Raw genomic sequence first — 56,774 nt, 5'->3', positions numbered from 1 at the left:
AGCTTGAAACATAGTTTATAATGTTTTGGTCAAAGATAAGCTTATCTTCCTCCAGTATATCTATTTTTATTGGCAAATAAAAGAGCGGTAAATTTAGTAGTAATTGTTTAATATCTACAGCAGATAAACGTTGTGCATCCTTTTCTGTTGTGATTATAATTTTTTTAGCTGCTTTTTCCTGCTTAAACTCCTGTACCAGCTTCGTAATCTCGGCGGTGGAAAACTGGTGATGATCGGGATAATCGTGGTGTAGGACGGCACTGCTCCAGCTTTCCAAATAATTGAGCAAGGGCGCGGGGTTGGCTATTCCGCTTAGTAAAAACACCACCGTATCTCTTGAAACTGTGTTCATGGGCCTGCTGTCACCACTAAAAACCGGGATTAGGTCATTGTATTTAAGGCCGGAAAAGGCAGGCTTCCAGCTTTCAGCAAATTGCTGTTCAATTTTTGATTTCTCCCCAGGCTGAAAAATGGATGGCATTTTGGTAACCAAAATTGCTTGTGCCCGCTGATAGCCGCTGAAAGGCTCTCTAAGATTGCCTGCAGGCAACAAAAACTGTTGCCGCAGCAGTTTGGAATATTCAAATAATAAAATGTTAAAGCCGGCCCTTACCCTGCGGTGCTGGAAAGCATCATCCAGAATGATCAGGTCATGGCTTGCCTCCAGTTGTTCAATGCCTTTAACCCTGTCTTCACATACCGCCACTGTTACCTGTGGAAATTTATTGTAAAACTGCATGGGCTCATCGCCAATACTTTGTGCAGTGGCGTTTCCGTCGGCCAGGATGAAACCTTTGGTGTTACGCCCATAACCCCTGCTCAGGATCGCAATTTTATAATTCGACAGCAAGCTCACCAGGTATTCTGTGAGTGGTGTTTTGCCGGAGCCGCCAACCACCAGGTTGCCTACACAAATAACGGGAAGGTTAAATTGCCGGGATTTAAAGATGCCCCGGTCATAGCATTTATTCCTGATGATGACCACCAGGCCATAGATTAAAGAAAAGGGAAGCAGCAGCAAGCGCAGGACATTTATCATCTGTGCTTCAAAAATAAGCATTATCCCTTAAAAAAAAGCGGCTGTGATTCTGTCCTTATAAAGGCAAAGAAAATAAAAACTATCTTTGCAAAAACTAATTCAATCATATGCTTAAAGGATTTTTTAATGTACCCACACCAGTGAACGAACCTATTTTAGATTACGCACTTGGAAGCAAAGAACGTAAACTATTAAAGGCAGCCTTAGCTGACGCCCGTTCAAAACAAATAGATATCCCTATGTATATCGGTGGAGCAGAAGTTCATACGGAGAACAAAGGAAAAGTTACACCCCCACACGATCATCAACATATTTTAGGTCAATACAGTAAAGGTGATAAAAGCCATGTTAGCCAGGCAATTGATGCGGCATTGGCAGCAAAAGCAGACTGGGAAAACCTGGCCTGGGAAGAACGCGCTGCTATTTTTTTAAAAGCGGCTGACCTAATTGCCGGTCCTTACCGTTACAAACTGAATGCTGCAACGATGTTGGGGCAGAGTAAAAATGCTTACCAGGCTGAAATAGATTCTGCCTGTGAGTTTATAGATTTTCTGCGTTTTAACGTAGGTTATATGGCTGAGGTTTATAAACAACAGCCGATATCGGGTAAAGGCACCTGGAACCGTATAGAACAACGTCCCTTAGAAGGATTTGTTTTTGCTTTAACGCCATTTAACTTTACTGCCATTGCGGGTAACTTACCTACATCTGCTGCCCTGATGGGTAATGTTGTGGTATGGAAACCGGCAAATACTCAAATTTATGCTGCCAATGTGATCATGCAGATCCTTAAAGAGGCGGGCTTGCCTGACGGTGTAATTAACCTGATCTATGTTTCAGGTCCGGATGCCGGTGATGTGATTTTCAGTCACCCTGATTTTGCAGGAATTCACTTTACAGGTTCTACCGGTGTATTCCAGAACATCTGGAAGACCATTGGAAACAATATCCACAAGTTCAAAACTTATCCACGTATTGTTGGCGAAACCGGCGGTAAAGATTTTATCGTAATTCATGGCTCTGCTGATGTAGAGGTGGCCAGCACGGCGATTGTGAGAGGTGCCTTTGAATACCAAGGACAAAAATGTTCTGCAGCTTCAAGGATTTATATAGCGAAAAGCTTATGGCCAGCTATTAAAGAAAAGATGCTGCGTGATATGGCAACTTTTAAAATGGGCCCTACAGAAGATTTCAGCAATTACATTAATGCGGTGATTGATGAAGCCTCATTTGATAAACTAGCTAAATATATTGATGAAGCTAAAAACGATCCTGCGGTAGAGGTTGTTGCTGGTGGAAATTATGATAAGTCGACCGGTTATTTCATTGAACCTACTGTACTTGTTGTTCAGGACCCTAAAGCGACCACCATGTGCGAAGAGTTATTTGGCCCGGTATTGACAATTTATGTTTATAACGATGAAGAGTTTGAGCAAACTTTAGCAATTGTTGACCAGACTTCTATATATGCGTTAACAGGTTCAATCATCGCTCAGGACAGGTATGCGATTGCAACAGCTACCCATAGCTTGCGCAATGCTGCAGGTAACTTCTATATCAATGATAAATGTACAGGAGCCGTTGTTGGTCAGCAGCCTTTTGGTGGTGCCAGAGGTTCAGGTACCAATGATAAAGCCGGATCGATGATCAACTTGCTGCGTTGGGTTTCTCCACGTACCATCAAAGAAACTTTTGATCCTGCTAAAGATTACCGTTACCCGTTCTTAGCAGAAGATTAATCTTCGGAACAGGATAAACAGAACAGAGGCTGATTCATTGATAAAATGATCAGCCTCTGTTTTTTACTTTCGTTTTTACTTTCCGATCAAACCGTCTATTTTAAAGACATTGGCCAGGTGATCATTGGCCAGACAGCTTACGCTTAAGTCTTTAATGAAGCCGGTTTCCAGGCTGTAAACCCAGCCATGTACGCCAAGTTTCTTTCCTTCTCTCCAGCGGTTCTGAACGATAGAAGATTTAGTTAAGTTAAATACCCCTTCAATTACATTAAGCTCCGTCAAACGGTCGCATCTTTTCTTAGGGTCGGAAATGATATCAAGTTCATGGTAATGCAGACGGTAAATATCTTTTATATACCTTAACCAGTTATCAATGATACCATGTTGTTTATTGCTAAGGGCAGCTGCAACACCACCGCAGCCATAATGACCGCAAACGATGACATGTTCTACTTCCAGCACGTTTACTGCATAATCGAGTACACTCAACATATTCATGTCGGTATGCACAACAACGTTGGCAATATTTCGGTGAACAAAAATATCACCCGGGTTGGTATTGGTGATTTGGTTGGCAGGTACACGACTGTCTGAGCAGCCAATCCATAAGATCGGAGGTTTTTGTCCTGCAGCAAGTTTTTCGAAAAATTGCGGATCTTCTACCAGTGTTTGAGCTACCCAGTCTTTATTACCTTGTAAAAGACCCTCGTAGGTTATGTTTTTATTTTCTAGTGTTGCACACATTTTTTTAACTGTTTATTTCTTCGACTAAGTTATCTGATAATTTTGGAACTGTATATTGCTTTTTCACGTTTTTTAACGTTACGATAATCCCTTTTGATACAGCGTTATGTTTATAATTAAAAATCGTTTCCAATACATCGGGATCGATATACCTGGAATTTGTAGCATCGATGATCACATTTGTTTCTTTTGGAATTTGGCTAAGCACATTCTGTATAGCGGCTTTGTTTAGAAACGACACCTCTTCGGCCAGGTTGATCCGAAGGTCTTTCTTGCTTCCCTCCTGTTGAATATGGTAGAAATAGGGATTACGCATATTGTTGCGTAACAGGTAAAATATGGATACCACCATTCCTATAGCCACACCTTTTAGCAGGTCTGTAAACAACACGGCCATAACCGTAACTACGAAAGGGACAAACTGGTCCCAGCCTTTATGTAACATGTGTTTGTACAAATCAATCCTGGTGAGCTTATAGCCTGTAAAAATAAGCACGGCGGCCAACCCTGCCAAAGGAATCATGTTGATCAACCCAGGTATAAACAAAAGGGACAACAACAACCAGCAGCCATGAAAAATGGCTGACATTTTGGTTTTGGCACCTGAATTGGCATTGGCAGAGCTTCTTACAATAACTGAAGTCATCGGCAAACCGCCAAGCATTCCACTGGTCATATTACCTATACCCTGCGCAATAAGCTCTTTGTTGGGTGGAGAAGTCCTTTTTTTCTTATCCAGCTTATCAACAGCTTCAATCCCTAATAAAGTTTCCAGACTTGCCACAATGGCAAGGGTACCAGCCACTATCCATACCTGTGGATTTAATATGGTGGAGAAATCCGGCATCATGAATAGTCCTGAGAATTCTTTCCAGCCACTAAATTCAGGGATGGCAACCATTTGTTTGGGATCTATGGCGTAGGCTGTCTGACTAAAGATATAGCTCAAAACGATGCCCACAATGACCACGACCAAGGGTGCAGGAACGCTGCTGAGTTTTTTAAACCTTGGCCAATAGATCAGGATGCCCAGCGATAAAACACCGATAATGATGGCCGCTATACCAAAGTTACTGGTCCCACTGGTGATGGCTGCAATTGAATATTGCGAGGGGTCGATCCCCAAAATATAGGGAAGCTGGTTTATAATCAGCGTTAAACCAATGGCGGCCAGCATGCCTTCAATAACACTTGAAGGGAAATAACTGCTAACCGAACCGGCTTTGATTAAGCCAAATATCAACTGAATGGCACCTGCCAGGAGCAGGGCCATCAGGAAAGTCTGGTAGCTGCCCAATTGTGTGATGGCACCCAGAACAATCACCGTTAAACCTGCAGCCGGGCCACTCACACTTAATTGTGAACCACTGAAAGTGGCCACCACTACCCCACCGATGACACCGGTAAGCAGGCCGGCAAAAAGGGGTGCACCTGAAGCCAGGGCAATGCCCAGGCATAATGGAAGTGCGACCAGAAACACGACTAAACTTGCTGGCAAATCATGTTTCAGGTTATTCTTAAAGATATACTTCTTCACTTCCAACCTGGAAAAGATTGAATTCCTATCTTGCATAAAAATAATTTTAATTTCTATAAGTAATTAATAAATAATGCATTACAGGCACAAACCTGCATTGCTTTTTAAAAATTACACCAGGTTAGGAGGCGGGGTAGGTACGGAAGGATGAAATGGATTGACATAGCGCTTAAAATGCTCTATGAAACTATTGTTGACATGAAAATGATAACGCAATGGCAGATAAGCATGGAGGGGATGAAGATCTTGTTTACAATCTACAAGTTTCACCGACTTACCCGAATCGCTGTCGTTACCGTGTTCAAGTTCCACCTGCATAATGACATCGTTCATGATCTCTTTATCCAGGTGCGCAACGAATACAGGGGCAACAGAAATCAACATCTTCGAGCTGAAGATCCCTAAAAAAATAATAACAATAAATAAGCGATACTTTTTCAAACTCATTCTTTTGTTCCTGTGTTCTACACTACAAAAGTAATTCCCTGAATGGTAAATCAGTCATAATCATGAAAAAAAAATCAAAAACACAACTGAATTAACAATAAATTAACAGATAACCGTAATTTAGACGATTCAAAAACTTGCTGAATTAATGAAACATAAACTACTCCTCCTCATATTTGCATTTCCTGTAATTTCCTTTGCCCAAAGCAATAATATGCCATCAACTTATGATGTGCACGACTTGAAAATCACCGGATATTTGCAAACACAATTTCAAAGTGCACAGTCTGAGGGTATAAAATCCTTTTCGGGCGGAGATTTTTCAGAAAATTCGAGAGATCGTTTTATGATCAGGAGAGGACGTTTGAAAATCGACCGGGTTGACAAATACTCAAGCATTGTTTTTCAGATAGATGGGACACAAAATGGTGTACAGCTAATGGATGCCTTTATACAGTTGTATCAACCCCATACCAAGAATTTCGTTTTTACCGCGGGACTTTTTAACCGTCCATTCGGGCATTCGGTCGTTTATTCTTCCAGTTACCGTGATTTCCCTGAGCGGGCAAGGGTTTTCCAGACCATCATGCCCAGGGAAAGAGATATCGGTGCCATGCTAGGGTACAATCCGGAGAATAAGTTCAAGTTTATTTCTGCAGACATTGCCCTGGTAAACGGCAGTGGTTACTCATCCAGGGACTATGATTCAAAAAAAGACATCATTGGTAACCTAAGCTTCAAGTTCGACAGCCTGGCCAATGGCAAGCTTCACCTGGGATTTGGCGGTTCCGCTTACAGCGGTCATGTGCGCAATGGTACCGATAGTTACTACACAGATAACGGGAATGGGTTCAGTAAGAACACGAATCCTGGAAATGAGGGCTCGTATGCCAAAAGGCAATACCTCGGTGGTAATCTACAGCTGGAATACGATAACACTTTTGGAAAAACAATCTTTAAAACGGAATATGTAGGGGGAAAACAACCTGGTGTTGGCGCTACAGCAGACATAACAGGCCCTGATGCCAGCGAGAGTTTTGCGCAGCAGCCGGCGACCGATTTATACCTGCGCTCCTTTTCGGGCTATTACTTCTGGTTAACACAGCAAATTGCAAAATCAAAATTTACAGCATTGGTCGCTTATGATGTTTATGACCCGAATAACAAAGTAAGAGAAAGTGAAATTGGCATTGGTAATAATACCACTGCGGGAGATGTTAAATTCAGCACCTTGGGTTATGGAATGACTTATGTACTCAACTCCAGAATAAAATTTACCCTTTATAACGAGCATGTGTTTAATGACAAAACCAGCTTGCCTGACTATACTGCAGACTTGAAAGATGATGTTTTTACCGCACGATTGCAATATCGCTGGTAATGATTACTTTTATTAAAACAGACAACACTTTTATAAAATAGAAGACCTTAATGAAGCAAAAAATAGCACTACTTCAAGACAAAGTTAAGCAGGCGCATGCCGGTGGTGGAGAAACACGTATTGCCAGTCAGCACAAAAAAGGGAAATTGACTGCCCGTGAGCGACTTCATTTTTTAATGGATGAAGGCTCTTTTGAAGAAATTGGCATGCTCGTTACCCACAGGAGTACAGATTTTGGAATGGAGAAGGAACGCTATTTTGGCGATGGTGTGGTTACAGGTTATGGAAATATCAATGGCCGTCTGGTGTATGTGTTTTCACAGGACTTCACCATTTTTGGAGGTTCTCTTTCGGAGACCCATGCGGAGAAAATCTGTAAGATAATGGACATGGCCATGAAAAATGGCGCCCCGGTAATCGGTTTGAACGATAGCGGTGGCGCACGAATTCAGGAAGGTGTGGTTTCGCTGGGCGGTTATGCAGATATCTTTTATAAAAATGTGCAGGCCTCAGGGGTAGTCCCCCAACTTTCTGCCATTATGGGCCCTTGTGCCGGTGGTGCTGTTTACTCCCCTGCCATCACCGACTTTATTTTGATGGTGGAAAACACCTCCTATATGTTTGTCACCGGACCAAATGTGGTTAAAACGGTAACACACGAGGTGGTAACTTCTGAAGAACTTGGTGGCGCCAATACCCATGCTACCAAATCTGGTGTCACTCATTTTGCTTGTCCGAATGAAATTGATGCCATTAATCATATCAAAATGCTGCTGAGTTATATGCCTCAGAATTGTGAGGAACTCCCTGCTAATTTACCTTATACCCCGGGAGATGAAAGCAGGCCGGCATTGAACACCCTGATGCCTCAAAACGCCAATCAGCCTTATGACATCCGGTCGGTGATCAATGATGTTGCGGATACAGAAAGCTTTTTAGAAGTGCATAAAGATTACGCCGAAAACATTGTGGTTGGTTTTGCAAGGTTAGGTGGCAGAAGTATTGGTGTGATTGCCAATCAACCCGCCTATTTAGCAGGTGTACTGGATAACCATGCATCGGTGAAAGCCGCACGCTTTGTTCGTTTCTGTGATTGTTTCAATATTCCATTACTCGTTTTTGAAGATGTACCCGGATTTTTGCCCGGTACAGACCAGGAATGGAACGGGATTATTTCCAATGGAGCAAAGCTGCTGTATGCTTTCAGTGAAGCTACCGTACCGCGCATTACAGTAATTACCCGCAAAGCCTATGGCGGTGCATACGATGTGATGAATTCGAAACACATTGGCGCAGATTTAAACTATGCCTGGCCGAGTGCTGAAATTGCAGTGATGGGTGCAAAGGGTGCTGCTGAAATCATCTTCAAAAGAGAGATCAATGCAGCGGAGGACCCGGAGGAGAAATGGCTGGAAAAGGAAAAACTTTATTCAGAAATTTTCGCCAACCCTTACCGTGCTGCTGAACGCGGTTTTGTTGATGAGGTGATCGAGCCGGCACAAACGAGGATAAAATTGATTAAGGCGTTTAAAATGCTGGAGAATAAAGCGGTAAAAAATCCACGCAAAAAGCATGGAAATATTCCATTATAAATGAAACTGAGTCCAAGGGATGTGCTGCTGATGTCCTTTTGCACAGGACTTATTGTAGCAAATATTTATTATTGTCAGCCTCTGATTATCCTTATCGCAAGGGAATTTAAGTTGTCGGAAATCAATGCGGGGCAGATCACCTACCTTACACAGGCTGGTTATGCAATCGGCCTGTTTTTGCTGGTCCCACTGGGTGATATGTTTGAGCGTAAAAAACAAATCCTGGTCATCACGGCCATTGCGGTCTTATCCTTGCTTATGGCAGGTTTCGCTCCTTCTTTTTTAGTACTTCAAATTGCCAGCGTACTCATTGGGGCCAGTTCCATCGTGCCGCAACTGATTTTGCCCATGGCAGCAAACCTGAGTACCGATGAAAACCGGGGGCACACCATTGGAATCATCATGAGCGGTTTATTAATCGGCATATTAGGATCCAGGGCTATTAGTGGCAGCGTTGGTTTTTTGTGGGGATGGCGGGCCATGTTTGTCATTGCCGCCGGACTTTGTTTTCTGTTGTTGTTTTTGATGTATAAGCGCTTCCCCCTTAGCCAGCCATCATTTACCGGTACTTACCGAAAGTTGATGAGTACCATGTTCGGCTATATCAAAACACAGCCACAACTGAGGGAAACATCCATCATCAATTTCCTGGCCTTCGCCACATTAAGTTCCTTCTGGACAACGATGGTGCTTTTCCTCGCTAGTCCGCCGTTTAATTACCAGTCATTACAAATTGGCCTGTTTGGTATTGCAGGTGCCGCAGGCGCTCTTGCAGCCCCGCTGGTTGGCAGATTAAGCGACGGCAAAGATCCCCGTAAAAATATTGGTTATGGTTTGATCATGCAAATCATCAGCATTGCCGCTTTTTACTTTACGGGTGCACATTTATTTTTATTCATTGTGGGCATTATTTTAATTGATATCGGTCAGCAGGCTATCCATGTCACTAACCAAACCAGGATCTATGCATTAATTCCTGAAGCACGTAACCGTTTAAATACAATTTTCATGTCGGTGAGCTTTATTGGTGCTTCGGTCGGTTCAGCCCTTGGCTTATGGTTGTGGGACAAAGGGCAATGGCCAGCTTATTGTTTAGGGGCTGCCCTGATGATCCTGCTGAACCTTTGTATATACAGGTTTTACAGCATAAAATTTAAAACTGTAAATTATTAAAACCGTTAGCTTAAAATAAATGGCAACCATTCAAATTGAGCAGATCCATCCGGCGCTGACCTGGCGAATCAGGCATGAAGCCATGTATGCGGACAAGCCTTTCCACTTTGTGAAGCTTGACAATGACCACGATGGAATACATTTTGGTTTATATGCTGATGATCAGCTCACATCAGTCGTATCGCTTTTTGAAGAAGGTGACACCTGTCAGTTCAGGAAATTTGCCACACTGCCTGCGTCACAAGGCAAGGGCTTTGGCGGGTTGTTACTCGAACATATCATTAGCTACAACAGGAAAAACGGCATTAAAAAATTATATTGTAATGCGAGGGTTGGTGCTGCTGCATTTTATTCAAAGTACGGCTTCCTACAAACGAATAAAACCTGGTCCAAAAACGGGTTTGACTTTGTAATTATGGAGTTAGCGTTATAATGTTATTATATTTGTTTATAACTAAGAATTTAAGATGACTAAAAAGAAAGAGGATAAACAACCGCACGTAGCTGTAGTCAATAATAACTCACTACAGTTTTTAGAAGCCTATATTAATAACCCATCCCCAACTGGGTTTGAATACCCCGGTCAGAAATTATGGCTGGACTATCTTAAACCGTATATTGATGAAAGCTTTATAGATAATTATGGTACTGCCGTTGGGGTGATCAATCCTACAGCAGAATTTAAGGTGGTGATTGAAGCACATGCCGATGAGATTTCCTGGTTTGTTAATTACATCACACCTGAAGGTTTGATTTACGTGATCCGTAATGGTGGTTCAGACCATCAGATTGCGCCTTCGAAAAGGGTAAATATCCATACTGACAATGGCTTGGTTAAAGCCGTATTCGGCTGGCCAGCCATACATACTCGCAGTGGTGAAAAAGAAGAAGCACCTGCACTAAAAAACATCTTTTTAGATTGCGGATGCACGACGAAAGAGGAAGTGGAAAACCTGGGTATCCATGTAGGTTGTGTAATTACTTATGAGGATGAATTTATGGTGTTGAACGACCGTTATTATGTTGGTCGGGCATTAGATAACCGCGCAGGTGGTTTCATGATTGCTGAAGTAGCCAGACTTTTGAAAGAAAACAAAAAAGAACTTCCTTTCGGTTTATACATTGTCAATTCGGTTCAGGAAGAAATTGGTCTTCGTGGGGCAGAGATGATCGCCCAACGCATTAAACCGAATGTAGCCATCATTACTGATGTTACCCATGATACCACAACGCCCATGATCAATAAGGTTACCCAAGGCGATCTAGCCTGTGGTAAAGGACCTGTTGTATCTTACGCACCTGCGGTACAGACCAATTTAAATAAGCTGTTGATTGAAACTGCAAAAGAAAACAATATTCCTTTCCAACGTCAGGCTTCTTCCCGTTCTACAGGTACAGATACTGATGCTTTTGCCTATTCAAATGGCGGCGTACCGTCTGCGTTGATATCTTTACCGTTGAGGTATATGCATACTACGGTAGAAATGATCCATAAAGAAGATGTAGACAATGTCATCAGCTTGATTTATCACTCGCTGTTAAACATTGAGAAAGACCATGATTTTAAATACAATAAGTAAAAGTTGAGTCCTCCTCGAATTTTCTTTGAATATGAAGAAGGAGTTCACTAATTATTAAAAGAAATAGAAAAAGCGCGCTCGTTGATCAAGCGCGCTTTTTCTGTTATCATATTTGCGGTTCTTTTATTACATTTATAAAAACAGCTGTCTTATGAGTAATCAATCCACCGAATTCATAGCAAAAGTTAAAACATCTTACCAGCCCAGCGGCTCTTTTATCTATTTAGGTGCCGGTATTTTAGAAGGGCAAGTCATTGCTGATGCAGAAGTCAATTTATCGTTAAAGATGATGAACAGGCATGGCCTGATTGCAGGAGCAACTGGAACAGGAAAAACAAGGACCTTGCAACTGCTGGCTGAACAACTATCGGATGCCGGGGTACCTGTGTTTATGCTGGATGTGAAAGGAGATTTATCTGGTTTAAACTTAGCCGGTGAGTCAAATCCTAAAATAGAGGACAGGGCAAAACAGCTCAACAAAACGTTTGCCCCTGCTGGGTACCCGGTGGAACTCTATTCCCTTTCGGGGAAACTCGGTGCACAAATGCGGGCCACCGTACTGGAGTTCGGCCCTACTCTGCTTGCAAAAGTGCTTGACTTAAATGATACGCAAACAGGTGTGCTCTCGGTAATTTTTAAATATGCAGATGACCATAAACTACCGGTAATCGATTTAAATGATCTCAAAAAATTGGTTAACTATTTAGCTGATGGTCCGGGTGCCGAAGAAATTAAGGATGACTATGGCAAGATTTCTTCCTCTACATCAGGAACGATACTCCGGAAGATCGTCACCATAGAACAACAAGGACTCGGTCCGATGTTTGGTGAGCGCTCCTTTGATATTGAAGACCTCTTTTCCAAAACTGATGGAAAAGGCGTCATCAGTCTATTGAACATATCTGATGTACAGAACCAGCCCGTTTTGTATTCAACTTTTTTATTGAGCTTGCTGGCTGAAATTTTTGCTGATATGCCTGAAGCAGGAGACCTGGATAAACCGAAGCTGGTTTTCTTCTTTGACGAGGCCCATTTACTCTTTAAGAACTCCTCTAAGGCATTTATGGAACAGATCGAGACCATCATCCGGTTAATCAGATCTAAAGGCATAGGCGTCTTCTTTTGCACACAGTCGCCAACGGATGTGCCTGCAAGTATTTTGTCTCAGTTGGGTAACCGGGTGCAGCACGCCTTAAGGGTATTTACACCTAATGACGCGGATGCTTTAAAGAAAACCGTGAACACTTATCCGAGATCAGACTTTTATGAAATCGATCAGGTGTTGACTTCTCTGGGAACCGGACAGGCACTCGTCACCGTTTTAAATGAAAAAGGAATTCCTACAGAAGTTGTTGCCACCATGCTAACACCTCCGAAAGCGGTAATGGGACCGTTAAGCAGTACTGCCTATCAGCAATTGATTGACACAAGTGAGCTAACCACAAAGTATGCAGAAGCCATAGATTCGGAAAGCGCCTATGAAATCTTAACCAGCCGGGTGAACGAGAAATTGAGAGAAGAAGAAGAAGTTCCTAAAGAAATTAAGGAAAAATCAGTAAAATCCGAAAAAAACATTGTAGAAAAAGTGATGGGTGCGACCATCACAAGGCAAATTGGCAGAGAAATTGTACGAGGATTGTTCGGAATGCTGACCGGTAAGAAATCCCGTAGCAGAAGTAATAAAAGCCTTTTCGGTTTTTAAGTTAATTGGCATTTAAAGAAAAATAAACACTATATCATAAAAAAGTATTTACTTTTACGACGTAAATCACCTAAAATTAATTTTTTTAATGAAACCAACCTTATTGATATTAGCAGCCGGAATGGCAAGTCGCTATGGTAGTATGAAACAAATTGATGGCTTTGGCCCGAATGATGAAACAATTATTGATTATTCAATATATGATGCAATCAAAGCGGGTTTTGGAAAAGTTGTTTTCATCATCAAAGAAGAATTTGTAGAGAACTTTAAAGCCATATTTGAGCCTAAGTTAAGTGGCAGAATTGAAACTGATTATGTTTTCCAAAATTATGATCTTAAGCAGTTTGGAATTAATGAAGAAATAGAAAGAGGTAAACCCTGGGGTACCGCACATGCTATTCTTTCGGCTAGAAACACGATTAAAGAGCCATTCTGTGTGATTAATGCAGATGACTTTTATGGTTTGGATGCTTACCAGAAAATGGTTCATTTCCTTAACAATGAGGTCAACGGCAGTAATTATTCCATGATTGGTTATGAAATTGGGAAGACCTTATCTGACTATGGCTCCGTTTCACGTGGCGTTTGTAAAGTAGACAGCGCAGGAAATCTTGAAGAGGTTGTAGAACGTACTAAAGTTTACAAGGACGGAGAGCATATTGTATATGAAGAAGACGACCAGAAATATCCTTTGGCTGTTGATACCCGTGTATCCATGAATTTCTGGGGATTTACACCGGAAGTATTCAAGGTTACAGAAGATCTTTTCAGGGTATTTGCTTTAGAAAATAAAGAAAATCCAAAAGCAGAGTTTTTTATTCCTTTAGTTGCTGAACACCTTGTTAAATCCAACATTGCAAACTTTAAAGTTATCCCTACTGACAGTAAATGGTTCGGTGTAACTTATAAAGAAGACAAACCTATCGTTCAGGATTCTATAGACAAATTAGTCAAAGACGGCGTTTATCCTGAAAATTTGTGGAGTAATTCCCTGGTATAAGGATTACAATATTCAAATACCTGTTATCAAACCTTCTTATAAAATAAATAAGATAAAAAAAGAGCCCTGAAAATTTCAGGGCTCTTTTTTTATGTATTGGAGTAGATTACTTTTTATCGTCTTTTACTTCTTCAAAGTCAACATCAGTTACGTTGTCACCAGCGTTTCCAGCTTGATCACCACCTGTCGGCTGACCAGCATTTTCAGCTTGTGGAGCACCATCCTGACCAGCTTTGTACATTTCTTCAGATGCTTCATTCCAAGCTGCCTGAAGTTCTGCCTGAGCTGCATCAATATCAGCAAAGTTTCTTGCTGCATGTGCATCTTTCAATTTTTTCAAACCATCCTCAATTGGTGCTTTTTTAGCTGCAGAGATTTTATCACCAAATTCTTTCAATTGTTTTTCGGTAGAGAAAATCAATGCATCAGCACTGTTAATTTTGTCGGCTTCTTCTTTTTGAATTCTATCAGATTCAGCATTTTGTTCTGCTTCTTCCTTCATTTTCTTGATCTCTTCATCAGTTAAGCCAGATGAAGCTTCAATACGGATTTTTTGCTCTTTACCAGTAGCTTTATCTTTTGCACTTACATGTAAGATACCGTTAGCATCAATATCAAATGCAACTTCCACTTGTGGAACACCACGTGGAGCTGGTGGAATACCATCCAAGATAAAACGACCAATCGTACGGTTCTGAGCAGCCATAGGACGCTCACCTTGTAAGATATGAATCTCAACAGATGGCTGGTTATCAGCAGCTGTAGAGAAAGTTTCAGCTTTTTTAGATGGAATAGTAGTGTTAGCTTCAATTAATTTAGTCATCACACCACCCATAGTCTCAATACCTAGAGAAAGCGGGGTAACATCTAATAACAATACATCTTTAACTTCACCAGTTAATACACCACCTTGAATTGCAGCACCGATAGCAACAACCTCATCAGGGTTTACACCTTTAGATGGATCTTTACCAAAGAAGGCTTTAACAGCTTCCTGAATTGCAGGCATACGAGTTGAACCACCAACTAAAATGATTTCATCAATATCAGTAACTTTATAACCTGCATTTCTCAAAGCAGTTCTACAAGGTTCAATGGTACGTTTAACTAAATCACCAACCAATTGCTCAAATTTAGCACGGCTTAATGCTCTAACCAAGTGCTTAGGGCCTGTTGCGTCTGCAGTAATATAAGGAAGGTTAATTTCTGTCGTAGTTGTGCTTGACAACTCAATTTTAGCTTTCTCAGCAGCTTCTTTCAAACGTTGCAATGCCATTGGATCTTGGTGAAGGTCCATGCCATTTTCTATTTTGAACTCCTGAGCTAACCATTCAATAATCAAGTGGTCAAAATCATCACCACCTAAGTGTGTATCACCATCGGTAGATTTAACTTCAAAAACACCGTCACCTAATTCTAATACGGAAACGTCATGTGTACCACCACCGCAGTCAAACACAACGATTTTCATATCTCTGTGTGCTTTGTCTAATCCATAAGCCAATGCAGCAGCAGTAGGCTCGTTGATGATACGTTTAACAGTTAAACCAGCAATTTCACCAGCTTCTTTCGTAGCTTGACGTTGTGCATCATTGAAATAAGCAGGAACAGTAATAACCGCTTCTGTAACTTCCTGACCTAAAAAGTCTTCTGCTGTTTTTTTCATTTTCTGCAAAATCATTGCAGAGATCTCTTGTGGAGTATATTTCCGATCGTCTATTTCTACACGAGGCGTATTATTATCACCTTTAACTACTTTATAAGGCACACGTCCTACTTCTTTAGTAACCTCAGCGAAGCTGCTACCCATAAAGCGTTTAATTGAATAAATCGTCTTTGTAGGATTGGTGATTGCCTGACGTTTAGCCGGCTCACCTACTTTACGTTCTCCATTTTCTGCGAATGCAACAATAGATGGCGTTGTACGTTTACCTTCACTGTTGGCTATAACTACAGGCTCGTTGCCTTCCATTACGGACACGCAAGAATTCGTTGTTCCTAAGTCTATACCAATTATTTTTCCCATTTTATTATATCTTTTAATGTATATATTACTCGATATTGTTGTTAAACAATGCTTGTGCCAATTAACATTTGGCAGGCAAATGACACTATTTTGAACTTATTATGCTAAAATGTAATTAAGAAAGCGGAAAGTATATGACAGGATGACACAAATCATACATTAAGGCGAAATAACCGCTCTAAATGATGGTATCCAATTCCAAAGTAAGCCTTGGTTTGTTTGATCTTATCTAGAATAGCTTCTTTGTCAACTGCGCCTTGACTCTGTTTCACCCCAACTACCAACACATTTTTTGGCGTATGAACATCCGACACAAACTCCATCACTTTCGTTTTGTATCCAAAATATTCAAGAATCAAAGCACGAATCCCATCAGTGACCATCTCCGCCTGGCGTTCCATAAAGATGCCATATTTCAACAGGAAGTCCAGTTCATTTTGGGCTTTCCCGCTAGCGATTTGTTTTCTGATCTGTTTATGACAGCAAGGAGCAACCACTATCAGTTTAGCGCCAGCTTTAATCCCTTTAAAGATGGCATCATCCGTTGCGGTATCGCAAGCATGTAAGGCAATCAGCAGGTCAATGGCATTAGCTTCAAAATCCTGTATGGTCCCTTCCACAAAAGTCAAATCGGAGAAGCCAGATTTGTTAGAAATGTGGTTACAAAGATCAACCAGGTCTTTACGATATTCCACACCAACTACTTTAGTATCCCAATGCAGAACCTGATGCAGGTAGTCATATAAAGCAAAAGTAAGGTAGCCTTTCCCCGACCCCATATCAGCAACATGTTGAATTTGGTCACTGTTGAATTCCTTAAGCATCGGACTTAGCAATTCTACATATTGATTGATTTGTTTGTATTTATCCTGGGCATTTTTGAAAACTTCACCCTGGGCATCCGTAATCTTGAGCTCGTACAAATAATTCTTACCAGGTTCAGCTGTCAAAAGCCGTTTCTTTTCTTTGTTATGCGATGTAGAAGACAAGGCCTTCAAGGTAGGTGCTTTCTTCTTTAAGAAGTACGCTCCATTACTCCCCTCAAGACTAAGGTCCATTGAGGTAGTAAACAGGGTGGTCAGTGTAAAGCCAAGATCTATCTGCTCCACCATTAATTCAATCCCTTCCTGCGGTTTATAATTCTTAACTACATCGCGGGTTTTATACCGGTAAGTAAACGAAAGCCTGTCTTCTCTTTTAATGATTATTTTCCTGACATAAATATTTTTCAGCTCTATTTCCTTACCCTTATAATTACCAAGGGAAATTTTGATGAAAGAACCATTCGAAAGCGCCTCCATAATTTCAGCTTTAAATTGTCCTATTATAGATGTAGCCATATTGAAATCAGATTTTAGCACAAAAGTAAATAAAATAGGTATAAGCAAAAGGCCCTGCTGAATAAACAGCAGGGCCTTTTAAGTTTTAATATAAAAGAAGTATTAAGCTTCTTTTTTCTCTTCGCCCTCAGCAGGAGTTTCAGTAGCTGGAGTTTCTTCAACAGCAGCTTCTTCTTTCGCAGCCTCAGCAGCAGGAGCATCAGTTTTTTTAACTTTGCTTCTACCACGACGCGTAGTTTTCTTTTCTGCGGCACCAGCTTCTTTACCATAAACCTCGTTGTAATCAACCAACTCAATTAATGCCATTTCAGCGTTATCACCTAAACGATTGTTTAACTTGATAATTCTGGTATAACCACCCGGACGGCTAGCGATTTTGGCTGCAACATCACGGAACAATTCTGTAACGGTGTCTTTATCTTGTAAATAACTAAATACTATACGACGAGAGTGAGTTGTATCAGTTTTAGATTTAGTCAACAAAGGCTCAACATACATACGTAAAGCTTTTGCTTTCGCTAATGTTGTAGAGATTCTTTTGTGTTTAATTAGTGATGAAGCCATGTTAGCTAACATCGCTTTACGATGTGAATCTGTTCTGCCTAAGTGGTTTCCTTTTTTACCGTGTCTCATTTTTAAATTTATTCGGTGTGTACCGTCTCTTTGAAATTAATCTGAGGGAATTACACACGATTAACAATATATAATTTGTTGTATTATTCTTCGTCTAACTTGAATTTAGAAAGGTTCATACCAAAAGACAAGCTTTTAGATTTAACCAGTTCCTGAATTTCAGTTAATGACTTTTTACCAAAGTTTCTGAATTTTAACATATCTGCTACATCATAAGAAACCAGATCAGCAAGTGTGCGGATATCAGCTGCTTTTAGGCAGTTTAATGCACGAACTGAAAGATCAAGGTCAACTAATTCAGTTTTAAGGACCTTACGCATATGTAAGATTTCCTCATCAACCTCTTTAGTTTCTTCTTTTGCCTGAGACTCTAATACAAGGTTCTCATCAGAGAATAGCATAAAGTGTTGGATCAGAATTTTTGCAGCTTCTTTCAAAGCTTCTTCAGGATGAATTGATCCGTCAGTTGATATATCTAAAATTAACTTTTCGTAATCTGTTTTTTGTTCAACACGATAGTTTTCAATCGTGTATTTAACATTTTTCATTGGCGTATAGATCGAATCGATAGCGATCACACCAACCAGGGCATCATTAACTTTATTTTCTTCTGCAGGAACATAACCACGTCCTTTATTGATGGTTAATTCAACTTCTAAAGTAACAGCTTTGTCCATGTTACAGATCACAAGATCTGGGTTTAGAACTTCAAAGTTACTTGAGAATTTAGTAATGTCTCCAGCTTTAAATTGATCTTGTCCATTTACGATGATGAAAATCTTTTCAGAATCACCCACATCACCAACTTTTTTAAAACGCGCTTGTTTTAAATTCAGAATGATTTCAGTTAGGTCTTCCACAACACCTTTCATGGTAGAAAACTCATGGGATACGCCAGAAAAACGAATACTAGTGATGGCAAAACCTTCAAGTGAAGATAGTAAAATCCTTCTTAAGGCATTACCAATTGTTACACCGAAGCCGGGCTCTAAGGGACGAAATTCAAATGTACCATCGAAATCAGTTGATTTCTGCATGATGACCTTATCGGGTTTCTGAAATGCTAAAATTGCCATTTATAATGTTTTTAGATCGTTATTAATTTTTTGTAACGCAAAAAATTAACTGCCTTAAAAAAGGCAGCTAATTCATTTAGATTACTTAGAGTATAACTCTATTATAAGGTTTTCTTTAATATTTTCCGGAATCTCGTCGCGGTTTGGATAAGCCAGGAACTTACCAGTAAGTTCACTTGCATTCCAATCTAACCAATTGAATTTATTGATCATTCTACCTGCAACAGAGGTGGTAATTGCTTCAAGCGTTTTTGATTTCTCACGAACGGCAACAACATCTCCGGCTTTTAATTGATAAGAAGGGATATTTACCACTTCACCATTCACTGTTACGTGTTTATGGCTAACTAACTGGCGTGCAGCTGAACGTGTAGGTGCAATACCCAATCTATATACTGTATTATCTAAACGGGCTTCTAATAATTGTAATAAATTATCACCTGTGATACCTTGACGGGCATTTGCCTTCACAAATAAGTTACGGAATTGACGTTCCAATACACCATAAGTATATTTAACTTTCTGTTTTTCCATTAACTGAATAGAATATTCAGATTGCTTACCTCTCCTTTTTGAGGCACCATGCTGGCCAGGAGGATAGTTTTTTCTGTCTAATACTTTGTCAGGGCCGAAAATTGGCTCTCTGAATTTACGCGCGATTTTGGACTTGGGTCCTGTATATCTTGCCATTTCTTGTTTGTTTTAAAGTATCGTGCAACCTGAAGCTGCAGACTCTTAGCTTTAAAAATTAATAAATTAAACTCTTCTCTTTTTCGGAGGGCGACAACCGTTGTGAGGAAGCGGGGTAATATCTTTGATAGAGGTTACTTCAATACCTGCTACCTGCAATGTTCTGATTGCAGATTCGCGGCCTGAACCCGGACCTTTTACAAAAACTTCTACTTTACGCAGACCTAAGTCGAAAGCTACTTTACCGCAATCAGATGCAGCTTGACCTGCAGCATATGGAGTGTTCTTTTTAGAACCCTTAAAACCCATTTTTCCTGCTGAGGACCATGAAATAGTTTGACCGTTGTTATTTGTTAAGGTAACAATGATATTGTTAAAAGTAGCATTGATGTGCGCCTGTCCAACAGACTCAACTACAACAATACGCTTTTTGGTTACTTTTTTACTTTTAGCCATAATTATACTTCGATACTAATACTATTTAGTAGCTTTTTTCTTGTTAGCAACTGTTTTTCTCTTGCCTTTACGAGTACGAGAGTTGTTCTTAGTACGTTGACCACGTACCGGCAACCCTTTTCTGTGACGCAAACCACGGTAACAGCCGATATCCATTAAACGCTTAATGTTCAACTGAACTTCAGATCTTAAAGCACCTTCTACTTTAATCTGGTCGTTGATAATCGTACGGATAGCAGACAACTCGTCATCTGACCAATCTTGTACTTTTTTGTTTACATCGATACCTGCCTCCGCTAATATACGTTGTGCAGTAGATTTGCCTACACCAAAGATGTAAGTTAGTCCAATTTCGCCTCTTTTGTTTCTTGGTAAATCAATACCTGATATCCTAGCCATATTTTATACTATTGTGATTAATTGATTAAATGACAGACTGAATAACCCGTACATTCAATCCAATCATTCAATAATTTCTTATCCCTGACGTTGTTTGTATTTCGGGTTTTTCTTGTTAATTACGTAAAGTTTACCATTACGGCGAATTATCTTGCAATCAACGCTACGTTTTTTAATTGATGATCTGACTTTCATTTTATTTATATCTATAAGTAATCCTGCCCTTTGATAAATCATAAGGCGACATCTCTAATTTTACTTTATCTCCAGGAAGAATCTTGATGTAGTGCATCCTCATTTTTCCAGAAATATGTGCGATAATCTCATGCCCATTTTCCAGTTCTACCCGGAACATAGCATTAGATAACGCTTCTCTTATTACACCGTCTTGTTCAATTGAGGCTTGTTTAGCCATATAATATTGATTTTTACTGAATTAGCTGCTATTAAACAGGGTTGCAAAATTAATTAAAAAAAATTAATTATTCTCTTTTTTTCTTTAAAACTTCTTCGATTAGTGAAAATGACGATAAAACGTCTGCTTTCCCCTTTCTGACTGCAACCATATGCTCATAATGTGCCGAAGGCCGGTTGTCTTTTGTGGTCACGGTCCAGCCGTCTGACCAAAATTTAACACCCGCACTTCCTGCGTTAATCATAGGTTCAATGCAAAGTACCATTCCCTCTTCCAGTTTAATTCCACTTCCACGTTTACCGTAGTTAGGAACCTCTGGTTTCTCATGAAGCTGGACACCTACGCCATGACCTACAAGCTCTCTTACTACACCAAAGCCATTATCTTCTGCCAGCTTTTGAATAGCGTAGCCTACGTCACCTACACGGGACCCAACTACTGCTTTCTCAACGCCCAACTCCAAACATTGCATGGTGGTGTCTACTAGCTTTTGCCGTTCCGCATCAATCTCGCCGATAGGGAAAGTATACGCAGAGTCACTATAGTATTTATTTTTAATGACCCCACAGTCTACAGAAATTAAATCTCCTTCCTGAATTACATAATCGCTTGGGAAACCATGAACAATCTGTTCATTTGGCGATATACATAAAGCATAGGGGAAACCGTTATAGTTGAGGAATGCAGGCACGCCTCCATTGTCTCTTATAAAGGTTTCACCTAACTTATTTAAACTCAAGGTGGTCATACCAGGTCCAATTACTGAGGCTATCTCAGCTAGTGCACCTGATAAAACAACCCCGCTTTCTCTTATTAATTCGATTTCTTCTGCAGACTTATAAAAAATCTTCGACATTCTTACTATTAAATAACTGCGTTGCTACTGTTAGCTGCAGGAACGCCGGAGCGACCTGTAACCCTACCGGTTTTCATCAAACCATCATAGTGACGCATTAACAAATAACTCTCAATTTGCTGCAAGGTATCCAATACAACCCCAACAAGGATTAATAAAGAAGTACCTCCGTAAAACTGTGCAAATTCAGAATTAACCCCAAACTTCACTGCAATAGAAGGCAAAATAGCAATAACCGCTAATGCAATTGCACCAGGGAAAGTGATTTTAGAGATCACATCATCTATAAAAGTTGACGTAGCCAAACCAGGTTTAATACCCGGAATAAAACCACCATTTTTCTTCATATCATCAGCCATTTGAGTAGGATTAACTGTGATAGCAGTATAGAAAAACGTAAATGCAATAATTAAAAATGCAAATGTCAAGCTATACGCTAATGAAGTATAATCACTAAACTGGATCAACCAGGTGTTTTGCAGCGATGGGAAAAACCCTGTTAATGTAGCAGGAATAAACATCAGTGCCTGAGCAAAGATGATCGGCATCACACCTGCTGCATTTACCTTTAGCGGAATATATTGTCTTACACCACCAAATTGTCTGTTACCGACAATACGTTTTGCATATTGAACAGGCACTTTACGTACACCCTGTACAATCATGATGGTAAAGATAACTACGCCAAATAAAGCAACAATTTCAAGCACCAATGCAATTAGTCCGCCTTCGCCAACTAACCTCGAACTGATCTCTTGTTGTAAAGCAATAGGCAAACGCGCAATAATACCAACCATAATGATCAGTGAAATACCGTTACCGATACCCTTGTCCGTTATTTTCTCACCTAGCCACATTACAAATAAAGTACCCGCAGAAAGCACAAAAGTAGAAACCACAAAGAATAGCGTGTGGTTAATCATGATGGCTTCAGGCGGAACCTGGGTTTTAACATAACCAATAGCCTGAACAGCTGTAATGGCAACAGTTAAATACCTTGTAATCTGATTAAGTTTGTTTCGGCCGCTTTCCCCTTCTTTTTGCATTTTTTGGAAAGTGGGTACCGCAATACCAAGTAACTGAACTACAATGGACGCAGAAATATAAGGCATAACACCCAAGGCTAAGATAGATACACGAGAGAAAGATCCGCCGGCAAACATATCCAGAAGACCTAAAAGACCCGATTTTTCATTATCGCCTAAAGCAGTTGCATCAACACCCGGAAGAACCACGTGAGATACAAATCTATAAACCAAAAGAATGATGAGCGTAAATAAAATACGCTCTCTCAATTCTTGAATTTTCCAAATATTACTTAAAGTAGTGAACAGCTTCTTCATTAATTACAATTTTTCGATTGAGCCACCAACTGCCTCAATAGCTTTTTGTGCGGTTGCAGAAAAAGCATGTGCTTTAACTTCTATTTTAGATTTAACTTCACCACGGCCTAAAACTTTTACTAAGTCATTTTTAGACGCTAACCCATGCGCTTGCAGGGTAGTGAAATCTATGCTAGTTAAGTTGAATTTTTCTGCTAAGCCCTGTAGAACGTCTAAATTTACGCCTACATACTCTACACGGTTAATTGGTTTGAAACCTACCTTAGGCACACGACGTTGCAAAGGCATTTGACCACCTTCGAAACCGATTTTGGTTTTATGTCCAGAGCGTGATCCAGCACCTTTATGACCACGTGTGGAAGTACCACCACGGCCAGAACCAGTACCACGACCAATTCTCTTTACATTTTTTGTAGAACCTGCTGCAGGTTTTAAATTACTTAAGTTCATTTTGAAACTTATTGTGCTGCCCTTCGCTTTCACTAATCAGGGCAACGATTAAACATATATAAAGGTTGTAAATGTAAATATATACATTTTACAACCTTTATTATTAAATATTCTCTAAAGCTACCAGGTGATTAACTTTTCTAACCATACCTATGATGGCGCCCGTAGCTTCAACCTCTACACTTTGGTTTAACTTAGTCAAACCTAATGCTTGCATCGTACGTTTTTGGCGTTCGCTTCTGTCGATGATGCTTTTTATCTGGGTTATTTTGATCTTCGCCATAATATTATCCGTTAAAAACTTTATTTAAATCTACACCACGGTGTTGAGCTACAGTATAAGCATCGCGCATTTTAGTCAATGCATCAACAGTTGCTTTTACCACGTTATGTGGGTTAGAAGAACCTTTTGATTTTGCTAATACGTTGGTTACACCAGCGCTTTCTAATACTGCACGCATTGCACCACCAGCAATTACTCCGGTACCTACTGCAGCTGGTTTGATTAATACAAAACCACCAGAAAATTTACCGATTTGCTCATGAGGAACAGTACCATGTAATAAAGGCACTTTTACCAAATTCTTTTTAGCATCATCGATACCTTTTGCAATGGCTTCTGTAACCTCTTTCGCTTTACCTAATCCATAACCTACGACTCCGTTTTCATCTCCAACCACTACGATAGCGGAAAAGCTGAATGTACGTCCACCTTTGGTTACTTTGGCAACACGTTGTATGCTAACTAAACGATCTTTTAATTCGATCTCGCTAGTCTTAACTCTTTTTATATTGATAGTTGACATTTTTCTCTATTTTCAGATTAAAATACTAAACCAGCTTCGCGGGCACCATCTGCCAACGACTTAACACGTCCGTGGTATAGGTAGCCATTTCTATCGAAAACTACTTCTTTAATACCTGCTGCAATTGCTTTCTCAGCAACCAATTTACCTACAGCAATAGATTGTTCTGATTTGCTGCCGTTACCAGCGAAATCTTTAGATAAAGAAGATGCTGAAACTAAAGTGGTACCAGTTACGTCATTTATGATTTGAGCATAAATTCCTTTATTGCTTCTAAATACTGATAAACGTGGACGGTTGTCAGAACCGGTAAGTCTTTTTCTGATTCCTTTTTTTATACGATCTCTACGAGATAATTTTTTCCCTGCCATGATGATTATTTTTTAGAAGCTGATTTACCTGCTTTTCTTCTTAACACTTCGCCTACAAACTTGATACCTTTACCTTTATATGGCTCTGGTGTACGTAACGAACGGATTTTAGCAGCTACCTGACCAATTAGTTGTTTGTCAATACTTTCTAAAATAATTTTAGGCGTTTGACCTTTCTCAGAGGTTGTTGTTACTTTAATTTCCTCTGGTAACTGGAATACATAATGGTGAGAATAACCTAAAACAAGGTCTAGGGTATTTCCCTGGTTAGTAGCACGGTAACCCACACCAACTAATTCTTGTTGTATTTTATAACCTTCTGTTACTCCCGTAACCATATTATTAATCAAAGCACGGTATAAACCATGTAATGCTTTGTGTCTTTTTTGTTCTGTTGGACGTTGTACAGTTAGTACATTGTCTTCTACATTTACAGTGATTTCTGAATCAACTGTTTGTGTTAATTCGCCTTTAGGTCCTTTAACTGTTACTACATTATCATCAGATACTGTAATAGTTACTCCTGAAGGGATATTAATCGGGGCTTTTCCTACTCTTGACATTTTGCTATCCTCCTTTAATTAATAAACGTGACACAAAACTTCACCACCAATGTTTAATCTGGCAGCCTCTTTATCGGTCATTACACCTTTAGAGGTAGATAAGATTGCGATACCTAAACCATTCAATACTCTTGGCATATTGTCTACACCGGCATACTGTCTTAAACCTGGTTTGCTGATACGTGTTAAAGTACGGATTGCAGGAATTTTAGTAATCGGATTGTACTTCAAAGCTACTTTGATAGTGCCTTGAGCATTGTTATCTTCAAACTTGTAGTTAGCAATGTAACCTTTGTCAAAAAGTACTTTCGTAATTTCCTTTTTAATGTTTGATGCAGGGATTTCCACAATTCTGTGATTTGCCTTGATGGCATTTCTTACCCTTGTAAGATAATCTGCTATTGGATCTGTATTCATTTTATGAAATTGTGATAGTGGTTTCCTTTCCGAACCATTCGGAGCGACCTTCCATCGGTTAATATTTATTTTTAAACGTAGTAACGTTAGAGATGCTACGCATAACGTACAACTCTAACGTAAAATTACGATTTTACCAACTGGCTTTTGTTACTCCAGGAATTTTTCCTGCTAAAGCCATATCGCGGAACAATACCCTTGATATACCAAAAGTACGCATGTAACCACGAGGGCGGCCAGTAATTTTGCAACGGTTGTGCAAACGTACCGGTGATGAATTCTTAGGTAATTTATCTAGTCCTTCAAAATCACCTGCAGCTTTTAATTCTGCACGTTTGTCTGCGTACTTAGCTACCAATCTTTGGCGCTTAACTTCGCGAGCTTTTACTCCTTCTTTTGCCATTATAGATTTGTATTTTGATTTTTAAACGGTAATCCAAATTGTTTTAAAAGTTCCAATGCCTCAACGTCATTAGTAGCAGTAGTTACGAACGTGATGTCCATACCTAAAATCTTACTAATTTTATCGATGTTGATCTCAGGGAAGATGATTTGTTCAGTAACACCTAAAGTGTAGTTACCATGGCCATCAAAACCTTTGTCATTTACGCCTTTAAAATCACGGATACGTGGTAAAGCTACGGAAATTAATCGGTCTAAAAACTCAAACATATTGTTGTCACGTAAAGTTACACGTACACCAACCGGCATACCTTTACGTAATTTAAAGTTAGAGATATCTTTTTTAGATTTTGCACTTACCGCCAGTTGTCCTGCAATAGTACTCATTTCCAGAATTGAACTGTCAATGATCTTTTTATCAGTTACTGAAAAACGTCCAACACCCTGGTTGATCGAAATCTTAACTAATTTAGGAACCTGCATAACGCTTTTGTATTCAAACTTATCTTTAAGTGCGATTACAATTTCCTCTTTATATTTACTCTTTAATCTTGGTACGTAAGCCATTATTTGATCTCCTCTCCTGATTTTGTAGCAACCCTAACTAATTTCCCATCAGCGTTAAGCTTTCTGCCAACGCGGGTAGTTTCACCAGTTTTTGGATCAACTAACTGTACATTAGAAATATGAAGAGCAGCTTCTTTTTTAATGATACCACCGTTTGGGGTAGCAGCATTAGGTTTCGTATGTTTTGATACAAGGTTTACACCTTCCACTACTACCCTATTTTTAGCAGTAATAATTTCTTGTACTTTACCTTGTTGGCCTTTTGAATCGCCAGCAATCACCTTTACTAAATCTCCTTTACGGATTTTAATTTTTGGTTGTGTAGTTACTTTTTCTTTCATTTTATAATACCTCCGGTGCTAATGATACAATTTTCATGAATTGTTTTTCACGCAGTTCTCTTGCTACCGGGCCAAAGATACGTGTACCACGTGGCTCATCTTGTGCATTTAACAACACTGCTGCATTGTCGTCGAAACGGATATAAGAACCATCTTTACGTCTGATCTCTTTCTTTGTCCTTACCACAACTGCTTTAGAAACTGTTCCTTTCTTAATGTTTCCAGAAGGTAATGCACTTTTAACGGTAACAACGACTTTGTCACCAATAGAAGCATATCTTTTTCCAGTGCCACCAAGTACGCGGATAACCAATACTTCTTTTGCGCCGCTATTATCGGCTACATTTAATCTCGATTCCTGTTGTACCATGTTATTTAGCCCTTTCTAAAATTTGCACTAATCTCCAGTTCTTGTTTTTACTCAGCGGACGAGTCTCCATGATCAGTACTGTATCACCAATACCGCAATCGTTTTTCTCGTCATGAGCCATAAATTTGGTAGTTTTCTTAACAAACTTACCATAGATCGGGTGTTTCACTTTTCGTTCTACCGCCACAACAACAGACTTATCCATTTTGTTGCTTACCACCAACCCGGTTCTTGTTTTTCTTAATAGTCTTTCCATTTCGACTCTAAATTTATTTAGTTTCAGTAGCAGACTCAGCTTTGCGCTTAGTCAATTCAGTATTTAATCGGGCAATATCCTTCCTTACCTTAGTAATACGGGTAGGATTCTCAATAGCCGAAATTGTATGCGCGAATCTTAACTTTACTAAGTTTTCCGTTTCCTCCGCAATCCTGGCTACTAGTTCTTCTTGTGAAAGCCCTGTAATTTCTGAGTTCTTCATTTTTTAATTTTTTTTATAAGTAACTCTTATTATGCTTCTACGTAATCTCTACGTACCACAAATTTTGTTTGTATTGGTAATTTTTGAGCGGCTAAACGCATTGCTTCTTTGGCAACTTCCAAAGGCACACCTTCAGCTTCAAAAATAATTCTTCCGGGTCTAACTACGGCAACCCAATATTCCGGAGCACCTTTACCTTTACCCATACGTACTTCAGCTGGCTTCTTAGTTACCGGTTTGTCCGGGAATATTCTAATCCACACCTGGCCTTCACGTTTCATGAAACGAGTTACCGCGATACGGGCTGCCTCTATCTGACGACTGGTAATCCAGGTCGCTTCTAGAGATTTGATCCCGAAAGATCCGAATGATAATTCAGCACCACGTGTTGCTAAACCTTTCATTCTGCCTTTTTGCATCTTTCTGAACTTCGTTCTTTTTGGCTGTAACATTGTATTTAAATATTATCGTAAAACGATCTGTTAACTAATTATTTGCGGGGTCCTCTGTTAGGAGTGCTACCGCCTCTGTTATCTCTTCCCTGACCTGGAGCACCTTGACCTGGACCTCTTCCGCCACGACCTTTATTGTCGTTTCTTCTGTCGCCACCGCCACGGTTATCTCTGTCTCTGCCACCGAATGCACCTTCAGGTCTGCCACCTTTACCAGGAGCATTGTTGGTTGCACCAATGTTTGGAGATAAATCACGTTTACCGTAAACTTCTCCTTTACAGATCCATACTTTAACACCTATTTTACCATAAGTAGTTAAAGCTTCAGCCAATGCATAATCAATGTCTGCGCGGAAAGTATGCAAAGGAATTCTTCCTTCTTTATACTGTTCGCTACGTGCCATCTCTGCACCACCTAAACGACCAGAGGTCATGATTTTGATACCTTCAGCACCCATACGCATGGTAGATGCGATGGTTGATTTCATTGCTCTACGGAAAGAGATCCTTGCCTCTAACTGTTTTGCAACGCCTTCAGCCACTAATTGAGCATCTAACTCAGGACGTTTAATTTCAAAGATGTTGATTTGAATTTCCTTTTTGGTCAATTTTTTCAACTCTTCTTTGATCTTGTCAACTTCCTGACCAGCTTTACCGATCACAATACCCGGACGGGCAGTGTGAATAGTAACTGTGATGCGTTTCAATGTACGCTCAATAACCACTTTTGCTACGCCACCTTTTGCAATACGGGCAGCAAGATATTTTCTTATTTTATCGTCCTCAACTAATTTATCAGCATAGTTGTTGCCTCCGAACCAGTTAGAATCCCAACCTTTGATGATTCCTAACCTGTTTCCTATTGGATGTGCTTTTTGTCCCATTTCTGTTAATTAGTTTTGAGTTTCAACGTTTTTACTATCTACTATCAAAGTTACGTGATTTGAACGTTTACGTATTCTGTAACCACGTCCTTGAGGTGCCGGTCTCAATCTTTTTAACTGGCGACCACCACCAACCATTATTGTTTTCACAAATAACTGGCTTTCTTCAGGGCGAGAACCTTCATTTTTTGTCTCCCAATTTTTGATGGCAGATAACAAAAGTTTTTCAACTTTAATCGCTGCTTCTTTATTGGTAAATTTCAAAATATGTAATGCTTTCTCTACACGCTCACCTCTGATAAGATCTACAACCAAACGCATCTTACGTGGTGAGGTTGGACAATTGTTTAATTTCGCTAATGCTTCCATCTCTTAATTATTTTTTCTTTTCAGAGTGACCCCTAAATGTTCTGGTTGGAGCAAACTCTCCCAGTTTATGACCAACCATGTTTTCTGTTACGTATACCGGTATAAATTTATTACCGTTATGTACTGCAAATGTATGATTCACGAAATCTGGTGAAATCATTGATCTGCGAGACCAAGTTTTAATGACAGACTTTTTGCCTGAATCATTCATAGAGTTTACTTTTTTCTCTACGTTATGGTCAATATAAGGTCCTTTTTTAATTGAACGAGCCATTATTTCTTCCTTTTCTCTATGATGAAACGATTTGAGTATTTTTTAAGCGTACGAGTTTTAAATCCTTTCGAATAAACACCGTTTCTTGAACGAGGCTGACCTCCTGATGAGCGACCCTCACCACCACCCATTGGGTGATCGACAGGGTTCATCGCTACCGGACGAGTCCTAGGGCGACGGCCTAACCAACGTTTACGACCTGCTTTACCCAATACTTCATTTGCATGATCCGAGTTAGAAACAGCACCAATTGTAGCCAAACAAGTAACCAAAATTAATCTGGTTTCGCCAGAAGGCATTTTCAATGTTGCATATTTACCATCACGAGCAGCTAATTGTGCATAAGCACCTGCACTGCGCGCTAATTGTGCTCCACGACCAGGATGAATCTCTACGTTATGTACAATAGATCCCAAAGGAATCTTAGATAACTTTAGTGAATTCCCTACTTCTGGAGTAGCTGTTTCTCCCGAAACTACTGTTTGTCCTACTTGCAACCCTTCAGGTGCAATAATGTAGCGCTTCTCTCCGTCCACATAATGTAATAATGCGATACGTGCAGTACGGTTTGGATCGTATTCAACAGTTGCTACTGTTGCAGGAATATCAAACTTATCACGTTTAAAATCAATTAAACGGTAAGATTTTTTGTGACCACCACCCATGTAGCGCATAGTCATCTTTCCTGTATTGTTACGTCCTCCCGACTTTTTAGAAGATACAACCAATGATTTTTCGGGCTTGGTTGCTGTAATCTCCGTAAAATCAGCCCCAACTCTAAAGCGGGTACCCGGAGTAACTGGTTTAAATTTTCTTAAGCCCATAGTTATATATAATTCAATTCTTATTAAAGATTTGCGTAATAATCTATTGTTTCACCTGCTTTAAGTGTTACAATAGCTTTTTTGTATTTCGGGCTACGTCCTGAAACTAGACCACCTTTTGTATTTCTTGATTTCAATTTACCAATCACCACCATGGTGTTAATTGCTAAAATGCTCACACCGTACATTTTTTCGATGGCTGCTTTAATCTGTAGCTTATTTGCTTTGTTATCTACTTTAAAAGTAAAGCGGTTAGACTTTTCTGTTAATGCAGAAGCTTTTTCTGTTAATACTGGTTTTTTTAATAATTCCATATTACTTGGCAAATGCCTCCTCCAATGTTTTAACAGAATCTGTAGTAAACAAAATTTTGCCACAGTTTAACACATCATATGTGTTTAATTGATCTGCAGTGATCACTTTTGCTTTTTTAAGGTTTCTGCTTGATAAATAGATATTGTTATTTTGTGAAGGTAAAACCAACAATGTCTTTTCATTAGTCAATTCCAAAGCATTAACTAAATTCAAATAGTTCTTAGTTTTAATAGAATCAAAGTTAAAATCTTCTAAAACCACAATGTTGTTATCTTGTGCTTTATAAGTCAAAGCCGATTTACGGGCTAATGATTTTAATTTCTTATTCAATTTAAAACTATAGTCACGTGGCTGAGGACCAAACACACGACCACCACCATTGAACAATGGTGATTTAATACTACCAGCACGAGCGCCACCAGTACCTTTTTGTTTGTATAATTTGCGGGTTGAACCTGCAATTTCATTACGTTGTTTAGATTTGTGCGTTCCCTGACGTTGGTTAGCCAAATACTGTTTAACATCTAAATAAATTGCGTGATCAACAGGCGTAATACCGAATACCGACTCAGGAAGTTGCACTGTTGCACCTGTCTCTTTTCCTGAAATGTTTAATACTTTAACTTCCATCTGCTTACTTATCTAAGATTACGTAAGAACCCTTAGCTCCCGGTACGGAACCACTAACTACCAAAAGGTTTTGATCAGCATAAACTTTCAAAACTTGTAAGTTCTGAATCTTTACTCTGTCACCACCCATTCTACCCGCCATACGCATACCTTTAAATACACGAGCTGGATAAGATGCAGCACCTAATGAACCTGGCGCGCGACCTCTGTTGTGTTGACCGTGAGTCTGGCCACCAACACCACTAAATCCGTGGCGTTTTACAACACCCTGAAATCCTTTACCTTTTGAAGTACCAACAACATCCACAAAATCGCCTTCATTGAAAATACTTACCGTGATGGTATCCCCTAAGGATACTGAATCTTCAAACGGCTCAAATTCAACTAATTTACGTTTTGGGGTAGTGTTTGCTTTCGCAAAGTGGCCTTTCAAAGGCATGGTAGTGTTTTTCTCTTTAGCCTCGCTAAAAGCTAACTGAACTGAAACGTAACCGTCGTTTTCTTCGGTCTTTACCTGTGTTACTACACATGGTCCAGCTTCGATAACCGTGCATGGTATGTTCTTACCATCCGCGTCGAATATGCTGGTCATTCCTACTTTTTTTCCAATAATACCTGACATTTTTTAATTTAATTTAACACCCATCGAAGCAGTAGGGCTTCGTTCAAGGTGGATATACATTCCCGTTAAGGGAGGGCAAAAATAAGAAAGAAATCTTAATTTTCAAACAGTTAGCGAATTATTTTTCATAATAATTGCAAATATTTAAGGGAAAGGGAGGAAAATAACAGGTGGCATTTTTTCTTAACCAACCAATTTATTGCTTAAACTGAATAAGATGACAGAAAGTACAATTAAACCAATGACTACATAAAGGTAATCTCTTTCAATTAAAAAGCTAAAGATAGAAAAAACGACCCTGGTTATGGGCGTAAAAATCAATAATATGGTACCAAATTGTATAATTGCTTTGCTATCCATGATATATAAGCCCTTAAAAATAGCTGCAATCGTAGCATACTCATTATCAAATGGTTTGAATGTGTTGTAATCAACCAACTCATTGCTATACTCCATCAGATACATGACACCACCAATCAGCACCACTGTCATCGCCAGGATTACTCCTACCCTTAATAAGGTGCCCAATATAACTTGTATATCTTGGTCGACCAGGTGCTGTTTGGTTAATTTCTTCATAACTTCCCTGATAAACCGTTATAAATCATTTGAAAGGCTAAAAATATAACCACTACAGCAAATACTAGCTTAAGCTTGTCTGTATTGGTACGCACCAAAATCTTTGAACCTACTGTAGCGCCAAAGAGCACCCCTATAGTCACTGGCATGGCAATGCCCGGGTCAATTTGTCCCCGGTGCAGGTAAACCACCGCACTAGCCGCCGCAGTTACCCCCATCATGAAGTTACTGGTGGTGGTAGACACCTTAAAAGGCAAACGCATGATGTTGTCCATCGCCAGCACTTTTAACGCTCCTGAACCAATCCCCAGTAAACCAGAGATAATTCCGGCAAAAAACATCATGATAAAACCGCCTGCTACATGGTGAACACTGTAACTTCTGATACCTTCAGGTGTGGGGAAGCTCCCGTTTAACTTAAATACAGTAGCGAGTTTACTTTCCGGACCGCTATCAACATGGTCAACTTTTTTACGCACCATCATGACAGCAGAAAAAATCAAGATCAGACCGAATATAACCGCAATGTAACCAGGATTGATAAAGACAGTTATCACCGCACCAAAAATTGCGCTCACTGTGGTGGCAACTTCCAGGAACATTCCAATGCGGATGTTGGTGATACCTTCTTTTACATAAGCCGCAGCAGATCCTGATGACGTAGCTATCACTGAAACAATTGAAGCCCCAATGGCATAGTGAATATCTACACCCAGACCAAGCGTTAATAAAGGAATAATGATGACCCCACCACCCAGCCCGGTTAATGAACCAATCAAGCCGGCAACAAATGCACCGGCTAGCACAATTACTGTGAAAATGAGAACAGACATCAGTACAAATATACCATCTGCATGGCAAACACAATAAAATTAAAATATTAATGTTAAATTAACAGAACAATACCAAACTATGAAAAATTTTATGCTACCCTTTATCGCCGTGTTATGTTTTATGCTCACCTCACAAAGTCTCCAGGCACAAGACAGCACGAAAGTTGACCCCACCCTTTCAGGTCAATACAAATTGATGCTTAGCAAGTCAAAAAACTTCAATGGCTCTAAATTGGTTAATCCAAACCGGTTAACCGGTTTCTGGAGAAGCGTTAGAGATACCTTGAATTCTGAACGCAAGGAATTGTATAATGCACGTGCTAAAATTAATGCCCAGCAAAAAACAATTGTAGATCTTAAAGAATCAATTGACACCAAAGAAAGCGCATTAAACACTTCTAAGGCTAAATTAGATGAAATTAGCTTCATGGGTATCTCATTCAGCAAATCAAGCTACAATAGTATTGTATGGACAATCATCATCATACTTGGTCTTACATTGGCCGTACTGATCATCCGTTCAAGAAAACTACTTTATGAAGCTAAGTACAGGTCTGGCCTATACAATGAAATTTCTGAAGAATATCAGAAATACAAAGTAAAGACCAATGAAAAAGAGAAAAAATTAGCTAGAGAGTTGCAGGATGAACGCAACAAATTTGAAGAATATAGAAGTACTGGAAGGTATTAATCAAAATACGTATTCATAAAAAAGGCTGTCTCCGGACGGCCTTTTTTGTGAGTAAAATTCCACAACGCTGTTTGTAGCTATATATTGTAGATCAGACATCAATATAAAATATAGCTTTACCATAGAAGCACTCATGGGCGACCGGACACTCAGCAAAGGTTAAATTTCTTTTGCTTACTCAGCGCTGAAAAAGACTGGAAAGTGCTGGAGGAGGTTAAAAAGCACACCCATAACGACACCTTCCCGGATTTGTACAGGTATTGATAAATTCGTGCGTTAACATTGTTCGCCTCAGTGAATTTCACCTGGCTAAATAAAAAAGGCGCTCCATTGCTGAAGCGCCTTTTTTATAAATGGAGTATCAATTAAACTTTAATTTCTACTTCAACACCGCTAGGCAATTCAAGTTTCATTAAAGCATCAACTGTTTTTGAATTAGAGCTATAAATATCTAACAAACGTTTATAGGCACACAATTGAAATTGCTCTCTTGCTTTTTTATTCACGTGTGGTGAACGCAAAACAGTAAAGATTTTCTTTTCTGTTGGCAACGGAATTGGTCCGCTAACCACTGCACCCGTAGGTTTAACAGTTTTTACGATTTTTTCAGCAGATTTATCTACCAAATTATAATCGTACGATTTTAATTTAATTCTGATTCTTTGGCTCATCTTATTTTATTTAAGGCTGCCTGTTAGAGCTATTAATAACAGGCAACCGGTTTATCTATTTTTATAACCTGAAGAATTAATCCCCAGACTTAACTTTACCTTTTGCTTTGGCAATTACTTCTTCCTGAACGTTTTTAGGAGCTGGCTCATAATGATCAAATTCCATAGTAGACGTTGCACGACCAGATGTAATTGTACGTAACTGCGTTACATAACCAAACATCTCAGAAAGTGGAACTAATGCTTTAATTACCTGAGAACCAGCACGTGTGTCCATACCTTGCAGTTGACCACGACGACGGTTTAAGTCTCCCATAACATCACCCATGTTTTCTTCCGGTGTAAGCACTTCAATTTTCATGATAGGCTCCATTAATACCGGTTTACATTTAGGTAAAGCTTCACGGAAAGCAGAACGAGCGCAAATCTCGAAAGATAAAGCATCTGAATCGACTGCGTGGAATGAACCATCAATCAAACGAACTTTCATATCAGGAAGCGGGTAACCAGCAACAACACCATTAGCCATCGCTGCAGCAAAACCTTTTTCTACTGAAGGGATAAATTCACGAGGAATTGAACCACCAACAATTTCATTAACGAATTGCAATCCACCTTTTTCAAAATCTGCATCGATCGGCGATATAATAACCTGGATGTCTGCGAATTTACCGCGACCACCAGTTTGTTTTTTATACGTTTCACGGTGCTGTGTTGTACCTGTGATAGCCTCTTTGTAAGCAACCTGAGGAGCTCCCTGGTTAACTTCCACTTTAAACTCACGTCTTAAGCGGTCAATAAGGATATCTAAGTGAAGCTCACCCATACCAGAGATAACAGTCTGGCCAGTTTCCTGATCAGTTTGTACCCTGAAAGTAGGATCTTCTTCAGCAAGTTTACTTAAGCCAACACCTAACTTATCAATATCAGCCTGAGTTTTAGGCTCAATAGCTAAACCAATAACCGGCTCTGGGAAATCCATTGACTCAAGAACGATTGGGTTTTTCTCATCACATAGTGTATCACCAGTTTTGATATCTTTAAAACCTACAACCGCAGCAATATCACCAGCACCTACATTAGGAATTGGGTTTTGCTTGTTTGCATGCATTTGGAAGATACGGGAGATACGCTCTTTGTTACCAGAACGTGCGTTGTACACATAAGAACCAGCTTCAAGGTTACCTGAATAAACACGGATAAAGCATAAACGACCAACGAAAGGATCTGTTGCAATTTTAAATGCTAAAGCTGCAAAAGGCTCTTTTTCACTTGGTTGACGAACAACTTCTTGTTCTGTATCTGGGTTGATACCTGTGATACCTTCAACGTCCATTGGTGATGGCAATAATTCCATCACATAATCAAGCATGGTTTGTACACCTTTGTTTTTGAAAGATGAACCACAAACCATAGGTACAATTTTAGCATCTATAACAGCTTTACGTAAAGCATCTAAAACTTCACGCTCTGTAATTGTTTCCGGAGCATCGAAGAATTTCTCCATCAATGACTCATCATAATCAGCTACAGATTCAAGCAATTTCTCTCTCCATTCAGCAACTTCATCCAACATGTCTTCTGGAATCGGTACTTCAGTAAAGGTCATTCCTTTATCGTGCTCATTCCAAACGATACCACGGTTGTTAATTAAATCAACAACACCTTTAAAGTCATCTTCACCACCAATTGGTAATTGCAATGGAACGGCATTACTGCCTAACATATCTTTAACCTGTTTAACAACTTTCAAGAAATCTGCACCTGAACGGTCCATTTTATTCACGAAACCTATACGAGGCACGTGATAGTTGTTGGCTAAACGCCAGTTGGTTTCAGATTGAGGCTCTACACCATCAACTGCTGAAAACAAAAACACCAAACCATCTAACACACGTAACGAACGGTTTACCTCTACGGTAAAATCCACGTGTCCCGGTGTATCAATGATGTTCATATGGTATTTCTGGCCTCTGTAATTCCAATCTACGGTTACAGCTGCAGAAGTGATGGTGATACCACGTTCCTGCTCTTGTGCCATCCAGTCTGTTGTCGCAGATCCTTCGTGGGTTTCACCCAGCTTGTGACTTACGCCAGAATAGAAAAGAATACGCTCAGTTGTTGTGGTTTTACCCGCATCAATGTGAGCCGCAATTCCAATGTTTCTTGTGTATTTTAAATCTCTTGACATTTTATTATGATTCTATTTTAGAAACGGAAGTGGGAGAAGGCCTTATTAGCCTCAGCCATTTTATGTGTATCTTCTTTTTTCTTAACGGCTGCACCTTCACCTTTAGCTGCTGAAACAATTTCACCTGCTAATTTTTCTTTCATGGTTTTTTCACCACGTCTGCGAGCGTAAGAAATTAACCATTTCATGCCTAAAGCAATTTTACGGTCAGGTCTTACTTCTGTTGGTACCTGGAAATTTGCACCACCTACACGACGAGATTTAACCTCTACAGCAGGCATAACGTTATTTAATGCGCGTTTCCACATTTCTAATCCATTCTCACCAGCTTTTTTCTCAGCAAGTTCAACTGCATCGTAAAAAATAGAATAAGCGATAGATTTTTTTCCGTCGTACATCATATTGTTTACAAAACGGGTCACCTGAACATCGTTAAATTTTGGATCAGGAAGGATAATTCTCTTTTTTGGTTTCGACTTTCTCATTTTTGTTCCTCCTAATTATTTCTTTTTACCTTTTGTTGGTGCCGCAGCCGCTTGTCCTGGCTTAGGGCGTTTTGTACCGTATTTTGAACGACGTTGGTTACGTCCAGCTACACCGGAAGTATCTAATGCTCCACGAATGATGTGGTAACGTACTCCTGGTAAATCTTTAACACGACCACCACGAATCAATACAATGGAGTGCTCCTGTAAATTGTGACCTTCACCTGGGATGTAGGCGTTAACCTCTTTACCATTGGTTAAACGTACACGGGCAACTTTACGCATTGCTGAGTTTGGTTTTTTAGGGGTAGTGGTATATACACGTGTACATACACCTCTTCGCTGTGGACAGCTGTCCAACGCAGGAGACTTACTCTTGAACTCCAGTGCTACTCTACCTTTTCTAACTAATTGTTGAATGGTTGGCATTGTTTTTTATTGGTTTTCTATTAAAATTTAAAAACTTTACCCCTAATAAAGGGAATGCAAAGGTAAGAGAATACAATTTATAAATCAAGCACTTAATGAATAAAATTTGCTTATGATTCGCCGTCTGGAATATTTGCCCGAAGAGGTCAAACAGTCCTAGGTCGGCTTGCCATAAGCAAATTTTCTCCGTGTAGGGAGGAGGAGATGTTATGTTTTTTGCTTTAGCAGGTTTGGTTATTTGATTGGTGCTTTAGTTGGTTACTTTTTGGTTGGTTAGGCTGGTTGTTTTATGATGCTCTAGCAGGTTATTTTTCGGCTGTTTAAACTGGTTGCTTAATGCGGTTATTGATTGCCTGTCCATTTTTGAACCTTCCTGGTTTAAGACTAGCGTCAAGTGCAGGTGAAACCATACTGAGACAACCATGCATGCGCGGTGTGTCCACCCTTTGTTCGGCAAAACGTAGATTCACTGTGGACTCATGGTGGACTCACTGTGGACTCACCATAGGCAGTCGACAAGCCCTCGGTCAAACTGCGACTAAAAAAGGAAGGGATTAATGAAAGGTATCCAGGTATAGTTTTTCCACTTTTTTTCTTGCCCAGTCGGTTTTGCGTAAAAATTTCAGGCTTGAATTAAGTGTGGGGTTGTTGTTGAAACAGTCTATACGCACCAGTTTGCCCATTTCCGGCCATCCGTAATGCCAAACCAATTGCTTTAAAATAAATTCAAGCGATTTACCATGGAGGGGGTTATTCACTTGTTCTCTTATTTTTTCCATAGTGTAAAATTAACAAGTAATAACTAAATTTGATGTATGCAAGTAAAATTAGGTGATTTTGTTCGTTTTGTCGACGAGAATATTGAAGGTTATGTTACCCGAATTATTGATAAAGACATGATCGGTGTAACCGATGCTAATGATTTCGAAATACCTGTGCAGGCTTCGAAAGTTACATTGGTATATGGAGAGATGTCTAATGACAGCGAAGTGGTTAAAAACAAAACGCAAGTGGCCGTGCCTGAAGCGGAGTTCATCAAAGAAGGTGTGTACCTGGGCCTGGTGAGCGACCAACACAGTAATGTAATCGCGCATTTCCATTTGGTGAATGATACTTCCTACCAGTTTTTGCTGGCTTTCAGTTCTGAAAAAGGAGATCACTTCAGAGGGGAATTTGCGGGTTTCATCCCTCCTCATGCTGCAGTTAAAATCTTCTCGGCAAATATGGGCGATATTCAATTATGGCCTAAATTCAGGTTGGAAGCGCTTTATTATACGCCTGCTAATGTAGAACCGAAGGCTCCGCTGCTATTTCATCAACAGATCAAGGGTAAAGATTTATCGGTAGCAAAAACTGAGATCGCCCTGCTCAAACAAAAAGGCTGGTTAATCCGGTTAGATACTCCTCCTGCTGTTTTAGATGCTCAAAAATTAAAGGAAAGCTTTTTTAAATAATACTGCTTAACGGCAGCCCTGTTACCTGATTCCTTCCAGGGTCGGTATCACTTTCTGAATTTGTCCGTCTGCATCAAATTCCAACTTATCAATGCATACTTCGCGATGGTAACCCGCCGCAGTCCCCATTTTTATTCCATGGGGAACGGCAAAGCGGTGGTAAACGATATACCACTCATCGGTGCCCGGAACCTGGATCACACTGTTATGTCCTGTGCCATAAATCCCTTTTTCAGGGCTTTTCTCCAGGATGAGGTTGTTAGCTGCGATCGTGATTTTACCAAGTGGCGAATCGGCTGTGCCATACCTTACACGGTAATCCTCGCTCCGGGTATCATTTTCCGACCATAAAAAGTAATACTTGCCCTTGCGGTAAAACACCTCGGCGCCCTCTCTAAAGGTCTTATCCGGCGTGATGACTTTTAGCGTGGAGCGATCAATCGAAATCATGTCGGGCTGCAGTAAAGCACCCGCCAAGTAACCATTACCCCAATATAAATAGCTTCTCCCGGAATTCGGATCTGTAAATACGTCAGGATCTATTTCCTGTCCACCGGTATGGCCTTCCGGCTTTTCTGCAATAAGCGGCTTACCGCTATCTACAAAAGGGCCGGTTGGATGATCAGCCACCGCCACACCTATTTTCTGCGCTGCCGTGAAGTAATAGTAATATTTATACTTTCCTTGCACTTTCTTTTCGGCGATGGTTGGTGCCCAGGCATTTTTAGCTGCCCAGCTTACCTGCTGAGGTAAATTAAGGATCAGTCCTTCGTCTTTCCAGTTTACCAAATTACCTGAGGAAAATGTTTTAAAGTAGGTGCCACTCCAGCCCGTAAAACCATCACTCGTAGGATACAGATAATATAAACCCGTTTTTTTGGAATATAACACTTCGGGATCAGCATAAAAACCTTTCAGGACAGGGTTATGGTCACCTCGCCTGCGCAATGGCTGTACTGGTGTTTTGAAGCTACCAAGGGTATCCCAATATTGTTTCAGCCTGCTGGCTTCGTCTTCGCTGATCGTCATGATTGTACCGTGCCGCGGATGAAAATCCATAGACACTTTTTCATCAATTATTTTGAAATTTTCCAGGTCATTACTTTCCGTAAACTGGTAGCGCCCTTTGGTATAAACATCATACATCAAAATGTAGTTGCCGTTATGGTGTTTGAAAATCCCGGCACCTTCCACGGGGTCTGTCGTTTGCTGCAAATACTTATCCTCAATCACATAGCCGGAAGTAAGTTTCGACGAAACCGCCTTTTTGATGCCATTACCCGAACCTTCAGTTTTGAAAAACAAGTGGTATTGTCCGTTCTTAAAAATGATGTCACCGTCAATACAGGCCTGGTTATTCGAGCTGAACAACAATTGCCGGGGTTCAGTTTCTAAACCTGTAAAATCTTTATTGGCATAAGCGTAATAGATGATATCCGGCCCATCACCGAAACGCATCGACCAGTACAACATGTACTTTTTTACCTTCGGGTCATAAATAGTCTGTGGTGCCCAAACCCGGTTAACATCTTTAAACGCCACAAAGGTTTTCGGAATATTTACCTGCTGCGCTTCCCAGTTAATCAGGTCCGTTGACTTCATCATCACTAAACCATAGTTTGGTCCCCAGTCATACTTAGCTACCTGCATATCGGTCGCTACCATATAAACGGTCTTCCCATCTTCTCCACGTAAAATATGTGGATCACGCACACCACCGGTCACACTAATAGCTTCCGGGTTTAACACCGGTTCATTGTTGTTCAATGCTTTATAGGAATAACCATCATCGCTGAGTGCAAAACGGATGGCTTCTTCGCTTGGGCCATTGCCAGTAAAATAGGCAAACAGGTAAGCAGGTTTTTCAGCGCTTTGCGCATTCACCTTTTGTACTAAAACTGCCATGATCAATAATAATAGTCTCATATTTCGTCTTCTTTATTCGCCTGTCTGATGGTGTATCAATATAGTAAAAAAAAGGCTTCTGGTTTAAACCAGAAGCCCTATTAATTTATTCAAGAATTCGATATTCAGTTTTCGATTGTTATTTCTTCCAGCTGTTATTCGCCGGATTGACATCAGGCAAAACCTTATCTGCATCGATCACCACAGCAACCACTTCTTCATTCGTTGGGTAGTGCACTGTCCATACTTTATTACGCATCCAAACATCCACAGGAAGTTTCAGCGTATCTTTTTTTCCGCCTTTTAAAGTAATCGTTAACAGTACGGGCATCGGCAATTGCTCCAGGTTGGCTACTTCAATATTATAACCACGGCTTTCGGAAGTAGAAGCTGTAACGCTGTTAATGGCCTGGTCCATCTTCCAGTTTTCCATGAACCATCCTCTCCAGAACCATGATAAATCCTCGCCGGCGCCATTTTCCATCGCGCGGAAGAAATCCTGCGGGGTTGGGTGTTTATAAGCCCACTGCTGGATATAAGTTTTAAAGGCATAATCGAAACGGTCAACGCCCAAAATCTGGTTTCTCAACAAATCCATGCCCATACCTGGTTTTGCATATAAGTTAATGCCTATATTCTGTTCACGCATGGCATCCGGTGCCAGCATCACATGTTCAATTTCAGGTTTTGCAAGAAATTTTGCTACCATGTGCATGTCTAAAGAGTTTTCTTTGTATTCACCATTGTTAAATGCTGCAGTAGACAGGCCATTGATAAATGTATTTAAACCTTCATCCATCCATCCGAACTTCCTTTCGTTACTGCCAACAATCATCGGGAACCAGGTATGTCCGAATTCATGGTCTATAACACCCCATACATTACCTTTTTTAGCTTTCCATCCACAGAAAACAATACCTGGATATTCCATTCCACCCTGGTTCGAAGCAATATTTACAGCCATCGGGTAAGGATACTCAAACCATAATTTAGAATAATGTTCCACGGAGGCCTTCACGTATTCAACACCACGACCATAAGCGTCATCACCATTGCTTTCTACAGGCTGTGCTGAAACTGCAATGGATTTTTTGCCGCTAGGCAGGTTAATACGGGCTGCATCCAATACGAAAGCTTTTGAAGAAGCAAAAGCGACATCACGTGTGTTTTCCATCCTGAACTTCCAGGTCAACCTGTCTTTTGAGGGACGGGATTTGGGATCTGTTACTTCTGCCGCTGTGCGGATCGACACTTTTTTATCACTGTTTTTAGCAGCATTCCAGCGCTTCAGCTGTTCAGCCGTAAATACTTCCTGAGGGTTCAACAATTCACCGGAGGCCATCACAATATGGCTTGCAGGTGCATTAACTGTAAAATCGACATCGCCAAACTCACAATAAAACTCACCGGCGCCCCAGTAAGGTAAGGTATTCCAGCCCACAACATCATCATACACACTTAAACGAGGATACCATTGCGCAATCGTATAAATCTCTCCATTTTGGGTAGTCAAATGGCCCATCCTGTCTGAACCGTTGATCGGAATGACAAAGGAGAAATCCATTTTCATGGTGATCTCACCTCCATTGGCGGCTAGAGGCTCTGCCAAACGGATTTGCATACGCGTATCTTCTATCAAAGAGGTAAAGTTTACGGCTTTATTTTTTTGTGAAACTGCTAAACCCTTAATGGTATAACCACCATCAATTTTTTCGCCACGTGAACCGTAGCGGCTGCCTTCGGGTATTAACGCGGCACCCCTGGAGTCTTTAGCAAACAGGTTTTGGTCAAGTTGCAACCAGATAAAAGGTAAATGATCAGGACTGTTGTTCTTATAGGTAATCGTTACCGAGCCGGTAACCATGTTTTTTGTATCGTCAAGGTTTGCGCTGATGTTGTAATCTGCGCGGTTTTGCCAATATTTTGGCCCTGGATAACCACTTGCAGAACGGTATTCGTTTCCATTTTGTGTATAAAACAAAGGATTGAAGGCGGCATGAGGATCGTAATTGCTTTCAGACGAGCTTGTTGCCTGTTGTGCAGAGCTGTTAAAACTTAAGGCACATAATAAAATTATAGCACCAAAAGGCTTAATAAAAGAGATATTCATATAAAATAATAAGGGTTATGTTGATAAGGATAAAAGTATCAAATTCAATGATACTTCTATACGATGTAAACATATTTCACATTAAAATGATTAATCCTGAAGATTCAGATTTTGCATTGGTGGTTGTTTGCGCTCGTGAGGGGCTAATTTCAGCCATTTTTGATGGGCCTGCGCAATGTAATAGGAATAATTAAATGGCCTTTCGCTTTTAATCAGGGCAACAGATGGCCGGTACATGTTAATAAAATCTTTTAGTTCCTGACCAGTCAGCTTGATCAACTCATGAACCGTTTTCTCGTTAAAATTAGCCTGAATTTCGGTTTCATAAGCATCCCGGGCTTCCAGCTTTTTGATTTTCTCCTGCTCGCGCCGGTACTTACCGTAGCCCAGGGCAAATTGTAAGCCTCCGGCCCTGTCTGTATTTTCTTTACCTTCTATCCCATCGGTACTGATTCTTTTGCTCTCCTCAGCATTAGGATTTTTGAGATCAAGGTAAGGAGAAAGTTTGGTATCAACGATTTCTACTTCTTTCAGGCTCATTGAATTAGCTGGAAGGTAAATGGTTTTTGGTTTAAGGTCTACCAGGTACAAGGTATCCACATGGTAACCAACCAGTGTAAATTCAAGCAGATCACCTTTATTGGCAGCGATGGTGAATTGCCCCGTGGCTTTTGTAACTGCAATTTGTTTGTTGCTCAGGTTTCTGACTGCTACTTGCTGTAATGGAAAAGTCTTGTTCTCAAAATCATAGACTGTTCCGCTAACATTCCCCTGAGCAAGCATTTTGAACGGCAAGACAACAAAGAGGAACAATATCAGTTTTTTAACCATGGCCAAATTTACTATACTTCTAGGATCTACTTCCTAATTTAACAAAATTTAACATGAATAGTTTTATCCAGGACTGGCCTAAACGCCCAAATGAGCACTATATTGCGCTTCGTTAAACCCCAGTAATATGGCCCTGCCCTTTTGTTCAATAACGGGACGTTTGATAGCACTAGTATGTTTCAATAATACAGCAATAGCCGTATCCTGGCTGGTTACTGCAAGTTGTTCTTCCGCACTCAGCTTTTTCCAGGTAGTCCCTTTTTTATTAAGTACATTTTCCCAGCCGAAGGCATTGCACCATTCGTCAAGCTTTTCAGCCGTGATTCCCTTTTTCTTGAAATCATGAAATTCATAACTAAAACCTTTTTCAGTTAGCCAGATTTGTGCCTTTTTTACTGTATTGCAATTTGGTATTCCGTAGATAATCATCACTGCAAATTTATACTAAAATTTAAGCAAATACACTTAAGGTTTACAAGATTATCCTTCTAAGACTTAAAAAATTACGGAATTATTATATAAAAAATTTATACACTATATTGTCCCTTGTCATCTTATATAGCATTGTTATATGTTTAAATTCTCCTTCAAACAGCAAGTCATTACGGGCTTTGTTGTTTCCTTAGCATTTGTCCTGGTATCCGCTATTACTTCCTATTTAAGTATAGAATCAGTTAAAAAAGATGAAGGCTGGGAACACCATAGCCAAGATGTCATTAACCATGCTACATTGATCAATTCACATTTGACTAATGCAGAGACCAGCATGAGGGGTTTTTTAATAACCGAAAAGCCGTCCTATCTTCAACCTTATAACCTTAATATCGAAGAGATTGCACCAACTTTAAGAGAACTTAAAGCCTTAGTTAGTGACAATCCGGAGCAACTTCTAAGAGTTGATTCCCTGGAATTTTATGTGACTAAGAAACTGCTCATTATGCATGAAACTTTGGAGGCTTATAAGTCAGGTAAAAGCGCAGCAGCAATAAACATCCTTCGAACCGACAAAGGGGAGTCATACATGGATCACATGGACCGGATTACCGACCAGATCACACAAGAGGAAAACATGATGCTTGTTGAAAGAATAAAAGTTAAGGAAGAAAGCGGTAAGAGAGTCGTCTTTATTGTATTAGGAAGTGCGCTCATTAACTTCTTCTTGTTTATACTGTTGTTTTCTTATATCAAGCGCACATTTGAGGAACAAAGGAAGAAAGAGACACTCATCCGGAAAACTAATATAGAGCTTCAAAAATTGTCATCTGAAAACAAACAGAAAAACCGTTTGCTCTCGGGGCTTGCCGCCATTAACGATGCAATGCGTGGAGAACATGAGCTGGAAGATCTCTCCAGCCTGGTGATTAAGGAAATATGTAGTTTCGTTGCAGCGCCGGTAGGTGTGTTTTTTTTAGCAGATAAAAAAAATCAAGTGTTGAAGCAAAGCGGAAGTTATGCTTATCAGCAACAGCAACTCAAGGAATACTATTTTGGTGAGGGAATGTTAGGGCAAGCGGCGCTTGAAATGCAAAATAAATTGATCACGACGGCAGGTGATGAGGATCTTAACATTAGAACAGGCCTGGTAAACATGCCACCAAAATATATTTACCTCTGCCCGGTGGTATTTGAAGGCAAAACGCTAGCTGTAGTTGAACTAGGGTTAAATGATGCTCCAGACGAGGCCACAATTGCTTATCTGGAAACGATTGAAGAGAGTATTGCCGTAGCCATTAACAGTACCAATGCCCGGATCAGTCTTCAGCTTCTTTTTGAACATACACAACAACAAGCTGAAGAACTGGAAAGTCAGCAGGAAGAACTGCGTACAACCAATGAAGAATTGATGTACAAAACTGATCAGCTGCAAGCGTCAGAAGAGGAATTACGTGTGCAACAGGAAGAATTAAGGCAAAGCAATGCAGAGCTGGAGGAAAAAAATCTTTCCATCAATGAGGCAAATGAAGCCATTAGTTTGAAGGCAGAAGAACTGGCCTCTACTAACAAATATAAATCAGAGTTCTTGGCCAATATGAGCCATGAATTAAGGACACCTTTAAACAGCATTTTAATTTTAGCCAGGATTTTAAGAGACAATAAACCTGATAATTTAAATGATGAGCAGGTGAAATATGCCGGTGTGATTCACAGTGCAGGCAGTGACCTGCTCACGCTGATCAATGACATTCTTGATTTGTCTAAAATTGAGTCCGGAAAGATTGATTTGAAAATCGAATCGGTGAGCCCTGCTGAAATTAAACAGAATATGGAATCGCTGTTTAATGAGTTGGCCAAGAGTAAGGCAATAGTATTTGATGTGCAACTGGCGCATGATCTGCCAGAAAAATTAGTGACGGACCTTTCACGTATGGAGCAGATTATCAAAAATCTGTTGAGCAATGCCTTCAAATTTACACCGGCCCAAGGAGAAATCACTTTAGCGATCTCCAGGGCTAAAGCATCACAAAGATTTTTTAGAGAAAAACTGAGCGAAGCTGACGATGTTGTTGCCATTAAAGTTAAAGATTCTGGCATTGGAATTCCTGAAGACAAGCAAAAACTAATATTTGAGGCCTTTCAGCAGGCCGATGGTTCTACCAGCAGAAAGTACGGCGGCACCGGTCTGGGCCTGTCCATCAGTAAAGAACTTGCCCATATTCTGGGTGGGGAAATCCAGGTGGAGAGTTTACCAAATACGGGCAGTACTTTTACGCTGTTTATTCCGGCAACCTTCCCTCAATCTGTAGAAACAGAAGAAAACACAATCATAGAAGAAGCTTTAGCTGCTGCTGCGATAAAGTCAGCTTTCCCGATCATTTCGTCGACCAACAGGGAAGAGAAACTGCCGGCAGATAAAAATGGGAAGGTGCTTTTAATCGTAGAAGATGATGTGGTATTTGCAGAAGTACTGAAAGATTATGCACTGGAAAAAGGTTTTCAACCGCTGATGGCCTACCAGGGAGACATTGCCCTGGAAATGGCAATAGAGAAACTCCCTGATGCCATTATCTTAGATATCATGTTACCGGTAATGGATGGCTGGACGGTGTTGAAAAACTTAAAGAGTAATGTGCATACACAGCATATTCCTGTACACATGATGTCGGCAGGTGATGAAAGAACGGATAAAGCGCAGCATGAAGGTGCCATCAGTTTCCTGAAGAAACCAATAGCAAAAGAGCTGCTTGACCACACTTTCGACTCCATTTTGGATCAGCATTCGAAATACAATTTCAAAACCGTTCTCCTCATTGAAGATCAGGAACTGCAAAGCAAATTGGTTAAAGACGAGCTGCTCAGCAAAGGTATAGAGGTTGAACAAGCATTTAGTGGTGCCCAGGCGATGGAATTACTACAGATAAAGGCTTTCGACTGCATTATTCTGGATTTAAGGCTACCTGATATTTCTGGTTTTGATCTGTTGGATAAGATAAAGGCACAGCCTGCCTATGCCAACATTCCGGTAGTGATCAATACGGCAATGGAATTAGATCAGGAGAAGATGGCTCATATCATGAAACATTCGGAAGCGATGGTGTTAAAATCCATGAAATCTAACAACAGGCTGATTGATGAAGTAAGCTTGTTTATGAATAAATTAAAAAAGGAAGACAAACTGCTTTCGCCACAACTGAAAAGCCCAAATAACAATCATGCCCTGACACTGGAAAAAGCATTTCTGGATAAAACTGTTTTGATTGCAGATGATGATATGAGGAACATTTTTGCTTTATCAAGCGCCTTACAAGACTACAACCTCAATATTGTGGTTGCCAGCAATGGCAGGGAAGCGATTGAAAAACTGGAAGGCACAACAAATATAGACCTGGTATTGATGGACATCATGATGCCAGAAATGGATGGTTATGAATCCATGCGCAGCATCAGGCTGAAGAAGGAATTTGCTAAACTGCCTATCATTGCATTAACGGCCAAGGCCATGAAAAATGACCGGGAAAAATGTATCGCAGCTGGTGCAAATGATTATATTTCTAAACCAGTGGATATCGATAAATTATTGTCAATGATGCGTGTCTGGTTAAGCTAAATATGGAACAACCATTAGATAATCTTCCTGAAGCCATTAACTTTGATGAATTGCGGCAATTGGTGCACCTGGTTAATCAGGTTTATGGTTTTGACTTTAATGATTATTCGGGGGCTTCTTTAAAAAGAAGGGTCACCAGATTGATGCAATTACACAAGCTAACTTTGTTTGATCTGCGGACTTTGCTCACCAATAATCCAGCATTTTTTGAATTATTCTTGAAGGAGATAACGGTCAACGTGACAGAAATGTTCCGTGACCCAGATTTTTATAAGTCGGTTAAAGCGCAAGTCATTCCTTACCTCCGCTCCTATCAGCATATTAAAGTGTGGAATGCAGGCTGCTCAACCGGAGAAGAACTTTATTCTTTTGCCATCCTGTTTACTGAAGCCGGTCTTTATGATAAAGCCTTCTTTTATGGAACTGATATCAACACCGATGTTTTGGTTCAGGCAAAAAGCGGGATTTATGATTTGCAAAAGATGAAATATTATGCTGAAAACTATGCGCAAACGCATCTAACCCAAACCTTATCCAATTACTATACCGCGAAATACGATGCAGTAACGATCAATCATTCTTTAAAGAAAAATATCTTATTCTCGGTACATAACCTTGTTTCGGATGGTGTATTTAATGAATTTCAATTAATATCATGTCGAAATGTACTTATTTACTTTAACCAGGATCTTCAGCAGAAAGTAATTGACCTATTCTATAATAGTTTAGCTAATTTTGGCTTTTTGTGCCTGGGCTCTAAAGAGACTTTGAGAAGTTCAGAATTAAAAAAATTTAAAGTAATTGATAAGAAAAATAACATTTATCAAAAAATAGCCTAACAGAACACCACACAAATGACACATCATATACAGGAGAAAATTAATCTGTTAATTGTTGATGACCGGCCAGAGAACATCATAGCGCTAGAAGCACTTTTGCAAAGAGATGACATTAACCTAATCACGACCACTTTACCCAATGAGGCTTTACGTATTTGCTGGGAAATGGATATTTCTATAGCCTTAGTGGACGTACAAATGCCAGGAATGGATGGTTTTGAGTTGGTAGAAATTCTCAAAAGCAATCCACGCACAAAAGATATCCTGATCATCTTTGTTACTGCGATATCTATGGAAACCAAGTACGCGGTTAAAGGATTGAATACCGGAGCCGTAGATTACTTATACAAGCCTTTAAATCCTTATGTCACTTCTGCTAAAGTTGATTCTTTTATTCAATTTGTGCGCAATCAGCGTAACATTAAGCGGAAGAATAAGGAACTGGAGGCTTATCAGAAAGAGCTCATTGAAGCTAAAGAACTTGCTGAACAGGGAAAAAGGGCTAAAGAAAGTTTCCTTGCAAACATGAGCCATGAAATCAGAACACCGATCAATGGCATTGTGGGCATCGCTTCCTTGTTAAATAACACCGATTTAACCGATGAACAACGAGAGATGATCAAGTTATTGGAGATCTCCTCGCAATCTTTGCTGGGGCTGATCAATGATATTTTGGACCTCTCGAAAATTGAATCTGGAAAGTTCAAAATTACAAGGTCAGAAACCGATCTGATCAAAAATTGTAATTCTGTGATCAACCTGTTAAAAATCCGTTCCAAGGAAAAAGGACTTGACTTAATTACAGAATTTGACGAAGAATTGCCTGAACTAATTATGGCAGATTCATTAAGGCTCAATCAGATTTTAATGAATCTGCTTGGCAATGCTATAAAATTTACGGCAACAGGCACTGTCACCCTGAAAGTAGAGGTTTTGGACCGCAAAGGAAACAACCTTCAGCTCCGTTTCTCTGTGGTGGATACTGGAATAGGGATTGCAGAGGAAAATATTGACAAAATATTTGAAACTTTTGAACAGGCAGAGGACCATACCACCATTAGGTACGGCGGAACCGGACTGGGTTTATCGATTGTAAAGAACCTGGCTAAACTTAAAGGTGGCTTACTAGAGGTACACAGTGAAGAGCAAAAAGGCAGTACATTTTGCTTTACCAACTGGTATGAGGTGATGCAGACTAAGAGAATAGCACCGGAAAAAGATAAAGTGTCCTTTTTTCCTTTTGAAAATGTAAGGATACTGGTGGCAGAAGATAATCAGATTAATAAATTTCTGATCACCAAAATACTTAAAGGCTGGAACGTAAACATGGACCTGGTGGATAACGGCCAGGAAGCCTTGGATAAACTAAAGGATAACGACTACGACCTGATTTTAATGGACACCTTTATGCCGGTGATGAATGGCCTGGATGCCATCAAGCTAATCAGGAACGGCTATGTCAGCGGAAAAGAAAATATTCCCGTGATAACCTTCTCGGCGGCGGTGATGGAACAGGATATGAAAACGGCCATTGATGCCGGGGCTAATGATGTGGTGAGCAAACCTTTTGAAATGGCTGTACTTTATCAAAAGATAAGCTCATTTGTTAAAAGAAAATAATATTATTTGTTAAAGGAGGTCATTGTTAGCGGCGCGCCAATGGTAACCAGGCTTTGAATTAAATTAATGCTTTTGTCGATAAGGGCAGGCAGTTCCGGCTGCTCATCCTTGTCGAAGGGTGACAATACATAATCAATTTGCCGTCCTTTTGAGAAGTTTTCATCAATACCAAACCGCAGGCGAGGGTAGTTTTGTCCGCCACAAATGTCTTCAATACTTTTTAAACCGTTATGGCCGGCACTGCTGCCTTTTAATTTCAACCTTAATTTACCGAATGGCAGGGCAAGGTCATCAACCAACACCAGAATATTCTCCAAAGGGACCTTCAATTCATGCATCCAGTAATTAACAGCTCTTCCACTTAGGTTCATGAAGGTAGTAGGCTTAATGACATGCAGTTTCCTGCCCTTATAAGTAACTTCAGCATAATAGGCCAGTCGCTGGTTAGAGAAAGTACCACCAAGTTGTTTAACCAGCTCATCAGCAATATCAAAACCAATGTTATGTCTGGTATGTGCATATTCAGGTCCTATATTTCCTAAACCTACGATCAGGTATTTCATGTGAGTTATTTGATAGATTTTAAATAGATGTTATCAGGCAAAGGTAATGGTTTTAAAAAAGAAAAGCAGCACTGAATGAACAGTACTGCTTTTCTTCTACAAAGAGATAGTGATTATTTCTTACCGCCTATTTGTTCTGCTTGTTTCAATGCTCTTGACATACCTACAGATACGATAGTATCTTCAGCTGTGTTAGTCACTGCATAAGCACCTTTTTCAAGGTCACGAACACGGAATAAGTTACCTACTTCTAATTTAACAATACTTACTTCAATAGCCTGAGGCATATCTTTAGGTAATGCTTTTACACGAAGTTTACGTAATTTCTGAACCAGTTTACCACCCATTTTAACACCTGGAGAAACTCCGGTTAATCTAATAGGAATCTCCATCAAAATTTCTTTAGTTTCATCCAACTGAAGAAAATCTACGTGCAATAACACGTCGGTAACCGGGTGAAATTGTAATTCTTTAATGATGGCTTTCGTTTTTGTACCGTTAAGGTCAATTTCTACGAAGTTAGCTTCAGGTGTATAAATTGCATCTTTAAGCTCAGTTGTTACTACAGCAAAGTGTACTTGATCTTTACCACCATACAATACTGCAGGAACTTTACCTTCATAGCGAAGTCCTTTAGCATCGCGTTTCCCTACGTTCTCTCTAAGAGAACCGCTAATTGCGATTGTTTTCATTTTTTTTGTTATTTGATTTTTAATTGTAATGAAGCTATCATAGGCTTTTATTCAGCTGTTTGTAAGCTGTAAGCTTTGATGGTTTCATTTTACTTATTTATTTTATTATTAATATTAAACTTGAAAAAGTGCACTGATAGAACCGTGTTCATTTACATTGGCAATGGCCTTTGCGAATAATTCAGCAGTACTCAATACCCTGATTTTAGGACTTGCGTGTTTTAACGGAATGGTGTCGGTAACAATAAGTTCTGAAAGCTTTGAATTTTCAATGGTTTCATAAGCTTTTCCCGAAAGCACCGCATGGGTACAAACCGCTCTTACACTTTTTGCACCTTTTTCCATAATTAGATCTGCAGCTTTGGAAAGCGTGCCGGCAGTATCACAAATATCGTCAATCAAAACAATATCCTGTCCTACTACATCACCGATGATGGACATTGATTCAATTTCATTGGCTCTTTTACGGCGCTTATCGCAAATCACCACCTCTGCATTAAAGAATTTAGCAAAAGAACGTGCACGGTAAGAACCGCCCATATCAGGTGAGGCAATAATCAGATTCTTGAGTCCTAAACTTTTAATGTACGGAACAAAAATAACTGAAGCATCCAGGTGATCAACAGGGACATCGAAAAAAGCTTGTATTTGAGCAGCATGAAGATCCATGGTCATGATACGGTGGATTCCCGCAGCCTGCAATAAATTGGCAACCAATTTAGCACCTATAGCTACACGAGGTTTATCCTTCCTATCTTGTCTTGCTAAACCGTAGTAAGGGACAACAGCAGTGATGTAATGCGCGGAAGCACGTTTCGCAGCATCAATCATCATGAGCAGTTCTATCAGGTTATCATTTGGCTGACAGGTAGACTGAATGATGAATACATCAGATCCTCTAACAGTTTCTTCATAAAAAGGTTGGAATTCGCCGTCACTAAACCGGCTTAGGGTAGATTTCCCCAGGGGTCTGCCGTACTCGTCGGCAATTTTTTGCGCTAATTCTTTTGTACCTGTTCCCGCAAAAAGTTTAATCGGATTGAATTGCAAAGGCATGACTGAATGGTATCAATGCTGGGTTAAATAAAAAAAATTCGGATCGCGGCATATTCGCAATCCGAATGTAGTTATGTTGCCCGACCAGGATTCGAACCTAGACAAACGGTACCAAAAACCGTTGTACTACCTTTATACTATCGGGCAATCTTTCTGTTTAAAAGGGTTGCTTTGAAACGGAATGCAAATCTAAGCACATTTTCCAGAACTGCAAACACAAAGTGAAAAAACTTTCACTTTTTTGTTTAACACATTTATTTTCAGGCTGATTATTTATTACAAAGATATTTCACTTAGTTAAATTTTGTTAAAGCCTTCCATATTTATACTAATCTCGAACTAATTCTTTATTTTCGGCTGCATTTAGTACCTCAACTTTATTCTATTTTAATTAAATGAATTATTCGAAGATAAATAACATTATTGGCTGGCTCTGCTTTTTCGTTGCCACGTTTACTTATATATTAACGCTGGAGCCGAACGTCAGTTTTTGGGATTGCGGAGAGTTCATAGCCTCTGCATTCAAAATGCAAGTGGTACACCAACCTGGTGCACCCTTATTTTTAATGATTCAACGTTTCTTCTCTTTACTGGCAGCAGGTGACGTCACTAAAATTGCTTACTTCATGAACGTAGGTTCTGCCGTAGCCAGTGGTGCAACGATCATGTTCCTGTTCTGGACAATCACGGCCCTTGCTAAAAAATCTATCGTTAAAGCGGGTGAACAAATATCTAAAGCCAACCTGGTTACCATTTTTGGTGCCGGTCTGGTAGGTGCCTTAGCTTATACCTGGTCTGATACTTTCTGGTTCTCCGCAGTTGAATCTGAGGTTTATGCCTTATCATCCTTATTTACCGCTATCGTTTTCTGGGCAATACTAAAATGGGAAGCCAGTGCCGATGAGCCGCGTGCTGACAGGTGGTTGTTGTTTATCGCTTATATCATGGGCCTTTCCATTGGCATTCACCTGTTGAACTTATTAACTATTCCTGCCATTGCCTTTGTTTATTATTTCAGGAAAACAGCTAAGCCAACAAATGCCGGTATTTTCAAGACTTTCTTCATAGGAATCCTGATCCTGGCGGTCATCCAATATGGTATTATCCAATACCTTGTTTCTTTTGGTGCTTATTTCGATCTTTTCTTCGTCAATACCTTAGGCCTTGGTTTTGGCAGTGGTGTCATCGCATTTGCGCTTTTGGTGATCGGTGGCCTGGTGTGGGGCATACGTTATTCCATCAAACACCAAAAAAAGATTTTAAACCTTGCCCTGCTTTCTACAGTGCTGATTATTTTCGGTTACGGCTCTTTCGCCATGATCATTATCAGGGCTAAAGCCCACCCCAACTTAAATAACAGCAACCCGGATAATGCTTTCTCATTTTTAAGTTATTTAAACCGTGAGCAATATGGCGACAGGCCATTATTGTTTGGCCCTAATTACAATTCAGAAAAAATAGGCCTTAAAGAAGGTAAAAACATTTATAGAAAAGGCGCCGAAGATTATGTGGTTGCCGGAAAGAAAACTGATTATGAATACGACAAACTGACTCCATTTCCAAGGATGTACAGTGATGACGAGCGTCATGTTTCTTATTATAAAGATATGATGAACCTGGATGATTCTAAATTTCCAAGTTTAATAGATAATACGGGTTTCCTTTTCAAATACCAGATCGGGAATATGTACATGCGTTATTTCATGTGGAACTTTGTTGGCCGGCAAAATGATGACCAGGGCCAGGGAAGTTTGTATGAAGGACAATGGTTGAGTGGCGTCAAGCCTGTTGATGCATTAATGCTGGGAAACCAGGAGAATCTTCCACCTTCCATTGTAGAAAGCAATGCCTATAACAGGTTCTTCTTCTTACCTTTAATTATTGGATTATTAGGTGCAATATGGCATTTTAAGCGGAACCAAAAGGACGCAGGCATCGTTGGCTTGCTGTTCTTCTTTACCGGTATCGCCATTGTATTATATTTAAATCAGAAGCCATTGGAGCCAAGGGAAAGGGATTATGCGTATGCGGGATCCTATTATGCCTTTGCCATCTGGATAGGCTTCGGGGTATTAGGGCTGAAGGAATGGTTGTTTAAGAAAATTAACGCCACCAACGCAGCCATTGGTGCAACTGTTATCTGCATGCTTGGTGCGCCGGTATTAATGCTTGCCCAGGGATGGGATGATCATGACCGCTCTGAGAAAATGGTTGCACATGACATTGCAGTTAACTATCTTGAATCATGCGCTCCCAATGCGATCTTGTTTACCTACGGTGATAATGATACCTACCCATTGTGGTATGCTCAGGAGGTAGAAAACATCAGGCCGGACATTCGTTTGGTTAACCTAAGTTTGTTTGATACAGACTGGTATATCGATGGCATGAAGCGCAAGCAGAATGAATCTGCCCCTCTTCCACTGACCATGACCAAGGAACAATATGTGCAGGGTATAAGGGATGTAATGTATTACCAGGATTATAAAATTGAAGGATCTGTGGAATTAAAAACCATAGTAGAACTTCTTTTATCGGAAAATGATGCAGATAAAGTTCCATTGCAGAATGGTACCAAAGAAAACTTTATTCCTACCAAGAATTTCAAAATCACGGTTAACCCTGAGGATGTGATTAAGACAGGTACTGTATCTGCTGCGAATGCAGACAAAATTGTTCCTGCTGTGGAATGGACCTATAACAAAGGTTACGTAACTAAAGGAACACTTGCCATGTTGGATATCCTGGCCCATAACAATTGGGAAAGACCAATTTATTTCGCCAGCACTGTTCCTTCCGAGCAATTCAATGGCCTTGACAATTATTTATACAGTGAAGGAATGGCTCTACGCTTATTGCCATTAAAAATGGATACTGCTGCCACTTCCAGAACTGACCTGGTGAATACGCCGGTATTATACAACAACCTGATGAATAAATTTTTGTGGGGTAATGTGAAAACAGCTTCTTACTTGGATACACAATCAGCTGATGATATTTCCATTTTCACCAACCTTTTCAATACTTCTGCATCCAGCTTGATCAAAGAGGGTAAAATGGCAGAGGCTAAAAAAGTCGTAGACAGGTATTATGAAGTGATGCCGGAAAAATTCTATGGCATGCGTTCCATGATGGGTACCTATTTCATGGCGGAGAACCTATACAACCTGAAGGATACGAAGAGGGCGAATGCTTTAATTGAAAAAGCTGCCGACTATATTCAAAAAGAACTGACTTATTTAGCTGATGTTTCGGAAAGTAAGCAACGCTTTGTTGGCGGACAAAATGTGCAGTTAGGCATGTCGTTCTTAAACCAGATGGCTCACACTGCAGAACAGCATCAGCAAACAGCGTTGAGCAAGAAACTACAAAGCCAGTTTAGTGCACTAGAATCCAGATTTGCTGCATTTTTCCCTATGGAAGGCAACTAAGTTCGAAAGTATCAAGGCACAAAAAAGCCTGTCGTCATGTTTAAA

At 40.0% G+C, this 56,774-nt stretch carries 64 protein-coding genes and 1 tRNA gene (2 of these 65 only partly in view); 14 read left to right on the top strand and 51 right to left on the bottom strand.

What is annotated here, in order from left to right; all coding sequences use genetic code 11:
- Positions 1–12: the beginning of a purine-nucleoside phosphorylase gene (locus WG905_RS09770; RefSeq protein ID WP_339591530.1), read on the bottom strand. The gene continues 804 nt to the left of window position 1, outside the view; 12 of the gene's 816 nt are visible here — the first part of the coding sequence; it begins with the start codon at positions 10–12; its stop codon lies off the left edge, out of view.
- Positions 1–1,060, bottom strand: the 5' portion of a protein-coding gene (gene lpxK, locus WG905_RS09765) for a tetraacyldisaccharide 4'-kinase (RefSeq protein ID WP_339591529.1). Its footprint begins 17 nt before the window's first position; only the first 1,060 of its 1,077 coding nucleotides appear in the window; it begins with the start codon at positions 1,058–1,060; its stop codon lies beyond the left edge, outside the window. Before lpxK ends, WG905_RS09770 begins: the two co-directional genes overlap by 29 nt.
- 86 nt (positions 1,061–1,146) lie before the next feature.
- Between lpxK and pruA the strand changes: the two genes are divergently transcribed.
- Positions 1,147–2,778 carry an L-glutamate gamma-semialdehyde dehydrogenase gene (gene pruA / locus WG905_RS09760; protein WP_339591528.1) on the top strand — a complete coding sequence of 544 codons (1,632 nt, stop codon included), beginning with the start codon at positions 1,147–1,149 and terminating at the stop codon, positions 2,776–2,778.
- Between the two features lie 75 nt (positions 2,779–2,853).
- Here the strand turns inward: pruA and can are convergent, their stop codons facing one another.
- The 3 genes from can to WG905_RS09745 form a co-directional block, all read right to left on the bottom strand.
- Positions 2,854–3,522: a carbonate dehydratase gene (gene can, locus WG905_RS09755; RefSeq protein WP_339591527.1), complete on the bottom strand. Its 669-nt coding sequence runs from the start codon at positions 3,520–3,522 to the stop codon at positions 2,854–2,856.
- Between the two features lie 4 nt (positions 3,523–3,526).
- Positions 3,527–5,095 carry a SulP family inorganic anion transporter gene (locus tag WG905_RS09750; protein ID WP_339591526.1) on the bottom strand — a complete coding sequence of 523 codons (1,569 nt, stop codon included), beginning with the start codon at positions 5,093–5,095 and terminating at the stop codon, positions 3,527–3,529.
- 75 nt (positions 5,096–5,170) lie between these two features.
- Positions 5,171–5,506: a hypothetical protein gene (locus WG905_RS09745; RefSeq protein ID WP_339591525.1), complete on the bottom strand. Its 336-nt coding sequence runs from the start codon at positions 5,504–5,506 to the stop codon at positions 5,171–5,173.
- A gap of 148 nt (positions 5,507–5,654) precedes the next feature.
- Between WG905_RS09745 and WG905_RS09740 the strand changes: the two genes are divergently transcribed.
- The 7 genes from WG905_RS09740 (at position 5,655) to WG905_RS09710 (ending at position 13,934) form a co-directional block, all read left to right on the top strand.
- Positions 5,655–6,887, top strand: a complete 1,233-nt coding sequence (locus WG905_RS09740) for a porin (protein ID WP_339591524.1) — start codon at positions 5,655–5,657, stop codon at positions 6,885–6,887.
- 50 nt (positions 6,888–6,937) lie between these two features.
- Positions 6,938–8,479, top strand: a complete 1,542-nt coding sequence (locus tag WG905_RS09735) for an acyl-CoA carboxylase subunit beta (RefSeq protein WP_339591523.1) — start codon at positions 6,938–6,940, stop codon at positions 8,477–8,479.
- Entirely contained in the window at positions 8,480–9,652 is a 1,173-nt protein-coding gene (locus WG905_RS09730) for an MFS transporter (protein WP_339591522.1), read from the top strand.
- A gap of 19 nt (positions 9,653–9,671) precedes the next feature.
- Positions 9,672–10,085 (top strand): GNAT family N-acetyltransferase, encoded by a 414-nt coding sequence (locus tag WG905_RS09725; protein ID WP_339591521.1) that lies wholly within the window; start codon positions 9,672–9,674, stop codon positions 10,083–10,085.
- Between the two features lie 34 nt (positions 10,086–10,119).
- Positions 10,120–11,232, top strand: a complete 1,113-nt coding sequence (locus tag WG905_RS09720) for a M42 family metallopeptidase (protein WP_339591520.1) — start codon at positions 10,120–10,122, stop codon at positions 11,230–11,232.
- Between the two features lie 151 nt (positions 11,233–11,383).
- Positions 11,384–12,934, top strand: coding sequence for a helicase HerA-like domain-containing protein (locus tag WG905_RS09715; protein ID WP_339591519.1), 1,551 nt, complete (start codon positions 11,384–11,386; stop codon positions 12,932–12,934).
- 88 nt (positions 12,935–13,022) lie between these two features.
- Positions 13,023–13,934 (top strand): nucleotidyltransferase family protein, encoded by a 912-nt coding sequence (locus tag WG905_RS09710; protein ID WP_339591518.1) that lies wholly within the window; start codon positions 13,023–13,025, stop codon positions 13,932–13,934.
- Positions 13,935–14,040: 106 nt separating this feature from the next.
- Here the strand turns inward: WG905_RS09710 and dnaK are convergent, their stop codons facing one another.
- The 33 genes from dnaK to WG905_RS09545 form a co-directional block, all read right to left on the bottom strand.
- Positions 14,041–15,960, bottom strand: a complete 1,920-nt coding sequence (dnaK, locus tag WG905_RS09705; protein WP_339591517.1) for a molecular chaperone DnaK — start codon at positions 15,958–15,960, stop codon at positions 14,041–14,043.
- Between the two features lie 152 nt (positions 15,961–16,112).
- Complete coding sequence (locus WG905_RS09700) at positions 16,113–17,300, bottom strand: class I SAM-dependent methyltransferase (RefSeq protein WP_339591516.1); 1,188 nt, start codon at positions 17,298–17,300, stop codon at positions 16,113–16,115.
- A gap of 102 nt (positions 17,301–17,402) precedes the next feature.
- The gene (gene rplQ, locus WG905_RS09695; protein WP_339591515.1) at positions 17,403–17,933 is read right to left on the bottom strand and encodes a 50S ribosomal protein L17; all 531 of its coding nucleotides are present in this window, start codon (positions 17,931–17,933) and stop codon (positions 17,403–17,405) included.
- A gap of 83 nt (positions 17,934–18,016) precedes the next feature.
- Positions 18,017–19,009, bottom strand: a complete 993-nt coding sequence (locus WG905_RS09690) for a DNA-directed RNA polymerase subunit alpha (RefSeq protein WP_339591514.1) — start codon at positions 19,007–19,009, stop codon at positions 18,017–18,019.
- Positions 19,010–19,090: 81 nt separating this feature from the next.
- Positions 19,091–19,699: a 30S ribosomal protein S4 gene (rpsD, locus tag WG905_RS09685; RefSeq protein ID WP_339591513.1), complete on the bottom strand. Its 609-nt coding sequence runs from the start codon at positions 19,697–19,699 to the stop codon at positions 19,091–19,093.
- 66 nt (positions 19,700–19,765) lie between these two features.
- Entirely contained in the window at positions 19,766–20,155 is a 390-nt protein-coding gene (rpsK, locus tag WG905_RS09680) for a 30S ribosomal protein S11 (RefSeq protein ID WP_090992910.1), read from the bottom strand.
- 21 nt (positions 20,156–20,176) lie between these two features.
- The gene (gene rpsM, locus WG905_RS09675) at positions 20,177–20,554 is read right to left on the bottom strand and encodes a 30S ribosomal protein S13 (RefSeq protein WP_339591512.1); all 378 of its coding nucleotides are present in this window, start codon (positions 20,552–20,554) and stop codon (positions 20,177–20,179) included.
- 78 nt (positions 20,555–20,632) lie between these two features.
- Positions 20,633–20,749, bottom strand: a complete 117-nt coding sequence (rpmJ, locus tag WG905_RS09670) for a 50S ribosomal protein L36 (RefSeq protein ID WP_339591511.1) — start codon at positions 20,747–20,749, stop codon at positions 20,633–20,635.
- A gap of 1 nt (position 20,750) precedes the next feature.
- Positions 20,751–20,969: a translation initiation factor IF-1 gene (infA, locus tag WG905_RS09665; protein WP_008244555.1), complete on the bottom strand. Its 219-nt coding sequence runs from the start codon at positions 20,967–20,969 to the stop codon at positions 20,751–20,753.
- Positions 20,970–21,036: 67 nt separating this feature from the next.
- Complete coding sequence (gene map / locus WG905_RS09660) at positions 21,037–21,825, bottom strand: type I methionyl aminopeptidase (protein WP_339591510.1); 789 nt, start codon at positions 21,823–21,825, stop codon at positions 21,037–21,039.
- Positions 21,826–21,833: 8 nt separating this feature from the next.
- A complete protein-coding gene (gene secY / locus WG905_RS09655) occupies positions 21,834–23,168 on the bottom strand; it encodes a preprotein translocase subunit SecY (RefSeq protein ID WP_339591509.1) in 1,335 nt (444 codons plus the stop codon).
- Between the two features lie 3 nt (positions 23,169–23,171).
- A complete protein-coding gene (gene rplO, locus WG905_RS09650; protein WP_339591508.1) occupies positions 23,172–23,618 on the bottom strand; it encodes a 50S ribosomal protein L15 in 447 nt (148 codons plus the stop codon).
- 103 nt (positions 23,619–23,721) lie between these two features.
- Positions 23,722–23,901 (bottom strand): 50S ribosomal protein L30, encoded by a 180-nt coding sequence (gene rpmD / locus WG905_RS09645; RefSeq protein ID WP_339591507.1) that lies wholly within the window; start codon positions 23,899–23,901, stop codon positions 23,722–23,724.
- A gap of 4 nt (positions 23,902–23,905) precedes the next feature.
- Positions 23,906–24,424 (bottom strand): 30S ribosomal protein S5, encoded by a 519-nt coding sequence (rpsE, locus tag WG905_RS09640; protein ID WP_431844513.1) that lies wholly within the window; start codon positions 24,422–24,424, stop codon positions 23,906–23,908.
- 17 nt (positions 24,425–24,441) lie between these two features.
- On the bottom strand, positions 24,442–24,795 hold the full coding sequence (gene rplR / locus WG905_RS09635) for a 50S ribosomal protein L18 (RefSeq protein WP_339591506.1): 354 nt from the start codon (positions 24,793–24,795) through the stop codon (positions 24,442–24,444).
- Between the two features lie 5 nt (positions 24,796–24,800).
- Positions 24,801–25,358: a 50S ribosomal protein L6 gene (gene rplF / locus WG905_RS09630; protein ID WP_339591505.1), complete on the bottom strand. Its 558-nt coding sequence runs from the start codon at positions 25,356–25,358 to the stop codon at positions 24,801–24,803.
- Between the two features lie 18 nt (positions 25,359–25,376).
- Entirely contained in the window at positions 25,377–25,775 is a 399-nt protein-coding gene (gene rpsH, locus WG905_RS09625) for a 30S ribosomal protein S8 (protein ID WP_339591504.1), read from the bottom strand.
- A 133-nt stretch (positions 25,776–25,908) separates the two neighbouring features.
- A complete protein-coding gene (gene rpsN, locus WG905_RS09620) occupies positions 25,909–26,178 on the bottom strand; it encodes a 30S ribosomal protein S14 (RefSeq protein WP_339591503.1) in 270 nt (89 codons plus the stop codon).
- Positions 26,178–26,744, bottom strand: coding sequence for a 50S ribosomal protein L5 (gene rplE, locus WG905_RS09615; protein WP_339591502.1), 567 nt, complete (start codon positions 26,742–26,744; stop codon positions 26,178–26,180). Before rplE ends, rpsN begins: the two co-directional genes overlap by 1 nt.
- Positions 26,744–27,085 (bottom strand): 50S ribosomal protein L24, encoded by a 342-nt coding sequence (gene rplX / locus WG905_RS09610; protein WP_431844512.1) that lies wholly within the window; start codon positions 27,083–27,085, stop codon positions 26,744–26,746. Before rplX ends, rplE begins: the two co-directional genes overlap by 1 nt.
- Before the next feature lies 1 nt (position 27,086).
- A complete protein-coding gene (gene rplN, locus WG905_RS09605) occupies positions 27,087–27,455 on the bottom strand; it encodes a 50S ribosomal protein L14 (protein ID WP_010599900.1) in 369 nt (122 codons plus the stop codon).
- Between the two features lies 1 nt (position 27,456).
- Positions 27,457–27,711: a 30S ribosomal protein S17 gene (rpsQ, locus tag WG905_RS09600; protein WP_339591501.1), complete on the bottom strand. Its 255-nt coding sequence runs from the start codon at positions 27,709–27,711 to the stop codon at positions 27,457–27,459.
- 13 nt (positions 27,712–27,724) lie between these two features.
- Complete coding sequence (gene rpmC, locus WG905_RS09595; RefSeq protein ID WP_196859735.1) at positions 27,725–27,934, bottom strand: 50S ribosomal protein L29; 210 nt, start codon at positions 27,932–27,934, stop codon at positions 27,725–27,727.
- A 29-nt stretch (positions 27,935–27,963) separates the two neighbouring features.
- Positions 27,964–28,386 (bottom strand): 50S ribosomal protein L16, encoded by a 423-nt coding sequence (gene rplP / locus WG905_RS09590; RefSeq protein ID WP_041878515.1) that lies wholly within the window; start codon positions 28,384–28,386, stop codon positions 27,964–27,966.
- A gap of 38 nt (positions 28,387–28,424) precedes the next feature.
- Positions 28,425–29,270 carry a 30S ribosomal protein S3 gene (gene rpsC / locus WG905_RS09585; protein WP_339591500.1) on the bottom strand — a complete coding sequence of 282 codons (846 nt, stop codon included), beginning with the start codon at positions 29,268–29,270 and terminating at the stop codon, positions 28,425–28,427.
- A 9-nt stretch (positions 29,271–29,279) separates the two neighbouring features.
- Positions 29,280–29,639 carry a 50S ribosomal protein L22 gene (rplV, locus tag WG905_RS09580; protein ID WP_339591499.1) on the bottom strand — a complete coding sequence of 120 codons (360 nt, stop codon included), beginning with the start codon at positions 29,637–29,639 and terminating at the stop codon, positions 29,280–29,282.
- Between the two features lie 7 nt (positions 29,640–29,646).
- Positions 29,647–29,913 (bottom strand): 30S ribosomal protein S19, encoded by a 267-nt coding sequence (gene rpsS, locus WG905_RS09575; RefSeq protein WP_133263136.1) that lies wholly within the window; start codon positions 29,911–29,913, stop codon positions 29,647–29,649.
- Positions 29,913–30,737, bottom strand: a complete 825-nt coding sequence (gene rplB / locus WG905_RS09570; RefSeq protein ID WP_339591498.1) for a 50S ribosomal protein L2 — start codon at positions 30,735–30,737, stop codon at positions 29,913–29,915. The genes rpsS and rplB overlap by 1 nt, the downstream gene beginning before the upstream one ends.
- A gap of 23 nt (positions 30,738–30,760) precedes the next feature.
- A complete protein-coding gene (gene rplW / locus WG905_RS09565; RefSeq protein ID WP_339591497.1) occupies positions 30,761–31,051 on the bottom strand; it encodes a 50S ribosomal protein L23 in 291 nt (96 codons plus the stop codon).
- Between the two features lies 1 nt (position 31,052).
- Positions 31,053–31,682, bottom strand: a complete 630-nt coding sequence (gene rplD, locus WG905_RS09560) for a 50S ribosomal protein L4 (protein WP_339591496.1) — start codon at positions 31,680–31,682, stop codon at positions 31,053–31,055.
- A gap of 4 nt (positions 31,683–31,686) precedes the next feature.
- A complete protein-coding gene (rplC, locus tag WG905_RS09555; RefSeq protein ID WP_339591495.1) occupies positions 31,687–32,304 on the bottom strand; it encodes a 50S ribosomal protein L3 in 618 nt (205 codons plus the stop codon).
- Positions 32,305–32,487: 183 nt separating this feature from the next.
- The gene (locus tag WG905_RS09550; RefSeq protein WP_339591494.1) at positions 32,488–32,883 is read right to left on the bottom strand and encodes a DUF1634 domain-containing protein; all 396 of its coding nucleotides are present in this window, start codon (positions 32,881–32,883) and stop codon (positions 32,488–32,490) included.
- Complete coding sequence (locus WG905_RS09545) at positions 32,880–33,716, bottom strand: sulfite exporter TauE/SafE family protein (protein WP_339591493.1); 837 nt, start codon at positions 33,714–33,716, stop codon at positions 32,880–32,882. Before WG905_RS09545 ends, WG905_RS09550 begins: the two co-directional genes overlap by 4 nt.
- A 79-nt stretch (positions 33,717–33,795) precedes the next feature.
- Between WG905_RS09545 and WG905_RS09540 the strand changes: the two genes are divergently transcribed.
- Positions 33,796–34,407: a hypothetical protein gene (locus WG905_RS09540; protein ID WP_339591492.1), complete on the top strand. Its 612-nt coding sequence runs from the start codon at positions 33,796–33,798 to the stop codon at positions 34,405–34,407.
- 365 nt (positions 34,408–34,772) lie between these two features.
- Here the strand turns inward: WG905_RS09540 and rpsJ are convergent, their stop codons facing one another.
- The 5 genes from rpsJ to WG905_RS09515 all read right to left on the bottom strand — a co-directional run bounded on the left by rpsJ (position 34,773) and on the right by WG905_RS09515 (position 38,962).
- Positions 34,773–35,078 (bottom strand): 30S ribosomal protein S10, encoded by a 306-nt coding sequence (gene rpsJ / locus WG905_RS09535; RefSeq protein ID WP_008244591.1) that lies wholly within the window; start codon positions 35,076–35,078, stop codon positions 34,773–34,775.
- Between the two features lie 76 nt (positions 35,079–35,154).
- Positions 35,155–37,269 (bottom strand): elongation factor G, encoded by a 2,115-nt coding sequence (gene fusA / locus WG905_RS09530; protein ID WP_339591491.1) that lies wholly within the window; start codon positions 37,267–37,269, stop codon positions 35,155–35,157.
- 17 nt (positions 37,270–37,286) lie between these two features.
- Positions 37,287–37,754 (bottom strand): 30S ribosomal protein S7, encoded by a 468-nt coding sequence (rpsG, locus tag WG905_RS09525; RefSeq protein WP_339591490.1) that lies wholly within the window; start codon positions 37,752–37,754, stop codon positions 37,287–37,289.
- A 15-nt stretch (positions 37,755–37,769) separates the two neighbouring features.
- A complete protein-coding gene (gene rpsL, locus WG905_RS09520) occupies positions 37,770–38,183 on the bottom strand; it encodes a 30S ribosomal protein S12 (protein WP_109926363.1) in 414 nt (137 codons plus the stop codon).
- 554 nt (positions 38,184–38,737) lie between these two features.
- A complete protein-coding gene (locus WG905_RS09515; protein ID WP_339591489.1) occupies positions 38,738–38,962 on the bottom strand; it encodes a VF530 family protein in 225 nt (74 codons plus the stop codon).
- Between the two features lie 36 nt (positions 38,963–38,998).
- Between WG905_RS09515 and WG905_RS09510 the strand changes: the two genes are divergently transcribed.
- Positions 38,999–39,637, top strand: coding sequence for a DUF8465 domain-containing protein (locus WG905_RS09510; RefSeq protein ID WP_339591488.1), 639 nt, complete (start codon positions 38,999–39,001; stop codon positions 39,635–39,637).
- Positions 39,638–39,658: 21 nt separating this feature from the next.
- Here the strand turns inward: WG905_RS09510 and WG905_RS09505 are convergent, their stop codons facing one another.
- The 4 genes from WG905_RS09505 to WG905_RS09490 all read right to left on the bottom strand — a co-directional run bounded on the left by WG905_RS09505 (position 39,659) and on the right by WG905_RS09490 (position 44,912).
- Complete coding sequence (locus tag WG905_RS09505) at positions 39,659–41,563, bottom strand: glycoside hydrolase family 43 protein (RefSeq protein WP_339591487.1); 1,905 nt, start codon at positions 41,561–41,563, stop codon at positions 39,659–39,661.
- Between the two features lie 118 nt (positions 41,564–41,681).
- Positions 41,682–43,652: a M1 family metallopeptidase gene (locus WG905_RS09500; RefSeq protein WP_339591486.1), complete on the bottom strand. Its 1,971-nt coding sequence runs from the start codon at positions 43,650–43,652 to the stop codon at positions 41,682–41,684.
- Between the two features lie 90 nt (positions 43,653–43,742).
- Positions 43,743–44,483 carry a hypothetical protein gene (locus WG905_RS09495; RefSeq protein ID WP_339591485.1) on the bottom strand — a complete coding sequence of 247 codons (741 nt, stop codon included), beginning with the start codon at positions 44,481–44,483 and terminating at the stop codon, positions 43,743–43,745.
- Between the two features lie 78 nt (positions 44,484–44,561).
- Entirely contained in the window at positions 44,562–44,912 is a 351-nt protein-coding gene (locus WG905_RS09490; protein WP_339591484.1) for an arsenate reductase, read from the bottom strand.
- 142 nt (positions 44,913–45,054) lie between these two features.
- On the opposite strand from WG905_RS09490, the gene WG905_RS09485 reads away from it, so the two are divergent.
- From WG905_RS09485 to WG905_RS09475, 3 genes are read left to right on the top strand one after another with little or no spacing between them, the layout of a single operon-like run.
- Positions 45,055–48,528: a response regulator gene (locus WG905_RS09485; protein WP_339591483.1), complete on the top strand. Its 3,474-nt coding sequence runs from the start codon at positions 45,055–45,057 to the stop codon at positions 48,526–48,528.
- Between the two features lie 2 nt (positions 48,529–48,530).
- Positions 48,531–49,367 carry a CheR family methyltransferase gene (locus WG905_RS09480; protein ID WP_339591482.1) on the top strand — a complete coding sequence of 279 codons (837 nt, stop codon included), beginning with the start codon at positions 48,531–48,533 and terminating at the stop codon, positions 49,365–49,367.
- 15 nt (positions 49,368–49,382) lie between these two features.
- Entirely contained in the window at positions 49,383–50,987 is a 1,605-nt protein-coding gene (locus WG905_RS09475; RefSeq protein WP_339591481.1) for a response regulator, read from the top strand.
- A gap of 2 nt (positions 50,988–50,989) precedes the next feature.
- On the opposite strand, the gene pth is transcribed toward WG905_RS09475, so the two are convergent.
- From pth to WG905_RS09455, 4 genes are all read right to left on the bottom strand, one after another.
- Positions 50,990–51,550 (bottom strand): aminoacyl-tRNA hydrolase, encoded by a 561-nt coding sequence (gene pth / locus WG905_RS09470; protein WP_339591480.1) that lies wholly within the window; start codon positions 51,548–51,550, stop codon positions 50,990–50,992.
- A 113-nt stretch (positions 51,551–51,663) separates the two neighbouring features.
- The gene (locus WG905_RS09465) at positions 51,664–52,242 is read right to left on the bottom strand and encodes a 50S ribosomal protein L25/general stress protein Ctc (protein ID WP_339591479.1); all 579 of its coding nucleotides are present in this window, start codon (positions 52,240–52,242) and stop codon (positions 51,664–51,666) included.
- 114 nt (positions 52,243–52,356) lie between these two features.
- Positions 52,357–53,298, bottom strand: a complete 942-nt coding sequence (locus WG905_RS09460; protein ID WP_339591478.1) for a ribose-phosphate pyrophosphokinase — start codon at positions 53,296–53,298, stop codon at positions 52,357–52,359.
- Between the two features lie 76 nt (positions 53,299–53,374).
- Positions 53,375–53,445, bottom strand: a tRNA-Gln gene (locus WG905_RS09455).
- Between the two features lie 248 nt (positions 53,446–53,693).
- Between WG905_RS09455 and WG905_RS09450 the strand changes: the two genes are divergently transcribed.
- Positions 53,694–56,729 carry a glycosyltransferase family 117 protein gene (locus WG905_RS09450; protein WP_339591477.1) on the top strand — a complete coding sequence of 1,012 codons (3,036 nt, stop codon included), beginning with the start codon at positions 53,694–53,696 and terminating at the stop codon, positions 56,727–56,729.
- Positions 56,730–56,774 lie beyond the last annotated feature (45 nt).

The organism is Pedobacter immunditicola, assembly GCF_037482985.1.
In the GTDB taxonomy this organism is placed as follows: domain Bacteria; phylum Bacteroidota; class Bacteroidia; order Sphingobacteriales; family Sphingobacteriaceae; genus Pedobacter; species Pedobacter immunditicola.
This window is presented reverse-complemented; position numbering and strand designations above follow the sequence as displayed.

What these genes read in the sequence shown, in the direction of transcription:
- rpsL (WP_109926363.1), bottom strand. Translation starts at nt 38,183, where the DNA reads ATGCCAACCATTCAACAATTAGTTAGAAAAGGTAGAGTAGCACTGGAG.
- rpmD (WP_339591507.1), bottom strand. Translation starts at nt 23,901, where the DNA reads ATGGCGAAGATCAAAATAACCCAGATAAAAAGCATCATCGACAGAAGC.
- WG905_RS09515 (WP_339591489.1), bottom strand. Translation starts at nt 38,962, where the DNA reads ATGGAAAAAATAAGAGAACAAGTGAATAACCCCCTCCATGGTAAATCG.
- WG905_RS09700 (WP_339591516.1), bottom strand. Translation starts at nt 17,300, where the DNA reads ATGGCTACATCTATAATAGGACAATTTAAAGCTGAAATTATGGAGGCG.
- rplP (WP_041878515.1), bottom strand. Translation starts at nt 28,386, where the DNA reads ATGTTACAGCCAAAAAGAACGAAGTTCAGAAAGATGCAAAAAGGCAGA.
- WG905_RS09715 (WP_339591519.1), top strand. Translation starts at nt 11,384, where the DNA reads ATGAGTAATCAATCCACCGAATTCATAGCAAAAGTTAAAACATCTTAC.
- WG905_RS09545 (WP_339591493.1), bottom strand. Translation starts at nt 33,716, where the DNA reads ATGTCTGTTCTCATTTTCACAGTAATTGTGCTAGCCGGTGCATTTGTT.
- rpsJ (WP_008244591.1), bottom strand. Translation starts at nt 35,078, where the DNA reads ATGAGCCAAAGAATCAGAATTAAATTAAAATCGTACGATTATAATTTG.
- rpsS (WP_133263136.1), bottom strand. Translation starts at nt 29,913, where the DNA reads ATGGCTCGTTCAATTAAAAAAGGACCTTATATTGACCATAACGTAGAG.
- WG905_RS09720 (WP_339591520.1), top strand. Translation starts at nt 10,120, where the DNA reads ATGACTAAAAAGAAAGAGGATAAACAACCGCACGTAGCTGTAGTCAAT.
- WG905_RS09485 (WP_339591483.1), top strand. Translation starts at nt 45,055, where the DNA reads ATGTTTAAATTCTCCTTCAAACAGCAAGTCATTACGGGCTTTGTTGTT.
- WG905_RS09735 (WP_339591523.1), top strand. Translation starts at nt 6,938, where the DNA reads ATGAAGCAAAAAATAGCACTACTTCAAGACAAAGTTAAGCAGGCGCAT.
- WG905_RS09465 (WP_339591479.1), bottom strand. Translation starts at nt 52,242, where the DNA reads ATGAAAACAATCGCAATTAGCGGTTCTCTTAGAGAGAACGTAGGGAAA.
- WG905_RS09500 (WP_339591486.1), bottom strand. Translation starts at nt 43,652, where the DNA reads ATGAATATCTCTTTTATTAAGCCTTTTGGTGCTATAATTTTATTATGT.
- rplB (WP_339591498.1), bottom strand. Translation starts at nt 30,737, where the DNA reads ATGGGCTTAAGAAAATTTAAACCAGTTACTCCGGGTACCCGCTTTAGA.
- WG905_RS09505 (WP_339591487.1), bottom strand. Translation starts at nt 41,563, where the DNA reads ATGAGACTATTATTATTGATCATGGCAGTTTTAGTACAAAAGGTGAAT.
- WG905_RS09510 (WP_339591488.1), top strand. Translation starts at nt 38,999, where the DNA reads ATGCAAGTAAAATTAGGTGATTTTGTTCGTTTTGTCGACGAGAATATT.
- infA (WP_008244555.1), bottom strand. Translation starts at nt 20,969, where the DNA reads ATGGCTAAACAAGCCTCAATTGAACAAGACGGTGTAATAAGAGAAGCG.
- pruA (WP_339591528.1), top strand. Translation starts at nt 1,147, where the DNA reads ATGCTTAAAGGATTTTTTAATGTACCCACACCAGTGAACGAACCTATT.
- WG905_RS09540 (WP_339591492.1), top strand. Translation starts at nt 33,796, where the DNA reads ATGAAAAATTTTATGCTACCCTTTATCGCCGTGTTATGTTTTATGCTC.
- rpsQ (WP_339591501.1), bottom strand. Translation starts at nt 27,711, where the DNA reads ATGGAAAGACTATTAAGAAAAACAAGAACCGGGTTGGTGGTAAGCAAC.
- WG905_RS09710 (WP_339591518.1), top strand. Translation starts at nt 13,023, where the DNA reads ATGAAACCAACCTTATTGATATTAGCAGCCGGAATGGCAAGTCGCTAT.
- rpmJ (WP_339591511.1), bottom strand. Translation starts at nt 20,749, where the DNA reads ATGAAAGTCAGATCATCAATTAAAAAACGTAGCGTTGATTGCAAGATA.
- WG905_RS09450 (WP_339591477.1), top strand. Translation starts at nt 53,694, where the DNA reads ATGAATTATTCGAAGATAAATAACATTATTGGCTGGCTCTGCTTTTTC.
- rpsD (WP_339591513.1), bottom strand. Translation starts at nt 19,699, where the DNA reads ATGGCAAGATATACAGGACCCAAGTCCAAAATCGCGCGTAAATTCAGA.
- rplC (WP_339591495.1), bottom strand. Translation starts at nt 32,304, where the DNA reads ATGTCAGGTATTATTGGAAAAAAAGTAGGAATGACCAGCATATTCGAC.
- WG905_RS09745 (WP_339591525.1), bottom strand. Translation starts at nt 5,506, where the DNA reads ATGAGTTTGAAAAAGTATCGCTTATTTATTGTTATTATTTTTTTAGGG.
- rplR (WP_339591506.1), bottom strand. Translation starts at nt 24,795, where the DNA reads ATGGCAGGGAAAAAATTATCTCGTAGAGATCGTATAAAAAAAGGAATC.
- map (WP_339591510.1), bottom strand. Translation starts at nt 21,825, where the DNA reads ATGTCGAAGATTTTTTATAAGTCTGCAGAAGAAATCGAATTAATAAGA.
- rpsG (WP_339591490.1), bottom strand. Translation starts at nt 37,754, where the DNA reads ATGAGAAAGTCGAAACCAAAAAAGAGAATTATCCTTCCTGATCCAAAA.
- rpsC (WP_339591500.1), bottom strand. Translation starts at nt 29,270, where the DNA reads ATGGGACAAAAAGCACATCCAATAGGAAACAGGTTAGGAATCATCAAA.
- rpsM (WP_339591512.1), bottom strand. Translation starts at nt 20,554, where the DNA reads ATGGCTAGGATATCAGGTATTGATTTACCAAGAAACAAAAGAGGCGAA.
- WG905_RS09490 (WP_339591484.1), bottom strand. Translation starts at nt 44,912, where the DNA reads ATGATTATCTACGGAATACCAAATTGCAATACAGTAAAAAAGGCACAA.
- rplD (WP_339591496.1), bottom strand. Translation starts at nt 31,682, where the DNA reads ATGGAAGTTAAAGTATTAAACATTTCAGGAAAAGAGACAGGTGCAACA.
- fusA (WP_339591491.1), bottom strand. Translation starts at nt 37,269, where the DNA reads ATGTCAAGAGATTTAAAATACACAAGAAACATTGGAATTGCGGCTCAC.
- WG905_RS09730 (WP_339591522.1), top strand. Translation starts at nt 8,480, where the DNA reads ATGAAACTGAGTCCAAGGGATGTGCTGCTGATGTCCTTTTGCACAGGA.
- WG905_RS09725 (WP_339591521.1), top strand. Translation starts at nt 9,672, where the DNA reads ATGGCAACCATTCAAATTGAGCAGATCCATCCGGCGCTGACCTGGCGA.
- WG905_RS09750 (WP_339591526.1), bottom strand. Translation starts at nt 5,095, where the DNA reads ATGCAAGATAGGAATTCAATCTTTTCCAGGTTGGAAGTGAAGAAGTAT.
- rplQ (WP_339591515.1), bottom strand. Translation starts at nt 17,933, where the DNA reads ATGAGACACGGTAAAAAAGGAAACCACTTAGGCAGAACAGATTCACAT.
- rplV (WP_339591499.1), bottom strand. Translation starts at nt 29,639, where the DNA reads ATGGAAGCATTAGCGAAATTAAACAATTGTCCAACCTCACCACGTAAG.
- rplE (WP_339591502.1), bottom strand. Translation starts at nt 26,744, where the DNA reads ATGGCTTACGTACCAAGATTAAAGAGTAAATATAAAGAGGAAATTGTA.
- pth (WP_339591480.1), bottom strand. Translation starts at nt 51,550, where the DNA reads ATGAAATACCTGATCGTAGGTTTAGGAAATATAGGACCTGAATATGCA.
- WG905_RS09475 (WP_339591481.1), top strand. Translation starts at nt 49,383, where the DNA reads ATGACACATCATATACAGGAGAAAATTAATCTGTTAATTGTTGATGAC.
- WG905_RS09495 (WP_339591485.1), bottom strand. Translation starts at nt 44,483, where the DNA reads ATGGTTAAAAAACTGATATTGTTCCTCTTTGTTGTCTTGCCGTTCAAA.
- rplW (WP_339591497.1), bottom strand. Translation starts at nt 31,051, where the DNA reads ATGGAATTATTAAAAAAACCAGTATTAACAGAAAAAGCTTCTGCATTA.
- WG905_RS09740 (WP_339591524.1), top strand. Translation starts at nt 5,655, where the DNA reads ATGAAACATAAACTACTCCTCCTCATATTTGCATTTCCTGTAATTTCC.
- rplO (WP_339591508.1), bottom strand. Translation starts at nt 23,618, where the DNA reads ATGAACTTAAGTAATTTAAAACCTGCAGCAGGTTCTACAAAAAATGTA.
- WG905_RS09690 (WP_339591514.1), bottom strand. Translation starts at nt 19,009, where the DNA reads ATGGCAATTTTAGCATTTCAGAAACCCGATAAGGTCATCATGCAGAAA.
- can (WP_339591527.1), bottom strand. Translation starts at nt 3,522, where the DNA reads ATGTGTGCAACACTAGAAAATAAAAACATAACCTACGAGGGTCTTTTA.
- rplN (WP_010599900.1), bottom strand. Translation starts at nt 27,455, where the DNA reads ATGGTACAACAGGAATCGAGATTAAATGTAGCCGATAATAGCGGCGCA.
- rpsE (WP_431844513.1), bottom strand. Translation starts at nt 24,424, where the DNA reads ATGTCAACTATCAATATAAAAAGAGTTAAGACTAGCGAGATCGAATTA.
- rpsH (WP_339591504.1), bottom strand. Translation starts at nt 25,775, where the DNA reads ATGAATACAGATCCAATAGCAGATTATCTTACAAGGGTAAGAAATGCC.
- rplX (WP_431844512.1), bottom strand. Translation starts at nt 27,085, where the DNA reads ATGAAAGAAAAAGTAACTACACAACCAAAAATTAAAATCCGTAAAGGA.
- rplF (WP_339591505.1), bottom strand. Translation starts at nt 25,358, where the DNA reads ATGTCAAGAGTAGGAAAAGCCCCGATTAATATCCCTTCAGGAGTAACT.
- rpmC (WP_196859735.1), bottom strand. Translation starts at nt 27,934, where the DNA reads ATGAAGAACTCAGAAATTACAGGGCTTTCACAAGAAGAACTAGTAGCC.
- dnaK (WP_339591517.1), bottom strand. Translation starts at nt 15,960, where the DNA reads ATGGGAAAAATAATTGGTATAGACTTAGGAACAACGAATTCTTGCGTG.
- secY (WP_339591509.1), bottom strand. Translation starts at nt 23,168, where the DNA reads ATGAAGAAGCTGTTCACTACTTTAAGTAATATTTGGAAAATTCAAGAA.
- WG905_RS09460 (WP_339591478.1), bottom strand. Translation starts at nt 53,298, where the DNA reads ATGCCTTTGCAATTCAATCCGATTAAACTTTTTGCGGGAACAGGTACA.
- rpsN (WP_339591503.1), bottom strand. Translation starts at nt 26,178, where the DNA reads ATGGCAAAAGAAGGAGTAAAAGCTCGCGAAGTTAAGCGCCAAAGATTG.
- WG905_RS09480 (WP_339591482.1), top strand. Translation starts at nt 48,531, where the DNA reads ATGGAACAACCATTAGATAATCTTCCTGAAGCCATTAACTTTGATGAA.
- rpsK (WP_090992910.1), bottom strand. Translation starts at nt 20,155, where the DNA reads ATGGCTAAAAGTAAAAAAGTAACCAAAAAGCGTATTGTTGTAGTTGAG.
- WG905_RS09550 (WP_339591494.1), bottom strand. Translation starts at nt 32,883, where the DNA reads ATGAAGAAATTAACCAAACAGCACCTGGTCGACCAAGATATACAAGTT.